The 57,671-nt window shown below is 59.9% G+C and carries 49 protein-coding genes and 1 pseudogene (2 of these 50 only partly in view); 37 read left to right on the top strand and 13 right to left on the bottom strand.

Translation table 11 applies throughout. The annotated features are described in order from the left end of the window. The 9 genes from HF320_RS02250 to HF320_RS02290 all read left to right on the top strand — a co-directional run. Positions 1–255, top strand: the 3' portion of a protein-coding gene (locus tag HF320_RS02250; protein WP_211158914.1) for a phosphate propanoyltransferase. Its footprint begins 654 nt before the window's first position; the window shows 255 of its 909 coding nt (coding positions 655–909); the start codon falls outside the window, past its left edge; it ends in the stop codon at positions 253–255. 27 nt (positions 256–282) lie between these two features. Beyond that, complete coding sequence (locus HF320_RS02255) at positions 283–570, top strand: BMC domain-containing protein (protein WP_075844449.1); 288 nt, start codon at positions 283–285, stop codon at positions 568–570. A 382-nt stretch (positions 571–952) separates the two neighbouring features. Next, positions 953–1,240: a BMC domain-containing protein gene (locus HF320_RS02260; RefSeq protein ID WP_075844702.1), complete on the top strand. Its 288-nt coding sequence runs from the start codon at positions 953–955 to the stop codon at positions 1,238–1,240. 220 nt (positions 1,241–1,460) lie between these two features. Further along, positions 1,461–1,748, top strand: coding sequence for a BMC domain-containing protein (locus HF320_RS02265; RefSeq protein WP_075844702.1), 288 nt, complete (start codon positions 1,461–1,463; stop codon positions 1,746–1,748). 49 nt (positions 1,749–1,797) lie between these two features. Continuing rightward, positions 1,798–3,435: an acetaldehyde dehydrogenase (acetylating) gene (locus HF320_RS02270; RefSeq protein WP_169276866.1), complete on the top strand. Its 1,638-nt coding sequence runs from the start codon at positions 1,798–1,800 to the stop codon at positions 3,433–3,435. A gap of 39 nt (positions 3,436–3,474) precedes the next feature. Then, positions 3,475–4,407 carry a DUF4037 domain-containing protein gene (locus HF320_RS02275; protein WP_169276867.1) on the top strand — a complete coding sequence of 311 codons (933 nt, stop codon included), beginning with the start codon at positions 3,475–3,477 and terminating at the stop codon, positions 4,405–4,407. Positions 4,408–4,417: 10 nt separating this feature from the next. Further along, entirely contained in the window at positions 4,418–5,101 is a 684-nt protein-coding gene (locus tag HF320_RS02280) for a DUF4125 family protein (protein ID WP_169276868.1), read from the top strand. A 2-nt stretch (positions 5,102–5,103) separates the two neighbouring features. Continuing rightward, positions 5,104–5,964 carry a MerR family transcriptional regulator gene (locus HF320_RS02285; protein WP_169276869.1) on the top strand — a complete coding sequence of 287 codons (861 nt, stop codon included), beginning with the start codon at positions 5,104–5,106 and terminating at the stop codon, positions 5,962–5,964. A 40-nt stretch (positions 5,965–6,004) separates the two neighbouring features. After that, the gene (locus HF320_RS02290) at positions 6,005–7,102 is read left to right on the top strand and encodes a 1-propanol dehydrogenase PduQ (RefSeq protein ID WP_169276870.1); all 1,098 of its coding nucleotides are present in this window, start codon (positions 6,005–6,007) and stop codon (positions 7,100–7,102) included. A gap of 162 nt (positions 7,103–7,264) precedes the next feature. Here HF320_RS02290 and HF320_RS02295 read toward each other — a convergent pair whose 3' ends face one another. The 3 genes from HF320_RS02295 to HF320_RS02305 all read right to left on the bottom strand — a co-directional run bounded on the left by HF320_RS02295 (position 7,265) and on the right by HF320_RS02305 (position 12,449). Further along, a complete protein-coding gene (locus HF320_RS02295; RefSeq protein WP_169276871.1) occupies positions 7,265–9,949 on the bottom strand; it encodes a DEAD/DEAH box helicase in 2,685 nt (894 codons plus the stop codon). Between the two features lie 292 nt (positions 9,950–10,241). Beyond that, the gene (gene trmB, locus HF320_RS02300) at positions 10,242–11,078 is read right to left on the bottom strand and encodes a tRNA (guanine(46)-N(7))-methyltransferase TrmB (RefSeq protein ID WP_169276872.1); all 837 of its coding nucleotides are present in this window, start codon (positions 11,076–11,078) and stop codon (positions 10,242–10,244) included. Between the two features lie 525 nt (positions 11,079–11,603). Further along, the gene (locus tag HF320_RS02305) at positions 11,604–12,449 is read right to left on the bottom strand and encodes a class I SAM-dependent methyltransferase (protein WP_169276873.1); all 846 of its coding nucleotides are present in this window, start codon (positions 12,447–12,449) and stop codon (positions 11,604–11,606) included. A 267-nt stretch (positions 12,450–12,716) separates the two neighbouring features. On the opposite strand from HF320_RS02305, the gene HF320_RS02310 reads away from it, so the two are divergent. From HF320_RS02310 to HF320_RS02330, 5 genes are all read left to right on the top strand, one after another. Continuing rightward, positions 12,717–13,433: a helix-turn-helix domain-containing protein gene (locus tag HF320_RS02310; RefSeq protein WP_169276874.1), complete on the top strand. Its 717-nt coding sequence runs from the start codon at positions 12,717–12,719 to the stop codon at positions 13,431–13,433. Next, complete coding sequence (locus HF320_RS02315) at positions 13,430–14,329, top strand: DUF4097 family beta strand repeat-containing protein (protein ID WP_169276875.1); 900 nt, start codon at positions 13,430–13,432, stop codon at positions 14,327–14,329. The genes HF320_RS02310 and HF320_RS02315 overlap by 4 nt, the downstream gene beginning before the upstream one ends. A gap of 103 nt (positions 14,330–14,432) precedes the next feature. After that, positions 14,433–16,352 (top strand): elongator complex protein 3, encoded by a 1,920-nt coding sequence (locus tag HF320_RS02320; RefSeq protein WP_169276876.1) that lies wholly within the window; start codon positions 14,433–14,435, stop codon positions 16,350–16,352. A 2-nt stretch (positions 16,353–16,354) separates the two neighbouring features. Then, on the top strand, positions 16,355–17,239 hold the full coding sequence (locus tag HF320_RS02325) for a spermidine synthase (protein WP_169276877.1): 885 nt from the start codon (positions 16,355–16,357) through the stop codon (positions 17,237–17,239). A 199-nt stretch (positions 17,240–17,438) separates the two neighbouring features. Then, a complete protein-coding gene (locus tag HF320_RS02330; RefSeq protein ID WP_169276878.1) occupies positions 17,439–18,722 on the top strand; it encodes a CapA family protein in 1,284 nt (427 codons plus the stop codon). Positions 18,723–18,835: 113 nt separating this feature from the next. On the opposite strand, the gene HF320_RS02335 is transcribed toward HF320_RS02330, so the two are convergent. From HF320_RS02335 to HF320_RS02370, 8 genes are all read right to left on the bottom strand, one after another. Then, entirely contained in the window at positions 18,836–21,286 is a 2,451-nt protein-coding gene (locus HF320_RS02335; RefSeq protein ID WP_169276879.1) for a DEAD/DEAH box helicase, read from the bottom strand. Between the two features lie 36 nt (positions 21,287–21,322). Next, a complete protein-coding gene (locus tag HF320_RS02340) occupies positions 21,323–22,669 on the bottom strand; it encodes an ATP-binding protein (protein ID WP_169276880.1) in 1,347 nt (448 codons plus the stop codon). Next, positions 22,666–24,519 carry a TerB N-terminal domain-containing protein gene (locus HF320_RS02345; RefSeq protein WP_349290686.1) on the bottom strand — a complete coding sequence of 618 codons (1,854 nt, stop codon included), beginning with the start codon at positions 24,517–24,519 and terminating at the stop codon, positions 22,666–22,668. Before HF320_RS02345 ends, HF320_RS02340 begins: the two co-directional genes overlap by 4 nt. Before the next feature lie 504 nt (positions 24,520–25,023). Then, positions 25,024–25,980 carry a helix-turn-helix domain-containing protein gene (locus HF320_RS02350; protein WP_169276881.1) on the bottom strand — a complete coding sequence of 319 codons (957 nt, stop codon included), beginning with the start codon at positions 25,978–25,980 and terminating at the stop codon, positions 25,024–25,026. Positions 25,981–26,338: 358 nt separating this feature from the next. After that, complete coding sequence (locus HF320_RS02355; protein WP_169276882.1) at positions 26,339–28,201, bottom strand: ABC transporter ATP-binding protein; 1,863 nt, start codon at positions 28,199–28,201, stop codon at positions 26,339–26,341. Then, the gene (locus HF320_RS02360) at positions 28,201–30,576 is read right to left on the bottom strand and encodes an ABC transporter ATP-binding protein (protein WP_169276883.1); all 2,376 of its coding nucleotides are present in this window, start codon (positions 30,574–30,576) and stop codon (positions 28,201–28,203) included. Before HF320_RS02360 ends, HF320_RS02355 begins: the two co-directional genes overlap by 1 nt. 15 nt (positions 30,577–30,591) lie before the next feature. After that, positions 30,592–31,101, bottom strand: a complete 510-nt coding sequence (locus tag HF320_RS02365) for a MarR family transcriptional regulator (RefSeq protein WP_169276884.1) — start codon at positions 31,099–31,101, stop codon at positions 30,592–30,594. A gap of 165 nt (positions 31,102–31,266) precedes the next feature. Beyond that, the gene (locus tag HF320_RS02370; RefSeq protein WP_169276885.1) at positions 31,267–31,938 is read right to left on the bottom strand and encodes a hypothetical protein; all 672 of its coding nucleotides are present in this window, start codon (positions 31,936–31,938) and stop codon (positions 31,267–31,269) included. Between the two features lie 141 nt (positions 31,939–32,079). Here HF320_RS02370 and HF320_RS02375 point away from each other — a divergent pair, with 141 nt between their 5' ends. From HF320_RS02375 to rplX, 23 genes and pseudogenes are all read left to right on the top strand, one after another. Continuing rightward, entirely contained in the window at positions 32,080–33,216 is a 1,137-nt protein-coding gene (locus tag HF320_RS02375; RefSeq protein WP_169276886.1) for a pyridoxal phosphate-dependent aminotransferase, read from the top strand. A gap of 460 nt (positions 33,217–33,676) precedes the next feature. Beyond that, positions 33,677–34,198 (top strand): 50S ribosomal protein L10, encoded by a 522-nt coding sequence (gene rplJ, locus HF320_RS02380; protein ID WP_022386578.1) that lies wholly within the window; start codon positions 33,677–33,679, stop codon positions 34,196–34,198. 108 nt (positions 34,199–34,306) lie between these two features. Then, positions 34,307–34,684: a 50S ribosomal protein L7/L12 gene (rplL, locus tag HF320_RS02385; protein WP_022386577.1), complete on the top strand. Its 378-nt coding sequence runs from the start codon at positions 34,307–34,309 to the stop codon at positions 34,682–34,684. Between the two features lie 317 nt (positions 34,685–35,001). After that, positions 35,002–35,907, top strand: coding sequence for a UTP--glucose-1-phosphate uridylyltransferase (locus HF320_RS02390; RefSeq protein ID WP_169276887.1), 906 nt, complete (start codon positions 35,002–35,004; stop codon positions 35,905–35,907). Between the two features lie 269 nt (positions 35,908–36,176). Further along, the gene (gene rpoB / locus HF320_RS02395; protein WP_169276888.1) at positions 36,177–39,698 is read left to right on the top strand and encodes a DNA-directed RNA polymerase subunit beta; all 3,522 of its coding nucleotides are present in this window, start codon (positions 36,177–36,179) and stop codon (positions 39,696–39,698) included. Positions 39,699–39,704: 6 nt separating this feature from the next. After that, positions 39,705–44,177, top strand: a complete 4,473-nt coding sequence (locus HF320_RS02400) for a DNA-directed RNA polymerase subunit beta' (protein WP_349290688.1) — start codon at positions 39,705–39,707, stop codon at positions 44,175–44,177. 281 nt (positions 44,178–44,458) lie between these two features. After that, positions 44,459–44,833, top strand: coding sequence for a 30S ribosomal protein S12 (rpsL, locus tag HF320_RS02405; RefSeq protein WP_022386573.1), 375 nt, complete (start codon positions 44,459–44,461; stop codon positions 44,831–44,833). Positions 44,834–44,907: 74 nt separating this feature from the next. Next, positions 44,908–45,381, top strand: a complete 474-nt coding sequence (gene rpsG / locus HF320_RS02410; RefSeq protein ID WP_169276890.1) for a 30S ribosomal protein S7 — start codon at positions 44,908–44,910, stop codon at positions 45,379–45,381. 19 nt (positions 45,382–45,400) lie between these two features. Continuing rightward, complete coding sequence (gene fusA / locus HF320_RS02415) at positions 45,401–47,509, top strand: elongation factor G (RefSeq protein ID WP_169276891.1); 2,109 nt, start codon at positions 45,401–45,403, stop codon at positions 47,507–47,509. Between the two features lie 59 nt (positions 47,510–47,568). Further along, positions 47,569–47,877, top strand: a complete 309-nt coding sequence (gene rpsJ / locus HF320_RS02420; protein ID WP_022386569.1) for a 30S ribosomal protein S10 — start codon at positions 47,569–47,571, stop codon at positions 47,875–47,877. A gap of 112 nt (positions 47,878–47,989) precedes the next feature. Further along, entirely contained in the window at positions 47,990–48,586 is a 597-nt protein-coding gene (locus HF320_RS02425) for a histidine phosphatase family protein (protein ID WP_169276892.1), read from the top strand. A gap of 332 nt (positions 48,587–48,918) precedes the next feature. Next, positions 48,919–49,539, top strand: coding sequence for a 50S ribosomal protein L3 (rplC, locus tag HF320_RS02430; RefSeq protein WP_022386567.1), 621 nt, complete (start codon positions 48,919–48,921; stop codon positions 49,537–49,539). A 47-nt stretch (positions 49,540–49,586) separates the two neighbouring features. Further along, the gene (gene rplD / locus HF320_RS02435; protein WP_022386566.1) at positions 49,587–50,213 is read left to right on the top strand and encodes a 50S ribosomal protein L4; all 627 of its coding nucleotides are present in this window, start codon (positions 49,587–49,589) and stop codon (positions 50,211–50,213) included. Continuing rightward, positions 50,214–50,501: a 50S ribosomal protein L23 gene (gene rplW / locus HF320_RS02440; RefSeq protein WP_022386565.1), complete on the top strand. Its 288-nt coding sequence runs from the start codon at positions 50,214–50,216 to the stop codon at positions 50,499–50,501. 153 nt (positions 50,502–50,654) lie between these two features. Further along, entirely contained in the window at positions 50,655–51,485 is an 831-nt protein-coding gene (gene rplB / locus HF320_RS02445) for a 50S ribosomal protein L2 (protein WP_022386564.1), read from the top strand. Positions 51,486–51,515: 30 nt separating this feature from the next. Beyond that, positions 51,516–51,776 (top strand): 30S ribosomal protein S19, encoded by a 261-nt coding sequence (gene rpsS, locus HF320_RS02450; RefSeq protein ID WP_006235035.1) that lies wholly within the window; start codon positions 51,516–51,518, stop codon positions 51,774–51,776. Between the two features lie 15 nt (positions 51,777–51,791). Further along, positions 51,792–52,145, top strand: coding sequence for a 50S ribosomal protein L22 (rplV, locus tag HF320_RS02455; protein ID WP_040221070.1), 354 nt, complete (start codon positions 51,792–51,794; stop codon positions 52,143–52,145). Between the two features lie 6 nt (positions 52,146–52,151). Then, on the top strand, positions 52,152–52,862 hold the full coding sequence (gene rpsC / locus HF320_RS02460) for a 30S ribosomal protein S3 (protein ID WP_022386562.1): 711 nt from the start codon (positions 52,152–52,154) through the stop codon (positions 52,860–52,862). Further along, positions 52,862–53,275, top strand: a pseudogene (gene rplP / locus HF320_RS02465) (50S ribosomal protein L16); the annotation flags it as partial. The gene rpsC and the pseudogene rplP, both read left to right, overlap by 1 nt. An 89-nt stretch (positions 53,276–53,364) precedes the next feature. Further along, positions 53,365–53,580 (top strand): 50S ribosomal protein L29, encoded by a 216-nt coding sequence (rpmC, locus tag HF320_RS02470; RefSeq protein ID WP_022386560.1) that lies wholly within the window; start codon positions 53,365–53,367, stop codon positions 53,578–53,580. Positions 53,581–53,594: 14 nt separating this feature from the next. Further along, entirely contained in the window at positions 53,595–53,861 is a 267-nt protein-coding gene (gene rpsQ, locus HF320_RS02475; protein WP_022386559.1) for a 30S ribosomal protein S17, read from the top strand. Between the two features lie 113 nt (positions 53,862–53,974). Beyond that, positions 53,975–54,343, top strand: a complete 369-nt coding sequence (rplN, locus tag HF320_RS02480; protein WP_022386558.1) for a 50S ribosomal protein L14 — start codon at positions 53,975–53,977, stop codon at positions 54,341–54,343. 15 nt (positions 54,344–54,358) lie between these two features. Next, the gene (gene rplX, locus HF320_RS02485; RefSeq protein ID WP_022386557.1) at positions 54,359–54,670 is read left to right on the top strand and encodes a 50S ribosomal protein L24; all 312 of its coding nucleotides are present in this window, start codon (positions 54,359–54,361) and stop codon (positions 54,668–54,670) included. A gap of 123 nt (positions 54,671–54,793) precedes the next feature. Here the strand turns inward: rplX and HF320_RS02490 are convergent, their stop codons facing one another. Next, positions 54,794–55,522 (bottom strand): RluA family pseudouridine synthase, encoded by a 729-nt coding sequence (locus HF320_RS02490; protein WP_349290689.1) that lies wholly within the window; start codon positions 55,520–55,522, stop codon positions 54,794–54,796. Positions 55,523–55,524: 2 nt separating this feature from the next. Beyond that, positions 55,525–57,671, bottom strand: partial view of a U32 family peptidase gene (locus tag HF320_RS02495; RefSeq protein ID WP_248276553.1) — the 3' portion only. 370 nt of this gene lie beyond the right edge of the window; 2,147 of the gene's 2,517 nt are visible here — the last part of the coding sequence; the start codon falls outside the window, past its right edge — the gene reads right to left on this strand; the stop codon is at positions 55,525–55,527.

Here is a 57,671-nt window from a genome sequence, read left to right on the forward strand (position 1 = left end):
CATGGCACCGTTGCCCTGCCCCAAGGCGTCATCGTTGCTGCGCGCCATATTCATATGACGTGCGACGAGGCTGCCAAGCGCGGGCTTCATGACGGCCAGGTCGTGTCGATCGCTTTTGGCGGCGAGCGCGGCGGACGTCTTGACAACGTGGTCGTGCGTGCCAACAACACGAGCGCCCTCGATTGTCATATCGACACCGAAGAGGCAAATGCCTTCGGTATTAAAAACGGTTCTGTTGTAGAGATCATCAAGTAGATCTCTGCGAAATAGGAGGTAACAAAAATGGCAAACACTACCCAGGCCCTCGGCATGATCGAGACCCGTGGACTGATCGGCTCCGTCGAGGCCGCCGACGCCATGGTCAAGGCCGCAAACGTCACCCTCGTGGGTAAAGAGGAGATCGGCGGCGGCCTCGTGACCGTCTTCGTCCGCGGCGACGTGGGCGCCGTCAAGGCGGCAACCGACGCGGGCGCGGCCGCCGCCCAGCGCGTGGGCGAGCTCATCTCCGTGCACGTCATCCCGCGCCCCGACGGCTCCGTCGAGTCCATCCTGCCCGGTGCCAAGGCCTAAGTAAGCCATGGCAACGCGTGGATCCGGTACCGGCGGGAGCAAGAGGCTTCAGGAGAACGCCAAGAAGGCAGCTCCTGAGGTGACCGAAGCTCCCGCAAAGGCTCCCGCCGCAAAGAAGGAGCCCACATCTGCGCCGGCGGCTGCTCAGAAGGAGACCTCCGCAAAGCCCGCGGCGACAAAGACGCCTGCTGCAAAGAAAGCGGCCGCAAAGCCCAAATCGGAACCTGCGGCACCTGCGCTCAACGAGAACGAGACCAAGGCGCAGCGCGAGGCCGAAGAGCATCCCGCGCCGCTCAAGGTCGAGCTTTCCGCAAAGGAAGCACCCGCTACCAAACCTGCAGGCACGCCTGCACCCAAGGAAACTACTCAGGAGGTAACAAGAATGTCTAACGCTACCCAGGCCCTCGGCATGATCGAGACCCGTGGACTGATCGGCTCCGTCGAGGCCGCCGACGCCATGGTCAAGGCCGCAAACGTCACCCTCGTCGGCAAGGAGCGCGTCGGCGGCGGCCTCGTGACCGTCTTCGTCCGCGGCGACGTGGGCGCCGTCAAGGCGGCAACCGACGCGGGCGCGGCCGCCGCCCAGCGCGTGGGCGAGCTCATCTCCGTGCACGTCATCCCGCGCCCCGACGGCTCCGTCGAGTCCATCCTGCCCGGCGGCGCCGCATAATCGCACGTCCGCAAAAGGCTAGCTATCCGAACGGGGCCGCCCAAGCGTGTCTGCGGCCCCGATCGGGATGCCTGGCACTCTTTGTGCCACTTGTTGTCACGTTCCCTTGCTGTGAATGCCTGCGCGCCTGCCACCATAAGCGTCTGGGCGGGCATGCCGGCTATTTACGGCTTTTGCAACACTACATGCGGGCACACGCCCGCACCTTTAAGGAGGAACCATGTCTAACGCTACCCAGGCCCTCGGCATGATCGAGACCCGTGGACTGATCGGCTCCGTCGAGGCCGCCGACGCCATGGTCAAGGCCGCAAACGTCACCCTCGTCGGCAAGGAGCGCGTCGGCGGCGGCCTCGTGACCGTCTTCGTCCGCGGCGACGTGGGCGCCGTCAAGGCGGCAACCGACGCGGGCGCGGCCGCCGCCCAGCGCGTGGGCGAGCTCATCTCCGTGCACGTCATCCCGCGCCCCGACGGCTCCGTCGAGTCCATCCTGCCCGGCGGCGCCGCGTAATCGCGCACCCGCACGAGCTGTTCTATCCGATTGATTCGAAAGGAGTCTCATGCAGGACTACGATTTCGATCTTCAGAGCATCCAGGCGGTTCGCGACCTCGCCCGCAAGGGTAAGATCGCTGCGAACCAGCTTGCTCATTACGACGAGGAGCAGATCGACCGCATCCTCCGTAACATGGTGAAGGTTGCCGAGGAAAACGCCCAGGTGCTCGCTAGCATGGCTGTCGAGGAGACGGGCTTTGGCAAGGTTTGCGACAAGGTGTACAAGAACCATATCGCCAGCGCCTTGCTCTATGAGGAGATCCGCGACAAGAAGACCATCGGCGTTATCGACGCCGACGAGAAGAACCAGGTCATCTCCATCGCCGAGCCGGTTGGCCTGCTGATGGGCATCGTTCCCTCCACCAACCCCACCTCTACGGTCATCTACAAGGCGATGATCGCCCTCAAGGCGCGTAACGCTATCGTCTTTTCGCCGCATCCCGCTGCCGCCAAGTGCACGGGCATGGCCATCCAGCTCATGAACCAGGCGGCTGTCGAGGCGGGTGCCCCCGAGAACGTGATCCAGGGCATCACGCTTTCTTCCATGGCTGCCACCAACGAGCTCATGCATGCTCCCGAGGTTGCCATGATCATCGCTACCGGCGGCCCCGGCATGGTCAAGGCTGCCTACAGCTCCGGCAAGCCCGCACTGGGTGTGGGCGCTGGCAACTCGCCTGCCTATATCGAGCGCAGCGCCAACGTGCACGACGCCGTCCGTCGCATCCTTGCCTCCAAGACGTTTGACTACGGCACGATCTGCGCTTCCGAGCAGAGCATCATCTGCGAGACCTGCAACCGCGATGCCGTGATGGCCGAGTTCCGCGCTCAGGGTGGCTACTTCATGACCGAGGAGGAGTGCAAGAAGGTTTGCGCTCTGCTTTTCCGCAACGGTCACTCCATGAGCCCCAAGTTCGTGGGCCACAGCCCGCAGTCGATCGCGCAGGCGGCTGGTATCACGATCCCCGAGGGCACTCGCGTGCTTATTGGCGAGCAGCACGGCGTGGGCGATGCCTGGCCGTTGTCCTACGAGAAGCTCACCACTGTTTTGGGCTTCTATACCGTCTCCAACTGGGAAGAGGCCTGCGAGCTCTCCATCGAGCTGCTGCAAAATGGCATCGGCCACACCATGAGCATCCACACCACCGATAAGGACATGGTGCGCAAGTTCTCCGTCAAGCCGGCTTCTCGCATTCTAGTGAACACTGGCGGATCCCAGGGCGGTACGGGCGTCATCACCGGTCTTGACGTCGCGCTCACGCTGGGCTGCGGCACCTGGGGCGGCAGCTCCGTTTCCGAGAACGTGGGCCCGCAGCATCTCATCAACGTGAAGCGCGTGGTCAATGGCCTGATCGAGCCCGACGAGGTTGTGGCTCACGACGAGCTGTTTGCCAAGTGGCATCCCGACCTGGCGGCGCATCATACCGAGGCTGCAGCTTCCAGTGCCGGTTGCTGTGATGCCGCGTCCAGCACGGGCTGCTGCGACTCGAAGCCCCATCCGGTCTCGGGCATCAGCTACTCGGTGGGCTGCAACTGCACCGACGTATCTCCCGACGCCCTTGCAGGCGCCAAGCCCAACGACGTCATCGACGCCGACGAGCTCCAGAAGATGATTCACGAGCTCACGAATGCCTTCAAGGGCATCTAGTTTTTCTTGTAGCCAAACGCGCGGAAGCGGGGTGAAGTTGTGACAGGTCTTGAGCTTTCTCGTTCGTATTGCGAGCTCTATGCGCCAACCCTATTCGAAGGGCTACCGAGCGACGTTCGTTACCGCGCCGCGCTGGGTCTCGTTGGAGAGGGGTCGGAATGCTTGGGCTTCGACGACAAGATTTCGCGCGACCACGACTTTGGTCCCGGCTTCTGCGTGTGGCTTTCTACCGATGTGTATGAGGAGTGGGGGTCGGAGCTTCAGCGCCGCTACGACCTTTTGCCTGTAAGTTTTAAAGGTTTCACGCGCCAGCAGACGCAGATGGCGGGCAAGCGCGTGGGCGTCTTTGAGATGCAGGCGTTCTATCGTCTCTACACCGGTCTTTCTCGTGCACCACAGTGCGCAAAGGAGTGGCTCGCCATTCCCGAGCAGCTTCTCGCTCAGGTTACCTCCGGCGAGGTTTTCGCTGATCCGAGTGGCGAGTTCTCCGCTTTGCGCGTGGTGTACCAGGGATTTTATCCAGACGAGGTTATGCGCAAGAAGTTCGCCGCCCACTGCGCATCCATGGCGCAAGCGGGCCAGTACAACCTTCCGCGCTGCCTTAAGCGCAAAGATGCCGTCGCTGCCCAGGCGGCGCGCAGTGAGTTTTTGACGAGCACCATGGCGGCGTTTCATCTGCTCGCCCATACGTACATGCCGTACTACAAGTGGGCGTATCGTTCGCTTGCCGAGCGTGCGTGCGCGCCTGCGCCGGTGCTCGATGCCGTGCGCTCTATCGCCGCGGCGCCGGTGGAGCAGGTGGATCAAGATGACGTCGAGGCGCTTTGCCAGACGGTTGGTGCATCTGCTCGTTTGGCGGGCTGGACATCGTGCGCCAGTGACTTTTTGCTCGATGTTGCCTTGGACATTCAGGGTTCGTTGAGAGATCCGTATCTTGCTGCCTGTCCGCTTGCGGCAGGCGGATACCGATAGGGGGTTGGCATTGGGAGATTGCAGGACGTCATGCTCCGCGCTTCGACAAGGCATGTCGGCGTTTTTCAATATGCCGGCGGTCGAGAAGTTGCTCGAAGACAAGGGCCTTGCTCATGCGGAAATCTCTGCGTTGCGGGAGCTCGTGCAGCTTGAATGGGTACATTTCGACACCGTTCAGGGTATGAGTGGACGCGCCGCCTGCCAAGACGACGCGGTGGGGTTCTTTGTCCATCGCGTTGCCCAGTACCTGAGTTTTCCTCGCGAGTCCATCATGGCTGTACGCGATGACGTGGTGGCTGCCGATGCGGCGGGCCGCAACGTGATTCGCGAGAAGTACGCACGCATGATGGAGGCGACCGATCCCGTGGCGTTTGCGCGCGATTGGTCGGGGCGTCTGGAGGCTCCTTCGCCGGTTAAGCGCTGCGTGCTCGACGAGATCGAGGGCACACTGCGAAGCATGCTCGATATCGCACGGTGCGAGCTTCCCGCGACGGCGCAGCATGTGAGGGGATCGATAACGCAGCCAAAACTCATCTCTTCGATTGGTTATTATGTCTGTGAGATTCAAAGCTATTCGCTGTCTACACTCAGGTGTTTGCGTGACGGGTTGCGGCGCCAGCTGAGCGACCACGTGAATCCCGTTTTGGATACCTATGTGAATGCCGTACTCATTCAACGTGTTCTGGAGGCGTAAAGATGACTCATGTGAGCGATGACGAGCTGCACAACGGTCAGCTTTTGGGTATTGGCGAGGCAAGCCAGCTGTGCGGCATCACGTCTCGTACGCTGCGCCATTACGACAAGCTCAATCTTCTCCAGCCCGATTGCATAGGGGATAATAAATACCGCTATTACTCGCTCGAGACGATTTTGCGCATTCCCATCATCAATTATCTCAAGATGATGGGTTTCTCGCTCGACGAGGTCTCCGAATTGTTTGAGACGCAGAGCTTTGACAAGATCAAGGAAATGCTTGGTGCTCATGCCGACGCATGCACGCGCGAGATGACCCGTCTTGAGGAGTGCCGCCATACCATTCGGGATTGGATGGGGCTTATCGACGAGGCCAATTTTGTCCTTTCGGTCAAGCCAAAGGACGTGAGCCTCAAGTACTTCTCCGGCCAGGAGTTTTTGGCCATGCCGTATCACTTCTGGGGCAACTACGCCGATGCGATCATCAACCTCGATTTCACCTCGTTTGTCGAGGAGCACGATAACGTGATCACTGGTCCTGTGATCTTGTATCACAGTAACTTCGATGCGTGCTGCGAACCCGACCATGCCCAGAAGCATTCCGAGGTCACGGTCGTGCAGCATGCGCTGCGTCCCATTGCCGAGGAGAATCGCATGACGGTGAAAAGCGGCATGTATCTCTCCACGTATCATACGGGTCCGTTCGAGAATATCGGCGAGGCCCATCGACGCGTGCGCGATTATGCGCTCGCAAATGGTTTCAAGCCGGCCGATGGCGTGTTCGAGCGCTTTGTGACCGACTACTGGACCACTTACAATCAAGATCTTTTTGTCGCCGAGGTTCTTTTGCCCATTGAGCGGTAACGACGCGACGACTCCCATGTAAAAATCGAAAGGGGCTCTCATGCAGGGCTTTAAGCTCACGACCGAATTGTTTTTTGGGTCGCAGGCCATCAATCATCTTGAGGGCCTGACCTATCGCAACGTGTTGATTGTCACCGATGGCTTTTTGGAGTCCTCGGGCATGGTCGCCAAGATGGCTCAGCACCTGCCCGCGGGCGCGCGCTACCAGACGTATTCCGACGTCAAGCCCGATCCGAGCCAGGAGCTCGTTGATGCAGGCGTCGCTGTGGTGGAGCGCGTTCAGCCGGATATGGTCATCGCCTTTGGCGGCGGTTCGTGCATCGATGCTACGAAGGCTATTTTGTACTTCGCCCACGAGCATGGAATGGACAAGCCGTATTTCCTGGCCATTCCTACCACGGCAGGTACGGGCTCGGAAGTTACCAACTTTGCCGTCATCACGCGCGGCGAGAACAAGGTTGTGCTGATCGACGATTTCCTGGCTCCCGACGGCGCCCTGCTCGAGGCCGATTTCACCAAGACCGTGCCGGCAAAGATCACGGCCGATACCGGTCTTGACGTACTGACGCACGCCATCGAGGCCTATGTCTCTAACGCCGCCACGCCGTTTACCGATGCGCTCGCCGTAAAGGCTGCCTCCATCGTGTTTGAGGACCTGCCGGTGGTCTATCGCGACGGTCTTGCCATGCGTAGCCGTGCACGCATGATCGAGGCCTCTTGCTCCGCGGGTATCGCCTTCACCAACGCCGGCTTGGGCATTAACCATTCGCTGGCACATGCTCTGGGCGGACGCTTCCATGTGGCCCATGGCCGCTTGAACGCCATCTTGCTGCCCTATGTGATGCGGTTTCATATGAGCGAGCCCAAGTATCGCGAGCCGTATGACCGTTTGGCTCATGATTTGGGCATGGCGGATGCCGATGAGCTGCTGGCTCGCGTGATCGAGCTGCGCGAGTGCCTGGGCGTTGAGAACGCCCTGTCCGACCTGCCGCAGTTTGAGCCCGCGGCATTTGAAGCCGAGCTTTCCGGCATTGCCGAGGCGGCCCAGCACGACCGCTGCACGCCGTCCAATCCGCGTGCCGTATCCAAGCAGGACTTGGTCAACATCGCCCGCGACGCCTACTGCGGCCGCCGCTAAACAAAAGGGGTGCCATCCCTTCCCGGATGGCACCCCCCTATGTGACAAAAAGTCGACAGGTTTATTCTGTCACATATTCACCCCTCCTGCACATGTATGGATGCCATGTGAAAATGTGACAGAATAAACCTGTCGTTTTGCTGTCACATTGGGGCAGTCGGGCTAGTCCAGCAGGTCTTCGATAAAGCCCACGCGGTAGTTTTTGAAGACGGCCTCGCCTTCCTCTTGAGTGGCGTCGAGGTCAAGGTCGGCCATGATGCCAAAGTCATGGTCGTCGTCTTCGTCGGCAAAGATCTGGTGGACATGCCAGACATGTGCGGCCTGCTCGTCTGCCTCGTCGATGGAAAGCATCGCAGAGGAGCGGGCGTCGGCGTCGGTGAGGATTTCCTCGTGCTGCTCGTGATATGCGTCGAGCACGCGCTCCCAACGCGTCGCGGTCATGCCAAAGTCGGAGTCGAGCTCGCCTAGCTGGTCGTAGCGCTCTCGGGCGGCGAGCGTCACACGGCGAATGAGGGCGTTGCGCACCAACAGGGTGACGCCTCGGCGGTCGGCAACCACCTGGTCGGCTGCCGAGGGCGGCGCCATGTCGAGTGCCGCGGGGTCGCCAGCGGCCTCCCACTCGTCTACCAGACTGGAGTCGACGGAGCGCACCATAAAGCCCAGCCAAGAGATGATGTCTTCGAGCTGCTCGTTGCGCTTTGCCACGGGTACCGTGCGGTCAAGCGAGCGGAATGCCTCGGCAAGATAGCGTAGCAAGATGCCTTCCGAGCGCGCGATATTGAGCTTTTGGATATAGCCCTTAAAGTCATTGGCGCCTTCTAGCATGTCGCGCAGGACGCTTTTGGGGCTGAGCTCGTAGTCGTTTGCCCAGGGTACCTCGGCGCAATAGGTGGCAAAGGCGGTGTCGAGCAGGTCTTCGAGCGGCTTGGGGTAGGTGACGTCTTGCAGACGCTCCTTGCGCTCTTCGAAATCGATGCCATCGGCTTTCATCTCTGCCATGGCGCGCGAGCGAGCCGCGCGCTCTTGGGCGCGTAGCACCTGCTTGGGATCCTCGAGCGTGGCTTCGACCATCGAGATGAGGTCGAAGGTGTAGGTATCGCTTTCCGGGTCGAGCAGCTCGAGTGCAGCGAGCAGGAATGGTGAGAGTGGCTGGTCGAGGGCGAAGTCTTCGGGCAGATCGACCGTGAGGGCGTAATCCACTTCGGGCAGCGCATCTGCCGGTGCGTCTGGCGCGGGCGGCACCTCGGTGCGCACGACGACGCCGGAGTCGATCAGCGTGGCGAAAATCTCGTCGGCGCGGACGTTGAGCTTGAGTTTTTCCTCGTCGGTCTGCAGACTCTTGGCGATAAGTTCGCTGACGCGTGCGCGCGCGTCGCCGCCTTGCTCGACCATGGAGAGCACCATGGAGTGCGTGATGCGCAGGCGCGGCTTGAGTGTCTCGGGCTGCGTTTCGATGAGTCGCTGGAAGGTTTGCTCATTCCAGGTCACAAAACCCTCGGGCGGTTTTTTCTTTTTGATTTTGCGCAGCTTCTTGGGATCGTCGCCTGCCTTGAGGAGGAGTTTTGCGTTCTCGATCTCGTATTCGGGCGCCTCGGCAATAACCATGCCCTCGGTGTCAAAGCCCGAGCGACCGGCGCGGCCGGCAATCTGATGAAACTCGCGTGCGCGCAGACGGCGCATCTTGTAGCCGTCAAACTTGGTGAGCGCGGTGAGCACCACGGTGTGGATGGGAACGTTGATGCCCACGCCCAGTGTGTCGGTGCCGCAGATAACGGGCAGCAGACCCTGCTGTGCGAGTTTCTCGACAAGCAGGCGGTAACGCGGCAGCATGCCAGCATGGTGCACGCCCACGCCGCAGCTCAGCAGGCGCTTGAGGATCTTGCCAAAGGCGGTGGTGAAGCGCGTGCCGCGCGCCATCTCTTTGATCTGTTCGCGCTGTTCTTTGGTAGCGATGCCAAAGTTGGCAAGCGATTGCGCGGTGGAGAGCGCCGCATCCTGACTAAAGTGCACGATGTAGAGCGGGGCCTCGTTGTTGCGCATGGCGAGCTCGACGGTTCCCTCGAGCGGCGTTTTCACGTAATCGTAGGACAGCGGCACGGGGCGTGGCGCGTCAACCACGAGGTCGACGTCGCTGTCGGTGTGTTCGCGCAGGGAAGCGGCAATGGCCGAGACATCACCGAGGGTGGCGCTCATCAACATGAACTGGGTGTGGGGCAGCGTAAGCAGCGGCACCTGCCAGGCCCATCCGCGGTCGGGGTCGGCAAAGAAGTGGAACTCGTCCATGGCTACGCAGCCGACATCGGTGTCCTCGCCCTCGCGCAGGGCATCGTTGGCAAGAATCTCAGCGGTGCAGCAAATGACCGGAGCCGAAGTATTGATGTGCGTGTCGCCGGTGATCATGCCCACGTTTTCGCGGCCGAGCACCTGTACCAGGTCAAAGAACTTCTCGGACACCAGCGCCTTGATGGGTGCGGTGTAATACGAGCGTTTGCCCTGCGCCATGCCCATAAAGAGCATACCAAGCGCCACGAGCGATTTTCCCGATCCCGTGGGCGTGCCCAGGATGACATGATTGCCCGCGGCAAGGTCCATAAGGGCCTCTTCCTGGTGCTCCCATAGCTCGATTCCCCGGCTGCTCGTCCACTCCAAAAAACGCTCGAAGGCTTGGTCTGCCTTGAGCCAGGGTTCGGGCTCGGAGCCATCTTCTGGCTCCCACCAGCAGGGGGAGAGTGCACCGAGCGAGCCGAACTCGGCTTCGGTTCCCGTGCCGCCCGAGAATGAGCTGGCCGCGCCCGCGCCCGTGACGGTCACGGCGTCTTGGTTGTTGTTTGCTGCATTTTGAGCCATGCGAGCTGCTTTCTCTCGAATCTGTCCGTCAACTATTATGGCCGAGAGACGCGGTGCTCGGCCCCAATGTGGAAAAAGTTCTTATCGGCTGGCGCGGGAGGGTGTTGGAAAGGTGCACATCTGGCAGGATTGCGCAAAAAATACGGTTATAGATAGGTTGCTATGAACTTGCCGAGTAGCTGGGCTAAGTCATGAATAAAACCCCAGGAAAGAAAGGCTGCAAGCCGGTGCTACTTAGCCGCCTTAGTTCAACCTACCTATAACCGTATTTTTTGATTCGAGCCGAGCTTCGTTAGACTTGCGGGAAGCGGTTTTTGCCTTTGCGCAAGCGGTTCTTGAAGTTTTCGACGGCCTCTTCCATGCCGAGGGGCACGTAATTGAGGCTTTCGAGGTCTTGCGGCAGATAGCAAGCGAGGCTTTGCTCCTGTGCGCGGCCTGCTTCGAGCTGGGTTTTGCTTGGGACAGCATCAGGGGTGGCGCAGATGCCATAAACGTACGCGCCCATATCTCGGGTGCGCTGCTCGTATTCGGTCATGGGGTGCTCGGGATGCTCTGCGCGCACGTCGTCGCTGATCCAAAGCGTCCGGTAGCCCGCGGCTTCAAATTGGCCCAAGGCATAGTCGCGCAGCGGCTTGCTGTCGGTGCGCAACGTGACGGTTCCGTCTGCAGCGAGGAGTGGCCGGAAGCTTGCGAGTGCATCGACGTAGACGAGCCTTTGCTTGGCATGGCGTGCCTTGGGGCACGGGGTGGGGAAGTTGAGCGTGATGGCATCGAGCTCGCCGGTGGCAAAAATGCGTGCGAGCGAGCCCGCCTTGCGCGGCACCAGGGCCGCGTTTGCGATTCCCGCCTCAACAACGCGCTGCGCGGCATAGGCAATGCAGATGGGTTCGTGATCGGCACCGACAAAGAGCGTATCGGGCTCGATTTTGGCACGTTCTGCCAGGTACGTTCCCTTTCCGCAGCCAAGATCAAGATGAAGGCGGGCAAAGGGCTTGCTTCCGGCGGGGGCGCAGGCCTCGCGCCAATGACCGATATAGCTTTCGGGGCTCGTCTCGATTGCCGAGCCGTAGCGCTCCAGGCGCTCCTCGAGCACAAAGTTCTTGGGGGTTCTGACGTGCAAGCTTCCCATGGGTCTCCAATAAGCGCGTCCAAATCGTGTCCGCACGAGGGATATTGTTCTACCAGACAAGGGTACCGTCACGTTCTGGCGTTTGGCGAGGCCATGGGGAAGAAAACGAAGAAACAAAATCACCGCGCGCGGCCCTTGCCGCAAAATGTCGCTGCAATCGGATTGCGACAAAGCATTTCAGGACGCGTTTTTCGCTCTTGAAGCGTTGGCATCTTCGAGATAGTCGTGTACGTCGATCCATTCTCGATGGCAAATGAGCGGCCGTGGATGGTCGATAACGCCTGCGTGGTTGCTCTTGGCTGCAAAGGGGAATCTTTTACCGAGACAATTGAGGATACGGAGCGGCGCCCGCAGGGGCCTGCGGGGATTTTGCCCCTCTTCTCAAAAGACAAGCTCGACCGTTTTTCGGACTGCCTTGTTAGGGAATCCGGGGACCCCAACGGGTAAAAGGAATTGCTCCATCTTGAGCGTCTGCAGAAGATGGCGACCATGCGCGAATGCTGTTAGACCGATGCCGCCAAGGCATCAGGCTCTTTGCAAGATTACATAGCGATTGAGCTCGCCGCTATGTCCGTCGGCATGAAAGCGTGCTAGCTCGCGTACGGGGGCGTTACCGTTCGTGCTCAATGCGCGCACTCCTGTTACCAAGTCGGTAATTTGTTGATCGTCAAAGTGGTGGCAGTAACGATAGGCACGATGGTCGTTTTGCCAGCCGATAAGGTGATCGCCCGGCTCGAACTGCGAGGGGTCATATCCTTCGAACGGAGGCGCGAGCTCGGCGCGCGCCTCGGCGCGGGCGGCCTTGCGCACCATGCGCTCGTCGTTCATGAACTCCCAAAAGCTGATGGCGATGATGCCGCCCGGACGCGTCTGACGCACCAGGGCGTCGAGCACGCGTACACGGTACTCGCACGACGGCACATGGTGCATAAAACCAAAGCAGACAGAAATGTCGGCGAGCGGGGCGTCGAAGACCACGTCGGGCATATCGGCGGGGTTGAGCTTCATTAACGTTCCGAGCACATCGACTTCTTGGAAGTGCAGGTTGGGAATGCGTCGAGCGTATCCACCTTCGTCGGTGGCGAGGTCTTGGCATGAATCGACACCATAGAACTCGAGAGGACGGCCGGCGAAAGGCGAAGAGCTCAGGCGGCCGAGAGCGAAGTGCTCGAACCGCATATTGCCGCAGGCAAGATCGAAAGCGCGGACCGGTTGCTTGCCACCGACCGCGTCAATCTGCTCGAGTGCGATGTCCATGGTACGAACCCAACCGGGCCAGGGAGCCCGGCGCGTGTCGGAGAAGGAAGCGGCGTGCTCGCGATAGAACGTGTTGTTGAGCTGGATGAGCGATGAGGCAAAATCGCGGTTCACGGTGCGAGGCTCCTTCCGTTGGCGACACGCGGAATAAACTGCACGACCATACTACCGTTAACGTTGCGGCAGGAACAACCGAGTGGGCGTCAATGCTTTGTATGGACACATTTTCCCAGCTCACATGCACCCGCAACCGCCGGTTGTCAAAAATCTCACTAGAATAGGTGGCATGCTTTTGGCGGTGGCGGATAGATTTTAACTGTGCAAGGCGCCTTAAGAACAAAAACGATCCGGCGGCACGGCTGGCATCACATAGGAGGAACCATGAATGTAGAAACTGCACAGCGGCTCGCCGATCTTCGTCGCAGTAAGGGCTTTAGCCAGGAGGGTTTGGCGCGAAGGCTGGGCCTCTCGCGCCAGGCGGTCAGTAAATGGGAGCGCGCGGAGAGCTCCCCTGATACCGAGAATCTGATTTCGCTCGCCAAGCTCTATGGTGTGAGCCTGGACGAGCTGCTCAATCCGAGCGACGAGATCGAGGACGATATCGAGTTTGAGAACGAGGACCGTGCCCGTCAGCGCGAGGCCGAGGCGGCAGAGCGTGCCCGTACCCATGAGGCAGCGGCACGCGCTACCGAGGCGGCAACGCAGGCGAGTGATGCCGCTGCCAAGGCGGCGCAGGCTGCAAGTTGGAGCGCGCAGGCGGCTAACGCCGCGACGGCGCAGGCGACAGGCGCTGGCGTGGCAGGCTCGACTCCGGTGAAAGGTCCGTTTCAGTCGTTTCCGTATTGGGCCGTGTGCTGGCTGTTGTTCTTTTTGCTGATGTTCCCGTTTGGCGCCGGCCCCTTTGCCGCACTGATCTTCTTTACGATTCCCATTTATCACTGGGTGGCGCGTGCGCTCGATGGCGATTGGACGCGCGGTGATATTCAGGTTGGTCTGGCACCGGTGACAACTAGGGCTCAGAATGTTTCCGCTTCAATTGATGCTGACGTGGCTACCGCGACCACCGCTGAGCCGGTCGTCAAAGAGGGTGATGAATGATGAAGCTTTCGCATGAATCCAAGGTACGCTTGGGCGTTGGCATCGGAGCGTTTGTGCTCATCATCGGGCTTGTCTTTGGCATTTCGCGGACTTTGATTCATTTTGATGGCCCGTGGGATCTTGATGATGCTGTATCCGGCTTGTCTGGCCTGGACGATGCGGTTGACGAGGACGATCTTTTGGATAGCGGTAACTATTCCGCTCGGCCTCAGCAGCTTTCGAGCACGACTTTTGACGAAGACGCGTTCCAATCGCTCGACTTGGATGTGACGTCGGGGACAGTCGAGGTTAAACGTGTCTCTGGCGGACCGGTGCGTGTCATCGAAAGCGGGCACGTTGCAAAGGGGGCGTCTGCTTCCGATGCCGCCACTCAGAATCTGGCCGAAATCAAGGGCTCTACGCTCAAGATTCGCCAGTTCGATTGCGATGACGAGCGCGCCATTGACCGTAAGGTCACCATTGAGCTGCCGCGAGATGTTGCGGATAACCTGGTGGGCATTACGGCGAATGTGGGGTCGGGCGATCTGACGGTCGCGGACATTGCGTGCCATGATCTGGATGTAACGCTGGATTCGGGAGACGTTGAGTTTACGGGCACCGTGACCGATACCCTGAATGCCGAGGTCGGTTCGGGCGATGTGACGTTCGAGCTCTACCAGGCGCCCGCGAAGTCGATGGACGTAAGCGTGGACTCGGGCGATGTGGAGATAACGGTTCCGAACTCTACGGGCTTTAAGGCGAGCCTCACCGTGGGCGGCGGTGACTTCGAGAGCGATTTCCTTCCGCTTGGCTACGATGGCGAGACCATTTTGAATCATGAGTTTGACAACGGCGATAAGTCTGCTACGTATCGTTTTGAGGTCGGCTCGGGCGATATGTCGTTCGATCCGGAGTGACGACGGTGGGCTGAGTCCGCAAACATAGATGTATAGGCATGCTCTTTGATGAAGGCGCCGGAGCCGTGGTCGGCTCCGGCGCCTTTGCCCTTACAATGGGGGTATGGAACAGATTATTTTGAACATACTTGAGCGCCTGCGCCGCGGCGAGACCGTCGACGATCAAGTGCTCGTCAAGCTGATACATGCCGAGGCACGCCGCGAGGGTGCCGATAAACGAATGCTTGCGAAGCGCCGCCTGCTGCCGTTTTACCAACGCGTCAAACGCGAGGACAGCGAGCGCTGGTCCGCGTGGAACGTCACGCCCGGGCTCGAGCAGCGCCTGATGCAGGTCTTGCGCATGAAGCCGCGTCGCACGGCTTCGGGCGTGGCGACCATCACCGTTATCACCAAGCCGTGGCCGTGCTCGGGCGATTGCCTCTTTTGTCCCAACGATCTGCGCATGCCCAAGAGCTACCTGCATGCCGAGCCTGCATGCGCCCGTGCGGAGCAAAACTGTTTTGATCCGTATCTGCAGGTGAGTGCCCGCCTAACGGCGCTTACGCAGATGGGACATGCGACCGATAAGATTGAGCTCATCGTGCTCGGCGGCACCTGGAGCGACTATCCGCGCGAGTACCAAATCTGGTTTGTGACCGAGCTTTTTCGTGCCCTCAACGACAACGCCGTGGCGGGCGTGGCGGCAAATCCCATGCTCGCAGACCCGGGCGCGACCACGCGCGAACGCGCGGCTGAATTGCTGGAGCAGACCGATCCGCACGAGGTCCCGCAGGCGGTTCTCGACCGGCGCACACGCTATCGCGAGCTTGGCATCTCGACGAATGCGGAGGCACTCGAACAAAAGGTCGCGCCATACCAGCAGCGCATCGACGACATGTCCGATACAGATGCCACGTACAATCGCTGCGTGGCGAAGCTCTACGGTAAAAACTCCCCATGGGGAAGGGCGGCGGAGTTCCAGGTGGGCACGCTCGAGGAGCTCGAGTGCCAGCAGCGTATCAACGAGACCGCCACGCATCGCGTGGTGGGGCTTGTGATCGAGACACGTCCCGACGCGGTGACGCCGCAAGCATTGACGCTCATTCGCCGCCTGGGCGCCACGAAGATCCAGATGGGCGTACAGAGCTTGAACCAGCACATTCTCGACCTTAACGAACGCGGCATCAGGCCCGAGCGCATCGCCCAGTCGTTTGACCTGTTGCGTATCTTTGGCTTTAAGATCCATGCACATGCAATGGCAAATCTTTTGGGCGCCACGCCCGAGCAGGATAAACTCGATTACGTACGCCTTGTGAGTGAAGCTGCGTTCCAGCCCGACGAGATCAAGCTCTATCCCTGCGCGCTCATCGAGGGCGCGCGCCTTTGCGCAAAGTACGAGGACGGCTCGTGGCGCCCCTACACGGAAGACGAACTGCTCGATGTCCTCGCCGACGACGTTTTGGCCACACCGGCATTCACGCGTATCTCCCGTATGATCAGAGACTTCTCTTCGGGGGATATTAAAGTGGGCAACAAGAAGCCCAACCTTCGTCAGCTTGTCGAGCAGCGCCTGGGTCAAGACCAGGTGGCGGCCCGTCGTGTCGAAGAGATTCGCTATCGCGAGATTGCCGGGCGCGAGGTGACCCTCGACGAGCTCCATCTCGACGTCGTGTCCTACGAGACTGCCAATACAAGCGAGCGCTTCTTGCAATGGGTCGACGATGAAAACCGCATCGCTGGATTCCTGCGACTCTCCTTGCCCAGCCAGGAGTATGTGCGTAAGCATTCTGCAGAACTTCCCGTGCATTTGGGTGAAGCGATGATTCGCGAGGTGCATGTGTATGGTAAGGTGGCGCACCTGCACGCTGCGGGTAACGGGGCTCAGCATATGGGGTTGGGCCGTCGTCTGATCGAGCGGGCGTGCGAGATGGCGCGCGAGGCGGGATATGCGCGCGTCAACGTGATTTCGGCTATCGGAACCCGGGAGTATTATCGGACTCAGGGATTTGTCGATAACGGCCTCTATCAAACGCGGGAGCTGTAGCTATGGGGAGCTTGCAAAACAAGAGCGTGTCGACGGCGGTTGGCGTGGCGTTGGGTGCGGCGGCACTTGGAGGCGCGCTGGCTGCAGGTGCGCGTTGCATCCAACTGGTGCGCACGCGCGCGGGTCGTGCCCGTGTCAAGGTGCTCAAGCTCGAAGACGGCTCCGAGGTGCGCGTGCTTGCCCAGGGAGGCGTCTTTCAGTCGGCTACGTATCTGGGAGAGCGCTGGTCGGAGCCGGTATTTGAGTACATTCGCGCCTTCGATACGATGTTTGAGGCCCTGGCGCAGATGAGGGCATGGTACGCCCATGGTATCGGTCGCGTGCTCATGCTTGGCGGCGGCGGGTTCTCATATCCCAAGGCGTTGCTTGTCGCTCGCGACGACGTCTGGATGGATGTGGTCGAGGCCGATCCCGCTATCGTTCAGATGGCACGTCGGTGGTTCTACCTCGATCGCCTGGAGCAAGAGGTAGGTCCGCGCTTGGGCATTTGTACCGAGGACGCGCGCGTGTATCTCGAGCGCATCTCTATGGAGGGCGCTCAGCCTGTGCTTTACGACGTTGTGATCAGCGACGTTTTTGCCGGCGCAGATCCCGTGCGCAGCGTGGCGACGGTGCAGGCGCTTCAGCGGGTGCGGGAACATCTCACCCCGGGCGGCCTGTATATGGCCAATATCGTCTCGCGCGACCACGGTACCGATATCTCGTTTTTGCGCGATGCACTAGCGAGCGCACTGCGCGTTTTTGCGCATGCCAGCGTGATACAAACCACCGACGAGGAGTTGGGCGAAGAGGATAACTACCTGCTTATCGCCTCAGACGAGGACTACTCCTTTGCGGACGCTATCGCGTATGGCGAGGACTTTCCTGGCGAGCCGCTGTTCGATTAGGCAATCTTTGCGTGCCGAAGCGCGGGGGCGCCGGCGTGTTTGCCGTGCTTCCGGCTCTGGTTGCTCGAAGGCTCGGGGTGCCCGCGACTTGGGCGAAGCCAACGTTCCCTTAGGTGCCGCTTGCTTTTTGGGGTAGTTAAATCCAGGCGATACGGTATGCTACTGCTGTTAAGTGCTCGCGTTTTTTGTGGGGGTTATCGTGGCGCAGGAGCAGGATCGCTTCCGTCGGCATGACGTCGAACTTCATTCTTCGTGCGACATTTCCCGTCGCGCGTTCATAGCAGGTCTTTTGGGCACTCTTGGTTGTGCGGGCGCCGCATCCCTTTCGGGCTGTGCGCTTCCATTTGGCGCCGGTTCCGCATCCAGCCCCTCTGCCGCGGGAGCCATTGAGCCTCAGCTTGCAACGGTTTTTGATGGTATGCAGTCGACCACGAGCATTACCCTCATGATGGTGGGCGACATGCTCATCCATACGAGTGTGTGGAACAGCGGGCGCCGATCCGATGGAACGTACAATTACGATCACTTTTTTGCGAACTTGACCGATGAGTTTGCGAATAATGACATCGCAATCGTCAACCAGGAGACGATTCTGGGCGGCACCGAGCATGGCCTCGAAGATTTCCCTAACTTTAATAGCCCCCAGGAACTGGGCGACGCCGAGGCGAAGGCGGGCGTGGACGTAGCGCTTACGGCCACAAACCATGCTCTTGACCAGGGATTTGAAGGCATCAAATGGGATCTTTCCTATTGGCGCGATAAGCATCCCGAGATGGTGGTCCCCGGCGTGGCGGATAGCAAGGAGCTGGCAGACACCATCCATATTATCGAGCGCGGCGGCATCAAAGTCGCGCTGCTCAACTACACCCAGCATACAAACGGCATTCCGCTGCCGGATAGCGCTCCTTGGTGCGTCAAGAAGCTGCACCTGAGCGACCTGCCCGGCGATGTCAAGCGAGCACGCGAGGCGGGCGCCGACTTTGTGATCGCTTTCCCTCACTGGGGTACCGAGTATGTCTATACTCCCGACGAGACCCAGCTTAAGTACGGCCAGATTTTCCTGGATGCCGGTGTCGATGCGATTATCGGCACGCATCCCCACGTGCTCGAGAACGTCGATGTGAGAGACGGTGCCGACGGCAAGAAGGTCCCCGTGTTCTGGTCTTTGGGCAATTTTGTTTCCGGCCAGATCGAAAAGCCGCGCATGCTGGGCGGTATGGCCAAGCTCACGCTGGAAAAGACCGGCGATGCTTGCAAGGTTACCGAGTATTCGCTTACGCCTCTGGTCACGCATCGTGCGCCTAATCCGTCCATGAGTGTCTACAGGCTCTCGGATTACACCGAGGAGCTTGCTTCGCAAAATGCGATTCGTAATGCTCCCGGTTGCGGTGACTTTACCCTGCAGTATTGCTATGACCTTGTGGGCCAGATTTTGGGCGAGGGCTTTGACGCGAACGAGGGAATCCTCAAGGGGACGCTCTAACGCTCGGGTGAGACGCTTGGTTCGTTCGGGTCTCTTCGGGTGCATATCGATGCTGGCGTCTTGCCAGTCGAGAGGGCACGGTCGACGCCGCGCCCTCATCACTTGACAGGACGTTATGCTCCCCAGGAGGCTACGCGACGACGCATACCCTCGATATCCAGCACGCCCTCGGCGAAGCCCTTGCGCACGAGCGATTCGGGCAGGAACTGGTCGTACTTGTTAAAGTACGGAACCTCGCCGGGATAGACAAGTTCTATAGGGTCAAAGTCGCTCTGCGCGGCCTCGGCACATACCTCGTAGAATGTCTCCTCGTCGGCGTCCATGCGGAACTGCAAAAAATAGGGGCGCGAGGGATCGAGGCCCTTGAGGCCTAGCTCTTTTGCGCATTTGATTTTAAGCAGGCGCTCGAGTGCCAGGAATGCATAGCTTCCAAGCCAGGGGAACAGTGCCCAAGTGTCGCCGCCCAGGTTGATGAGCGGACGCTCGGTGACGCCTCCGGCCTGTGCCACATGACGTGCCTGCAAGAGGCGTGCGCGGGCATTGCCCATAAGGTATGGATAGGAGCTGGTTTCGCGCAGAACGCGGCGCATGCGTTCGATCACGTGGGTGTTGATGTCTCCGGGGCAATCGCCAAAATAGGCGGGAACACGGCCTTTGACCTGCGTGCAGTACACCAGGCGGCGCTTGTGGTCCACCTCTTCGACAATCCAACAATGACCGGCAATGGCTATACGCTCGCCTGGCGGCGGCGGGTTGACGATGGTACCGAGCTCGGAGGATTCGCAGCGTACCGTGTACTCCTCGTTTTCTTGGAACACAGCGTAGAACTTGAATGAATTAGTAGTGCGCTCGCCTGTGATGCCCACGATGAGGCCACCGCGTTCCGTTTGTTCGATCTGATCGGTTTCCAGCAGGTAATGGAGCAGACAGCGCAGATCGTCAGCGGTCACGCGATGGAAGTACGAGAGCGTGAGCACACGACCCGCGAGCTCTGCGGGCGTGAGTTCACCGCAGGAGACAAGCGTGGCCATAATCTGGTGATAGAGCAAGCTATAGGGAAGGCGATCGAGTTGCGGGGGCTCGACCCAGCGCTCTTCCAGGTAGAGTTGTACGAGCGCTATGCCCTGTAGGAGCTTCCAGGGGATAGTTTCGGGCAACATCGAGCGCGGTTCGGGCTGCTCCTCGCGTATCACGAAGTGCATCTCGGGCGGGAGGTCGCGTCGGCCGGTACGACCCATGCGCTGAAGGAACGAACTTACGGTAAAAGGCGCATCAATCTGGAAAGCGCGCTCCAGGCGGCCGATGTCGATGCCCAGCTCAAGCGTGGCGGTGGTGACGGTGGTGAGCGCCAGCTCCTCGTCGCGCATGGCTTCTTCGGCGGATTGACGATATGAAGCCGAGAGGTTGCCGTGATGGATAAGGAATCGATCGGGTTCGTGCATGGCCTCGCAGTACTGGCGAAGAAGCGTGCACACGCTTTCGGCTTCCTCGCGTGAGTTCACAAAGACCAGGCACTTGCGCCCGCGCGTATGCTCAAAGATGTATCCGATACCGGGGTCGGCATCTTGCGGGGCGGTATCGCTCGGTGCCATGAGTTCTTGTTGAGCGGCGAGCGGAATGGAGACGACTGCGGCGTTGTTTTCCGGCGTATCCCGAGCGGTGCCCTGTACATGTGGAGGTTCCTGTCCCGTGGTTTCCTGGCGGGCAGTCGAAGCGGCAAGTTCGTGCGGTTCGGCATCCGGTTCGTATGCACGCGCAAGAACATCTTCTACCGAGGGGGCGCTTGCGGGCAGCGTTTCGACCGATATGACCTCGGCGGGTTGAGGGTCTGTCGAGACGGTAAGACGCTCTGTGGCCTGTGGGCCTGTGATGTAAAAGTGGTCCATGGAGAGGCGCCAGGTGCGGCGCGGCTCGTCAAAGCGGGGGATGATGGTGCCTCGTCCGGTGCCCGCAGCCAAGAAATCGCCCGTGCGCTCGGGGTCGCCCATCGTGGCGGAAAGGCCGATACGCCGCGGATTGACGCCCGCCATGGCGGAGAGGCGTTCGATGAGGCAGAGTGTCTGACCACCACGATCGCCACGCAGCAGGGAGTGAACCTCATCAATCACGATGAATCGCAGGTCGCCAAAGAGGCGCGAGATGGCAGAGTGCTTATGCAGCAGCAATGCTTCGAGGGATTCGGGCGTGATCTGCAGGATGCCGGAGGGGTTTTGCAGCAGCTTGCGCTTGTGCGAAGCGGCGACGTCTCCGTGCCAGTGCCATACCGGGATATCGGCCTGGTCGCACAGGTCGTTTAGGCGATAGAACTGGTCGTTGATAAGAGCCTTGAGCGGACCGATGTACAAGGCGCCCACGCTTGCCGGCGGGTCTTCGGAAAACAGCGTCAAGATGGGGAAGAATGCCGCTTCGGTTTTACCCGAAGCGGTGCTTGCGGTGAGCAGTACGTTTTCGTTGGTGTTGAAGATAGCGTCCGCCGCCGCCACCTGGATGGAGCGGAGGCTCTCCCATCCGTTTGCGTAGATAAAATCCTGCACAAAGGGCGCAAAGCGATCGAATGCATTCATGGTCAAGCCCTCCTTTCCGGTGGTGGGGTTTGCTTGCTACAGCGTGAACTCGGCAAAGGGCGTGGCACCTGCGTCCCCATTGCCGCTGTCGCCCGTGCTGCTCGACGTGGCGGGAGTGCCGGCACCCGCGATTGCCCCTTCGTCGCGCAGGAGGGCCGCGATGTCGACATCTGGGTTTTGATAGGCAATATCCAGCAGCTCAATAAAGTCGCGGATCACCTCGCGCGGCGTAAGGTGCGTGTCTGCCCCCACACGACCAAACTCGATCTGCAGGAAGGCAGCGAGATCCTTGTCGGTGATAGTGTCTTCGTAGCCAAAGTAGCCCGCATGAATCTGGCCGAGCTTCTCAATCAATACCAGCAGCTCCTCATAGGTGAGGGGGTGCAAGCGAATGATAGGGGCTAGCATGTCGCGCATGTCCTCGCGTGCAAAGCGCCCCTGCGTAAGACGGCTGCGAAGAGCCTCGTAGCTAAAGACGCCGCGACGGCGATCTTCGATGGAGGTGGGCGTGCCGCCCATGATGATGCCCAGGTGGTGCGCCTTGCCCTGTAGGGTATCGTTGTACATGGTGAGGATCTTCTCGTAGTTGTACTGGCGCGTGATGGCGTTGGGGATCTTGTAGAGGTTCACGAGCTCGTCAATCATGACGATGAGGCCCTTGTATCCGGCACCAACGAGGAAACGCGCGAGCAGCTTGACGTAGTCGTACCAGTCGTCGTCGGTGATGATGGTCGAGGTGCCCAGATCGGCTTTTGCCTCGGTTTTGGTGCGATATTCGCCGCGCAGCCAGCGGGCGACGCAGCTTTTTACCTCGTCGTCGCCTTCGAGGGTCGCGGCGCGATAGCGCACAAGCATGCGCGCAAAGTCGAATCCGTGGACCATCTCTTCAAGCTCGTCAAGTTGTGCGCGCATGTGCGATTCTTCATCGTCACCTGCGTCTTCGCCCGCGCGAATATCGAGCGTCGAGGCGACCCAACGATCCAAGATGAGGTTGAGGGCGCCGCCTTCGGGGCGCGTCTTGGTGGAGAGGTTGCGAATGAGCTCGCGGTAGGTGGCAAGCCCCTGCCCCTGGCCTCCCTGCAGACGCCGCTCGGGGGAGAGGTCGGCGTCGGCAACTACAAAGCCTTCACCCATGGCATGCGTGCGGATGGTTTGCAGCAAGAAGCTCTTGCCGGCGCCGTAGCGTCCAACCAGGAACCGGAAGCTTGCGCCGCCATCGGCAATGAGGGAAAGATCGGTTAAAAGCGCGCGAATCTCGGTCTCGCGACCTACGGTGATGTAGGGCAGGCCGATGCGCGGCACGACGCCGCCTTTGAGCGAGTTGAGAATCACGGCCGCCACGCGTTTGGGTACGCGCGGCACGGTATTGGACAAATCGGTCATGCGAGTATCTCCTCCACGTCCTCGCGGTAGTCTTCGATGATCTGCGGACCGTCTGGTCCGTACTCGATTGCGGTATCTCCAAGTAGGTCGAACAGGGCCTCGTTGATGGTGTCGACCATCATATCTTCGCTTGTGGACACGGCGGATAGCGCATGCGTGCGGGCGGTTGTGTCCGATGCGAGAAGGGCAGTCAGGTATTGGGTCTGGTTGGCATCGAGGGGGCGCGAGACGTCGTTGCCTGATGCGGGGCCGGTGACGGTGGGGGCGAGGCCTTTCGCAACGGCGCCGAAAGGTGTTGTTGCGGCAGCGCCGGCGAGTGGAGGCGCAGCCTTTGTCGAGCGCGCGGCGATATCCTGCGCCGTTTCGGGCAGATGGGGCTGCTGCGAAATGTCCGTCGCGGGGCTATCGTTGCACACGGGCTCGCCCGCTTTATCTGCAGCCGCCGTTGATTTGTCGAGCATTGCTTCGACAGACAATGATTCGACAGGCGACGTGCTGTTTGTCGCGGTCTCATTTGCGTCGATACCCTCGTCACGCTCCTCGTCGATGAGCAGCGCCTCGCGCACTTCGGCTGCGGCGTTTCGAATCTTATGCAGGCGAGAAAGGTCGATAGTGACCTCGACGGGGCGATGCGCGAGTGCCCAGGCATGGCGTTCGGATACCTCGCGTTCGATCATCTTCGCTATGTACTTGGGGATGTCGCTCTCCTTGAGGGGGTGGGCATAATCCCAGGCTTTGCGCATAGCGTAATCGACCGCTCGCATGACCGAGCCGAGCTTGGTGTTGCGCGCTCGCCCGCCGCGATACTTCTGGCAGCTCCAATAGCCTTTCTGACAGCGATAGCGATGGAGTTCGTCCAGCTCATATTCGCAATCGGGATGCATATTGGGGTCAAAGAAAACTGCCGAGGCAAACATCGTGTAGGGGAGCGAGATGTTCTCGCCAAACAGACTTTCGATAAGGGGGAGCTTGCGATGCTTGGCGTAGTGTTCCGCCAGGCGCAGGTAGACGGCGCATGCCACGTGGCGAAGATCGCCGTAGTGGTCCTTGGCGAATTTCGAGCCGGCGATGCGATAGGTTGAGAGCGTGTCGATAGCTCGAAAGAGCGGCTCTTCGACCTCGGGATTTGGCGGTATAAGAATCGGCGCACCGCCGCGGGAAGGGGTGCTTTGTCGAGAGACGTGCTGTTCGGCTATGGCGTGCGCGTGTTTGAGCGCGATAAGCGCGCGGTCGAACTCGAGGGTGCGACTGTCTTCCAAAAGCGATGCCGGCAGGTTGTGATAGACAACATAGTCTGCCAACCAGACGCGGACGTAGCGGTCGAGCTCGGGGGCAAAGGTGCGGTAAGTTTCCCAAAAAGATTTGATGGCCCGAAAGCCGTCTTGCGCGTCGGCGCAACCGATACCGCAGAGCAGCTCGTAGAGGTAGACAAAGGCAAAAGAGAGCGAGGTTTCCTCCACGTTGCCGGCACGTACCTGTGTACGCCAGGTAAAGTAGCCACGAAGCTGTCGGTCGCTCATGGCGTTGTATGTGGGCGAGTAAGCCTTGAAGGTTCCCTGGTAGGGACAATCGTCTTCGAAATCGGCCATGAGGGTTGCTTGAAGGTAGAAAAACTCATCCTCGCTAAGCCATCGTCCGCGCCTGCTGTCGGTGCCTTCTTGCCAGCGCGAAATGGCGCGCATCTCGCGGTAGCGGTCTGGCATATACGAGGACATCTGGCGCCCTGTGAAGATGATGGGTTCGTCGTTGTAGCGCGTCGAAGAGAAATGTGAGCTTTTATGGATGCGCTCGTCGGCATGCAGTTTTGCAATGAGCGCATTGATATCTCTATCCATGTTTTCGAGTGTCACGGACGCCTCCCCTCTTCGTTTAGGCTAGCTAATCATCATAGCACAGAAGCAAACAGATGTTCGTTTCTGTGAGGAGATGAGTATGATAGCGGAGAGGGCGGAGGTAACGATCAACATGCGGCGGAGGAATCAGCGGCCTTCTCGCCGTCATGATGCGCGTCTCAATGTGTGGCGGTAAATCGAACATTTCCGATCGAGTGGCGGTAAAACGTGCATCCCGGGTTCGTTTTCGATCGAAAGACGTTTCAAAAACCGCCGCTCGTCTAGAAATGCACGAAAAACCGCCACACATTTTGAGCCATCGCCCCGGGAATGCACGAAAACCGCCATCCAATGGAGGACGGCGGCGTTAAAGGCGGTACCGGAAGGCCGGAGATGTACGAAAACCCGCCACTTGTTAGCGGTCGTGTGACGGATGCGCCGCGAGGCGAGCGTACTTCGAGACAGATGTGCTGCGAGATGGGCGCGCCGCAAGGCCGTTCCCGCCAGGTCCCGCATCGGGTCTTAGTGCACCTTGTGCCCTTGTGAGGACTTGCGAATCCAGTGGAGAATCGCTTCGACCATAGGGATCGTAAGGAAAATTGCCCAAGCGGGATGCGCTTGGTTGCAGAAAAAGGCCATGTAGCAAAACCATGCAGCACAGGCGATGGGGTAGATGCTGCTGAGAAACGTAAGGGGTTTGTGCTGATCGATAAGGCTGCCAACCATGTAATACGCCGGAATCAAAAATACGAGCATGAGGCCGGGCAGCCAGGCGCTGTAGACAATCCCTCCGATTAAATAGGCCACGAGAACTACTGCCGGAAAAGGAAACTTGCTCCAGGCGCGGCCGAAGGGGCTGTGATGCCTGTTGCCTTGGAAATCGCAATGATCGTGAGCATCTTTCCAACTAGCATAGGTCTCGCCGTCGATGGTTACCGTGCCGTCTTCGTTGGTGTGTACGCTATGCCCGCCATCGGAAGAATCGATGTGCATACCACTGGGGCCGATGTGCACGTGCTCGCCACGGCGCTCATTTTCCACATGGATACCGCTCCATCCCACGTGGACCTCTTCTCTTTTTTCGGGGTCGACAACGTGGATGCCCTCTTTTAGGGAGATATGAACGCGCTCACCGCGCTCGCTTGCATGAAAGTCTGGTCTATCGTCGTCTGAAAGCTCCGGCTCGTCTGCCTGTTCGCAGACGTCATCGTTGTGTGCGCCCTCAGCGGCGGGAGTGGGCTTTTCCCGTTCCGTCTTTGTCGCGTTCGACTGTGCGGGCGAGACGTAAAGCAGCTCGTCAAGTGAGACTTCGTAGAGGGCTGCGAGCGCGATAAGGTTGTCGGTGTCGGGGGAGGATTCGCTACGCTCCCATTTGCTGACAGCCTGACGGCTCACGCCGAGCTTGTCGGCGAGTGCCTCTTGCGAAAGACCGGCGGCCTTTCTTCTATCAACGAGGCGCTGTGCCATCGTGGGGTCCATATCGTTTCCTTTCGTGGGAAGGTGCTTGCGGACGCGTCTGTCCTCAGTGTGCGCAAAGCACTCCGGCGCCTCCACCGCCTTTGGTTGGAATTTTAGACCTACCTTCGCAACTATTTGTTGCAACCATCCTTTTACCTGCGAAGACGTAACATGCATTCCCACAGCGGCTTGCGGAGGGTGCGAGCCGGCATGCGGCACGGTAAGATGTGGCTGCTGAGATGAAGCTTACACATGAAAAAGGGGTGCGAGCCAAAATGACCCGCACCCCTATTAAGACGAGATGCTCGACGGCGTTCCACTGTGGTCTACGTTTCAAGCAAGATGAAACGCTCGGCGAGAGGCACTCGCGCACCCGCCTTTACGCAGCCTCTTCGAACTGCGAGTTGTACAGCTCGGCATAGAAGCCGCCGCGAGCGAGGAGCTCCTCGTGGGTGCCTTCCTCCACGATATCGCCGTCGCGCAGGACGAGGATGACATCGGCATTGCGAATCGTGCTCAGACGATGCGCAATCACGAAGCTCGTACGTCCTTCCATAAGGGTATCCATGGCGCGCTGGATGAGTTCCTCAGTACGCGTGTCGACGTTTGAGGTTGCCTCATCCAAAATCAGCGCGGGACGGTCGGCGAGCACCGCACGGGCGATGGTCACCAGTTGACGTTGACCCTGGGAGAGGTTGGTGCCCTCCTCGTTGATCATGAAGTCGTAGCCGCCGGCGAGCGTATGGATAAAGTGGTCGCAGCGCGCTGCCTTGGCTGCCGCTTCGACCTCTTCGTCGGTGGCGTCGGGGCGTCCATAGCGAATGTTCTCGCGGATCGTGCCGTTGAACAGCCATGTATCCTGCAGCACCATGGCGAACTGCTCGCGCAGGGCCGTGCGGTCCCAGTCGCGCACGTCGACACCGTCGACACGCAGACTGCCGCCGTCAACGTCGTAGAAGCGCTGGAGCAGCTTGATGAGCGTGGTCTTGCCGGCACCGGTGGGGCCGACGATCGCCACGGTCTGGCCGGGCAGGGCATCGCAGGTGAAGTCGTGAATGATGGTCTTGTCGGGCGAGTAGCCAAACTTGACGTGCTCGAATTCCACATGGCCTTGGCGCTTCTCGGGAATCTGAGGGACTGCGGCCTGCTCCTCCTCGGGCGCTGCCAAAAACTCGAAGACGCGTTCGGTGGCGGCTGCCATGGACTGCATCGTGTTGCTCACGTTGGCGAGCTGCTGCACGGGCTGGGTGAAGTTGCGCACGTACTGGATGAAGCTCTGGATATCACCCGGGGTGGCGTTGCCCGTGAGCGCGAGCTGCGCGCCCACCACAACTACGGCCACGTAACCCATATTGCCCACCAGGCTCATGAGCGGCATCATCAAGCCGGAGAGGAACTGCGAGCGCCAGCCCGAGATGAACAGACGGTCGTTTTTCTCGTCGAACTCTGCTACGGAAGCATCGGCGCGGTCGAACACCTGGATGACGTTTTGACCGGCAAAATCTTCCTCGATAATGCCGTTGACAGCGCCAAGGACCTGCTGTTGCTCACGAAAGTATGGCTGCGAGAAGTGCATCATCACGCCCATGATCACGGCGGCGACCGGCAACGTGACCACGACGACGCCGGTGAGCGGCAGACTGATGGATAGCATCATCACGAGCACGCCGATAATCTGCGTGATGGAGGTGATGAGCTGCGTCACGGACTGATTGAGGCTTTGTCCCAGCGTGTCGACATCGTTTGTGATGCGCGAGAGCACGTCGCCCTTGCTGTGGCCGTTGAAGTAGCTCATGGGGATGACGGTGATCTTCTGGGCGATCTCCTTGCGCATGCGATAGCAGATCTTTTGCGTGACGCCTGTCATGAGCCAGCCCTGGACGAGGTTGCATGTGGAGCTGGTGAGGTAGAGACCCAGCAAGAGCAGCAGCGTCTTGCCGATCCAGCCGAAATCGACTGCACCGGTGCCTTGGACCTTGGCGACAAGGCCCTCAAAGAGCTTGGTGGTCACCTGGCCCAAGACCTTGGGGCCCACGATGTTGAAGATAACCGAGGCCATGGCGAAAGCGGCTGCAAAGAAAACGGCCACTTTGTGGCGACCCACATAGCTCAAGAGCTTGAGCATGGTGCCCTTGAAATCCTTGGGCTTTTCGACTACGCGGCCGGGTCCGCGCCTGCCCATAGGGCCTGCCGGCCGTGCCTGGCGCTTGGGCGCCACGGTTTTGCTCATCTCATCGGCCATTAGCGGACACCTCCTTCCTGAGCGCTGCCATCCATGACGGCGGCGATTTCATCTTCACTGAGCCCGAGTTCCCGTGCGGAGAGCTGCGACTGGGCGATTTCAAGATAGGCGGGGCAGCGGCGCAAGAGCTCCTCGTGCGTACCTTGACCCACGACCGCGCCCTCGTCGAGCACGATGATCTGGTCTGCATGCATGATCGTGGCGATGCGCTGGGCCACCACGACGAGCGCTGCGTCTTTCTGGGTGCGTGCGAGCTCTTCGCGCAGCAAGGCGTCGGTCTTGTAATCGAGCGCGCTGAACGAGTCGTCAAAGACCACGACCTCGGGGCGCTTTGCCAAAGCGCGTGCGATGGAGAGGCGCTGGCGCTGGCCACCGGAGACGTTGGATCCGCCCTGGCTGATTTCTGAGGCAAAACCGCCTTCGCGTTCCTCGATGAAGTCGCTTGCCTGTGCGATGCGGGCCGCTTCGCGCATGTCCTCATCCGTCACGGACTTGCCGGCGAACTTGAGGTTCGATTCGACGGTGCCGGAGAAGAGCATGCCTTGCTGGGGGATATACCCCACGCGGCGACGAAGCTCGGAGAGCGGAAGATCGCGCACGTCGATGCCATCGAGCAGAATCTGGCCGCCGGTGACGTCGTACAGGCGCGGAATAAGCTGTACAAGCGTCGACTTGCCCGAGCCCGTGGAGCCTATGATGCCGAGCATCTGACCCGCGTGCACGGTGAAGCTGACGCCGCCGATAACGTCTTGTCGGGCATCGGGGTACTGGAAGCTCACGCCGCGGAATTCAAGCTGCCCGTGAACGCCGTCTGCTGCAGGGAGCTTAGGCGCCCGGGGCTCTTTGATGGAGCTCTCGGTGGCGAGCACCTCGTCTACGCGTTCGGCGGCGACCTCGGCGCGCGGCAGCATGACCGAGACCATGGTCAAGATCATGAACGCCATGACGATCTGCATGGTGTAGGAGATGAACGCCATCATGTCGCCCACCTGCATGACGCCTTCGCTCACGCCGTGACTGCCTGTCCAAACGATAAGGACGGTGACGCAGTTCATAACAAACATCATGAGCGGCATCATGAAGCTCATGGCGCGGTTGGTGAACAGCTGCGTTGTCATGAGGTCGCACGACGCCTCGTCAAAGCGCTCGAGTTCATGCTCTTGCCGGCCAAAGGCGCGGATGGGCATGATGCCGTCAAGGATCTCGCGTGCCACGAGGTTCACGCGGTCTACGTACTTTTGCATCTTCTTGAACTTGGGCATAGTGAGTCCCATGAGCACGCCAACGACGGCGGAGACCGCGATGACGGCCACGCCGATGGTCCACTCGAGGCCGGTGTGAGTGGCGAGCACGCGCATAACGGCCACGATGCCCATGATCGGTGCCATCATGACCATGCGGATAAAGAGCGTGGTTGCCATCTGGATCTGCTGAATATCGTTGGTGCAGCGCGTGATGAGCGATGCCTGGCTAAACTTGCCCACTTCGGCAGGCGAGAAATGCATGACCTTATTGAATGTCTTGCGGCGCAGGTCGCGCGCGATGGTGCAGGCGGTGTGCGAGGCGACGGCGCCCGTGAGGATAGTCGCCACAAGGCTTACGGCGCACAGGGAGAACATCTTGACGGACGTGCTTGCAAGATAGGAGTTCTGAACATCGCTCGGGGAGATGCCCTGCGCCTTGTATTCCTGCTGCACGTAGGTGATGGCGCGCTGGGTGACAATGGATCCGCTCATGGAGCCCATCTCGTCGGCCATCTTGTTGGCGCCCTCGACGAGCTTTGAGCGCTCAACAAGGCCTCCCTCGACAGCGATACGCATGCTCTTCATGGTGATCTTGCCGCCGTCGGCATCGATCTGCTCTTGCATCTTTGCCGCCGCCTGTGCCTTTTGCTGCATGGCGGCAAGCTCCTCGGGGGTCATGGCTGCCATCTGTTCGGGCGTAGGCGCGGAGGCGCCGGCACTCTCACTCGATTCCTCACCGGTCATGTCGCTCATCGAGCTGGCGTCGATGCCCTGTTCGAGCGAAAGCGCGGCGGTCTCGGGCAGGCTCATGATATTTGTGAGCGCACCCTCGTCCCCGCGGTCCTCTTCAGAGCCGATGTAGGTGCGAATCCCGCTGCGATCGGCTTTGCTATAGGCCGCCTCGACTCTCTTGGCGTCGCCTTTGGTCATGAAGAGTTCAAGGTCTGAAAGAGAATCGTCGCGAATGGTATCGGGCACCGGAGAGGTGATGCCGCCCTGCTGGATGCCCACGTCGACGATCTCGCTCATGAAGCTGGGCAGCGCTAGGTCGGCGTTGCAGCTGATGACGATCAGCCCGATAGCGACGAAGAGCGCCAAGATGTGGTTCTTGAAGAGCTTGATGATGCGCATGCGCGGCCTCCTTTCTTATTTGTTGGTCGTTGGTGTATCGCAAAAGCCGTTTTCCGGCTTGGGGTTTTCGCTATAGAGGATTTCGCGCAGTCGCGCTCCCTGGTTCTTTTCGATGATTTCGTTCATGCGGTGAACGAGGCGCACGAGCTCGTGGGCATCGTCGGGCCCGAGCTCAGCAAGAAATTCTCCGGTCTTGCGTCTGGAGAGCCTGCGCTTCTCTTCCAGGGCGGCAACGCTGCGATCGGTAACGTTGACGATTACGCGTCGGCGGTCGGTTTTGTCGGGTTCACGGGTTATCCAGCCTTTTGCCTCGAGGCTCCGCAGGATATTCGCAACGCGAGGAGTGGAGATCCAGGCACGGTCGGCAATCTGGGAAGGGCTGAGCTTTCCGTCTGCAAGCATGAGCGCGCGCATGACTGCCATTTCGCCCGAGACGGTGTTGCTTACGCGCGTCGACATGAATCGGCGCATCGAGCTGAATTCGCGAATAAGTTGCTGCGCGAGGTCTTCACATTCGTCTGCCACGCAAACTCCTTAACACTAGAAACAATTACGGGGGATAACAGTACCCCCGCCGCCGTTGGATAGACAGCTTGATGCAAAATCTTCAAATTACTGGGGAAGGCCGGTGGGGCCTTGTTGACTGTTTTGCCAGGCGTGTGTGGCTGGCGAGGATGCGCTTATCTTTCGCTATCGATGCCAAATTGCTTGTTGAAGGCGAAGAATCGGAAAAAGTCCCGGCTGCGCGCAAACGAGGCTGCGGGGGTCTGCATGCCCAATGGAGCGCATTGCCTTTTCGAGAGGTTCGCCCAGACGCGCGGCACACACGAGCAAGTCGATCGCCTGCGAGATAGGGCGACGATAAGCGCCAAGGCGTGGGAGACGGTACAGGTGCTCGAAGGTCTCGGCACCGCCAAGGAGTAACGCGCCTCCCCAGTTGGCGCCCATCTGCTCGATGTCATGTTGCAATGCGGCGAGTGCCTGATGTTCAGTTTCCTGCGGGCTCGAATCGCTATGGGCGACAGCGTATATAAGGGGGTCGTTGGGGCGGGGGAGGCCCTTGACGATGCGTTCAATCGCTTTGCTGGGCACGCATGCGTGGGTGCTTTTGGCAGCAAGAGGGAAGACGAGCACGAGCGATGCCGGCTCCGCCTGCTGCGTCGTTTCCTGCCATGTTTTGAGCTCCGTCAACTCGACCTTTGGCGCCTGTGTCTTGGAGAGGCGCGAGTAGGCGGCAACGGCGTCGGCAAAGTCGCGGGCGACGCGAACGGATATGCGCAGTTGCTTCGCTGCAATGGCAGGGTCAGCGCTGCTGTCACAGGCGGATAGCACGATGATGCGGCGCTGGGCTTTATCTCTCATCTTGCCTTCCTTCCTGGGCTCTGGCGGTTCCGACTCCCCTTGGGTCGCGAATCGGTCGTTTTGCAGGAAAATGCCTACTGCACAAACTCGTCCGGGTGGACTATCCTGTAACGGCTCAAATGATACTCGGATTGGATCGCCATGCCGCGCTCTCTGAACACATCGCTCGTGAGGCTCAAATCCTCGGGCATTCGCCGCATCAACGCTCTTGCAGCCCAGCACCCAGGTTGCATCGCGCTTGCCCTTGGCGAGCCCGAGTTCGATACGCCGCAGGAAATTCGCGACGAGGTGACTCGCGCCCTCCAGCGCGGTGAGACCCATTATCCGCCCAATAACGGAACCCCGTTCTTGCGCAGGAGCATCAGCGAGTATATGTCTGCCCAGGGTTTTGATTACGCCCCGGACAATGTCATCGTGACCGATGGCGCCACCGAGGCGCTGCATGCGACCTTGCTCGCGATGCTCGAGCCCAACGACGAGGTCATCATCCCTACGCCTGCCTTTGGCCTGTACGAATCCATCGTGCGCGTGAACCATGCCTTCCCGGTCTTTCTGGACACGGCGCGTGCGGATTTCCAGATTGATGAGGATGCCCTACGCGACCGCGTGACGCCGGCGACCAAGGCCATTGTCATTTGCTCGCCCAACAATCCCACCGGTTGCATCTTCAATGCGGCTTCGCTCGATGCCGTGGCGCGTGTCGCTGCCGAGACGGGTATCTACGTGATTTGCGACGATGTGTACAACCGCTTGGTATACACAGACGGTTACGAGCGTTTTGCGCTGCGCCATCCGGAGCTGCGCGAGCAGACCGTGGTGGTCGATAGCTTCTCCAAGCCCTGGGCCATGACCGGTTGGCGTATCGGTTGGCTTGCCGCCGACCCTTCGCTTGCCGTGCAAATCGCGAAAGCGCATCAGTACATGGTGTCGTCTGCTGTCTCGTTCGAGATGCCGGCGGCAGCGGTTGCGCTCTCGGTGGACCCCGCTCCCATGCTCGAGACGTATCGTGCTCGTCGCGCACGCGTCCTCGCAGCGCTCGAGAAGATGGGCCTTTCGGTGGTGGAGCCCGCCGGCGCCTTTTACGTCTTCCCTTCCATCAAGGGCACGGGCCTGACATCTGAACAGTTTTGCGCTCGGGCCATCGAGGAAGCTGGCGTGGGCCTGGTCCCCGGTTCATGCTTTGGCAGCGAGGGGTACGTGCGTCTTTCTTACTGCGTTTCCGACGAAGACCTTGACGAGGGCCTGCGCCGCCTGGATCGCTTCGTGGCAGGACTGTAGCTAGTCGAGTGGGTCTAGCCCTGCCTGTCCGCGCCCGGGCACTGCGGTTTGGCTAGATTCCGCACGCAAAGAAACGTCCAGTGGACGTTTCGTCTTGCGCAGGACTTAACCGAAGCCAAATCGCAGCGGCCGGGCGCGGGCAGGCAGGGCGTCCCGGTGGAGATGCGCTCCGCTCTTGTCCTCTTTGTGCGCAACTCGTGTGCATGGTTGACTCTTTTGGAGTACCTCGCCATACTAACGAAAGTTCACGCACGAATCCGCTGCCAGAGACAGCCGGTGCTGCGGCGCGCAAGCGTCAAGGCTTAATGGGAGATCCCGCCAGCCGAGGTGGTCGAGCAGATATGTCTTCTCGCCCCCGTCGCTCTTATGCAGCGCGGGGGCTTTTCTTTTTCTGACATGCCCCCGTCACGTCTTATTTGGCGGGTCCGTGCCCGGAAAAAGAAACAAGGAGGTGTATTTCATGCCACAGCAGTACAAGATCGACAAGGTTGCCGAGATCGAGTCTTGCATCGAGCAGAACGCTGGTCTGTTTGTCGTTTCCTACAACGGCCTGACCGTTATGCAGGCTCAGGAGCTCCGTCACGCGCTTCGCGAGTGCGGCGCCCAGATGAAGGTCTACAAGAACAACCTTGCCAAGATCGCTCTCAAGAACCAGGAGCAGCCCGAGATCGACGAGCTTCTCGCCGGCCCCAACGCTTATGTGTTCTACGAGACCGAGCCCGTGGAGGCCGCTAAGGCCCTCAAGACGTTCGCCGAGAAGTCCAAGGGCGTCCTTGAGATCAAGGGCGGTATCTCCGACGGTAAGGCCGTCACTGCCGATGAGGTCAAGGCTATCGCCGAGCTTCCCACCAAAGATCAGCTCCTCGGTCAGCTCGCCGGTCTTATCAGCGGTTTCGCTCGCGACATCGCTGTCTGCGTCAACGGCGTTTCCTCTGGTCTCGCTCGTTCGATCCAGCAGGTTTCCGAGCAGAAGGCAGCCTAGTTTGGCCTGCCCTCGTCTGCGGCGGCAACGCCGCACCCCTGATGCGCCTGCGCATCGCTTCATAACAGATCTCCGTGCATAACGCACGGAAACCGAAAGGACTTAGAAATGGCTAAGCTTACCACCGATGAGATCATCGATGCTCTTAAGGAAATGACCCTTCTCGAGGCTTCCGAGCTCGTCAAGGCTATCGAGGACACCTTTGGCGTTTCCGCCGCTGCTCCTGCTGCCGTTGTCGCCGCTCCTGCTGCTGGCGCTGCTGAGGCCGAGGAGAAGACCGAGTTTGACGTCGTGCTCGAGGGCTTCGGCGACAACAAGATCGCTGTCATCAAGGTCGTCCGCGAGCTCACCAGCCTTGGCCTGAAGGAGGCCAAGGAGGTCGTCGAGTCCGCTCCCAAGGCCGTCCTCGAGGGCGCCAAGAAGGAGGACGCCGAGGCTGCCAAGGAGAAGCTCGAGGCTGCTGGCGCTGCTGTCACCCTCAAGTAACTTCTGCTCCCACCGAGCATGTAGTTTCGTCGCCACTGTGTGACATGGGCGGGGCTCGCATTACGCGGGCCCCGCTTTTTTATTGGGCAAAACACCTTTAAAGGTCGAAACTTTCGCGTACTTTGTTTGTCCTGCAGACGATAGGGGAGCATGCAAAGGTTCGCGGTGGGCTGTACCTGCGGTTTGATTTCTCGCACTTAGAGTGGATTCCCTGCGGTTTTCACTTGCTTTCGCTGCGCGTGCACGCGCGATGCGCTAACCTTTTGCGGATATTCGCGCGCCTGTATGGCGCTGCTGCGAAAGGATTCCGTCTATTCATGAAGGCCATCATCCCCGCTGCGGGCCTCGGCACCCGCTTCTTGCCCGGCACGAAGTGCACTCCCAAGGAGATGCTGCCGGTCCTCGATAAGCCCGTCATCCAGTACGTCGTCGAGGAGGCACTCGACCCCGAGGAAGTCGACGGTGTCATCATCGTCACCTCTCCGGGAAAGCCCGAGCTGCTGAGCTACTTCCAGCCCGATCGCTCCCTCGAGAACCTGCTGCGCGAGCGCGGAAAAGCCGAGTATGCCGATGCCGTTGCCAACGCTGGCAACATGCCGGTCGACTTCCGCTATCAGTATGAGCCCAAGGGCCTGGGCCATGCCATCCGCTCTGCTGCCGACGCTGTTGCGGGCGAGAACTTCCTTGTTTTGCTGGGCGACTACGTGGTGCCCAATCGCGACATCTGCAACAAGATGCTTTCGGTCTCTGCCGAGCACGGTGGCGCTTCCGTTATTGCTGTCGCTGCCTGCGCCCCTGATGAGGTTTCGCGCTATGGCGTGATCGCGGGCGACCGCGTGGGCTCGCTTGAGGGCTGCGAAGACGTGGCCGACGCCGAGCCGGGTGCTGTTTGGCGCATCGGCGGATTGGTGGAGAAGCCTGCTCCCGAGGCGGCTCCTTCCAACCTCTACATCGTGGGCCGCTATCTGCTGAGCCCGCTCGTTATGGATCTTTTGGCCGATCAGCAGGCCGGCAAGGGCGGCGAGATTCAGCTCACCGACGCCATGGCGCGCAGCCTTGACCGTGAGGCCATGTACGCCGTCGTGATCGATCCGCTTTCGGGCTACGACACCGGCACGCCTTCTGGCTGGATGGCGACAAATGCCCTTATGGCGGCAACCGACCCTCGCTTTGCCGATGCTTTCTGGGACGCTATCGACGAGCGCGGAGGCCTGACGCGCTAGATACGTGACCTGGCGCGCTCCAATAGATAGATTCGATATGCGAACGGGATCGCCTTGGCGGTCCCGTTTTTCGTTCGCCGAATAAGCCTTGCCATGCGAAGCCAAAAAAGCGTTCATCAGAAACCCATGAACATATGTTCGATATAATAGGTTCTACCTGCACATTTAATAGATAACTTTTTTGCTACTCTAAAGAGCCCCATGAGTCAAGACTTTTCTTGCTCAACGGGAGTCTCCTGGTAAACTAATAGGTTGCGATAACTGGCACGATGCTGTGCCGATCAACCGCGTTCCCGCGAAGGAGGAAACACCTGGTGCAGAACACTACCCAAGCCGTTACGGCAACAGAACGCACCCGCGTCAACTTCGGGAAGATTCCCGAGGCCATGGAACTGCCCAACCTCATTTCCGTTCAGAAGCAGTCCTTCCAGCGTTTTATGGATGAGGGCCTGCGCGAGGCCTTCAAGGAGTCGAGCCCTATCCAGAGCTCCAATCACGTCCTTGAGGTCACGTTTGGCGAGCATCAGTTTGGCGACCCCGCCCACACCGTGGAGGAGTGCCGCGAGAAGGATATGACCTACCAGGCGCCGCTTTTGACCGACGTCCGTCTTACCAACAAGGAGACCGGCGAGATCAAAGAGCAGCTCGTCTTCATGGGTGACTTCCCCATGATGACCGATCAGGGCACCTTCATCATCAACGGCACCGAGCGCATCGTCGTCTCCCAGCTGGTCCGCTCCCCGGGCGTGTACTACAGCTCCGAGATGGATGGCGGCAAGCAGGTCTACAAGGCGCAGATCATCCCTGCCCGCGGCGCCTGGCTCGAGTTCGAGGTCGACAAGCGCGACCAGCTCGTGGTTTCCATCGACCGTAAGCGCAAGCAGTCTGCCACCATGTTCCTGCGCGCCTTGGGTATCGCTGTGACCAACGACGATATCTACGAGCTGCTGGGTGACTCCGACGTCATCAAGCGCACCATCGAGCGCGATACCGCCCTTACTCGCGAGGACGCCCTCATCGAGATCTACCGTCGCCTGCGTCCGGGCGAGCCTCCTACCGTGGATGCTTCCCGCAGCCTGCTCGAGGGCCTGCTGTTCAACCCGCAGCGCTACGACCTTGCTCGCGTTGGCCGCTATAAAGTCGACAAGAAGCTCGGTCTGGACACCACCGAGGATGTCACCGTCCTTACCGACGAGGACATCGTTGCCACCCTTCGCTACCTGCTGTCCCTTGCCGCAGGCGAGCACGGCTTCAAGACCGACGACATCGACCACTTTGGCAACCGCCGCATCCGTACCGTGGGCGAGCTCGTCGCCAACCAGTTCCGTATCGGCATGAGCCGTATGGAGCGCGTCGTGCGCGAGCGCATGAGCTCTCAAGATATCGACGAGATCACCCCGCAGTCGCTCATCAACATCCGCCCGATCGTGGCCGCTATCAAGGAGTTCTTCGGCTCCTCGCAGCTGTCCCAGTTCATGGACCAGGCAAACCCGCTGACGGGTCTGACCCACAAGCGTCGTCTGTCCGCACTCGGCCCTGGTGGTCTTGCCGGTCACAAGTCTGGTTCCAGCCGCCGTACCAACGTGCCTACCGCCGTCCGCGACGTTCACAATTCGCACTACTCCCGTATGTGCCCCATCGAGACCCCCGAAGGCCCCAACATCGGCCTGATCGGCTCGCTGGCGCTCTATGCTCGCGTGAACGAGTACGGCTTCATCGAGGCTCCGTACCGCCAGGTGCACAACGGCCAGGTTACCGACATCATCGACTGGATGACCGCCGATGAGGAAGAGAACCACATCATCGCGCCCGCCAACACCCCGATCGACCCCGTCACCAACGAGTTCGTGACCACCGACGCCGAGGGCAACCTTGTGCGCCCTCACACGATCATCGCCCGTACGCGCGACTTCGACGGCTCCTTCGGCGCCCCGGCAGACGTTCCCACCGACGACGTGGACTACATGGATGTTTCGCCGCGCCAGATGATCTCGGTCGCAGCTACCCTCATTCCGTTCCTTGAGCACGACGACGCCAAGCGTACCCTCATGGGTGCAAACATGCAGCGTCAGGCTGTGCCCCTGCTGCACCCCGTCGCTCCGTACGTGGGCACGGGCATGGAGCACCGTGCCGCCGTGGACTCCGGCGAGGTCACGCTGGCCAAGCACGCCGGTGAGGTCATGTTTGCCGACGCCTCCAAGATCATCATCAAGTCCGACGCCGGCATGGATGAGTACCACCTGCCCAAGTATCAGCGCTCCAACCAGTCCACCTGCATCAACCACCGCCCGCTCGTGCGCGTGGGTGATACGGTTGTGGAGAAGCAGCCCATCGCCGACGGTCCTTCCACCGATCACGCCGAGCTCGCCCTCGGCCAGAACCTCACCGTGGCTTATATGCCGTGGGAAGGCTTCAACTACGAGGACGGTATCGTCGTTTCTGAGCGCCTGGTCTCCGAGGACCTGCTGACCTCCATCAACATCTCCCGCCACGAGATCGACGCTCGCGACACCAAGCTCGGTCCCGAGGAGATCACCCGTGAGATCCCGAACCTCTCCGAGGACATGCTTGCGAACCTTGACGAGGACGGCATCATCCGCATTGGCGCCGAGGTGGGCCCTGGCGACATCCTGGTTGGCAAGGTCACGCCCAAGGGCGAAAGTGCCCTTACCGCCGAGGAGCGCCTGCTGCGCGCCATCTTCGGTGCTAAGGCCCATGACGTTCGCGACACTTCCCTCAAGATGCCTCACGGCTCTTACGGTCGCGTCATCGACGTCGTTCGCTTCTCGCGCGAGAACGGCGACGACCTGGCCCCCGGCGTGAACGAGCAGGTGCGCGTCTACGTCGCTCAGCGCCGTAAGATTCAGCAGGGCGACAAGATCGCCGGTCGCCACGGCAACAAGGGCGTTATCTGCGAGGTCCTGCCCGTGGAGGACATGCCCTACATGGCCGACGGCACCCCCATCGACGTTATCCTCAACCCGCTGGGCGTCCCCTCCCGTATGAACGTGGGCCAGCTGCTCGAGTGCCACCTTGGCTGGGCTGCAGCCTGCGGTTGGGATCCCGATTCCGACGATTCCGACAAGTACGTCCCCGGTCCGTTCTTCACTGCAACGCCCGTCTTTGATGGCGCCAAGGAGGACGAGATCGCCGAGGTCATCCGTCGTGCCAACAAGAACATGGTCAACCTTGCCCGTGAGCGCTACGGCGAGCACATGCGCACCGAGTTCGTGACGCAGCTCGACGAGCGCGGCAAGACCAAGCTCTACGACGGCCGTTCGGGCGAGGAGTTCCGCGAGCCCATCACCGTGGGTACGTCTTACATGCTCAAGCTCGGCCACATGGTCGACGACAAGATCCATGCTCGTTCCACGGGCCCGTACAGTCTCGTCACCCAGCAGCCGCTCGGCGGTAAGGCCCAGTTCGGCGGCCAGCGCTTCGGCGAGATGGAGGTCTGGGCGCTCTACGCGTACGGTGCCTCCAACGTCCTGCAGGAGATCCTCACCGTCAAGTCCGACGATACCGTAGGCCGCGTCAAGACCTACGAGTCCATCGTCAAGGGTGAGAATGTCCCCGTGGCGGGCATCCCCGAGTCCTTCAAGGTTCTCGTCAAGGAGATTCGCTCCCTGGCCCTCGACATCGAGCCCCTGCGCGACGAGGAGCCCAAGCCTGCGGCCGCTCCCGTTGCCGAGGACGATATCGACCTTGCAAACGATGACGCCGACACCTCTCTGGATGCGCTCGACGCTCAGATCGATGAGCTCGCCGCACCTGCGACTGATAAGGAGTAGTTGACTGTGGCAGATTTCGAAGCTACTGATTTTGATGCGGTAAAGATCTCGCTTGCCTCCGCCGACCAGATTCGTTCCTGGTCTCACGGTGAGGTCAAGAAGCCCGAGACCATCAACTACCGTACCCTCAAGCCCGAGAAGGACGGCCTGTTCTGCGAGAAGATCTTCGGTCCCGCCAAGGACTGGGAGTGCTCCTGCGGCAAGTACAAGGGCATTCGCTTCAAGGGCATCGTCTGCGAGCGCTGCGGCGTCGAGGTCACCTCGGCCAAGGTGCGCCGCGATCGCATGGGCCACATCGAGCTCGCTGCTCCCGTGTCCCACATCTGGTACTTCAAGAGCCCCACGAGCTTCCCGATGAGCCGTCTTCTGGACATCAAGTCCAAGGACCTGGAGAAGGTTTTGTACTTCGCCAGCTACATCGTGACCTCTGTGGACTATGAGGCCCGTGACGCCGACGCCGACGACCTACGCGAGGAGCTCGCCGCCGATCTGGAAGAGATCGATGCCGAGTGCGCTCGCCAGATCGAGTCTCTCAAGGAGCAGGGCAATCCCGAGAACTTCGACGAGTTCTCCGACGAGGAGCCCCTTTCCGCCGACGAGATCGCCGCTGGCATCGTTGACATCGAGGAGGAGTGCAAGGACGAGAAGCAGCTGCGCTCCGACGCCTTCCAGGCCTTCATGCAGCTCTCTGAGCGCGACCTCATCTCCGATGAGCCGCTGTTCCGTGAGATGAAGCGCTACTACTCCATGTACTTCAAGGGCGATATGGGCGCCGAGGCCATCCGTGACCTCCTCGCCGCTATCGACCTGCCCAGCGAGGCCGAGAAGCTGAAGGCCATCATCGCCGATACCGATGGCCAGAAGCAGAAGCGCGAGAAGGCCGTCAAGCGCCTCGAGGTTGTGGACGCCTTTCTTAAGGGCCACAACGACCCCGCCAACATGATCCTTGACGTCATCCCCGTCATTCCGCCCGATCTGCGCCCGATGGTCCAGCTCGACGGTGGCCGCTTTGCCGCTTCCGACCTCAACGACCTGTATCGTCGCGTGATCAACCGCAACAACCGTCTGAAGCGCCTGCTCGACCTCGATGCTCCTGCAATCATCGTGAACAACGAGAAGCGCATGCTCCAGGAGGCCGTCGACGCACTGTTCGATAACGGCCGTCGTGGTCGCCCGGTCTCCGGCCGTGGCGGACGCCCGCTCAAGTCGCTCGCCGAGGCCCTCAAGGGCAAGCAGGGCCGCTTCCGTCAGAACCTGCTGGGCAAGCGTGTTGACTACTCCGGCCGTTCGGTTATCGTTACCGACCCCAAGCTGCTGCTGCATCAGTGCGGCCTGCCCAAGACCATGGCGCTCGAGCTCTTCAAGCCGTTTGTCATGAAGCGTCTGGTGGAGCTTGGCAAGGTCGAGAACATCAAGGGCGCCAAGCGTGCCATCGAGCGCGGTGCCACTTTTGTGTGGGACATCCTCGAAGAGGTCATCGACGGCCGTCTGGTCCTGCTCAACCGTGCACCGACCCTGCACCGCCTGTCGATCCAGGCGTTCGAGCCCGTCCTCGTTGAGGGCAAGGCAATCCACCTGCATCCGCTGGTCTGCTCGCCGTTCAACGCCGACTTCGACGGCGACCAGATGTCTGTGCACGTGCCGCTGTCGCTTCAGGCTCAGGCTGAGGCCCGCGTGCTCATGCTCTCTGCCAACAACCTGCGCTCGCCGGCATCTGGCAAGCCGGTCAACATCCCGTCGCAGGACATGATCATCGGTGTGTACTACCTCACGCTCGCTCGCGACGGCATGCCCGGCGAGGGCCACGTCTTCGCTAACTTCGAGGACGCTCTTGCGGCCTATGACGCTCGTACCGAGGTTGACCTTCAGGCCAAGATCCAGGTGCGCGTGTCCTCCAAGGACGCCAACGTTGTCACCGAGGACGGCCAGCGCATCTTCCGCGTCAAGAACGGCAAGAACGAGGTTGTCGATTACGACGTGACCGGTTCCAAGACGGCTCGTTTCGAGACGTCCATCGGCCGTATCATCTTCAACCGTCAGTGCCTGCCCAGCGACTACGAGTACATGAACTACAAGATGGTCAAGGGCGATGTCGCCAAGCTCGTTGCCAACTGCTGCGACCGTTATCCGCAGGCTCAGGTGGCACCGATCCTCGACGCCATCAAGTTCGCTGGCTTCCACTTCGCTACTCGTGCAGGCCTTACCATCTCTTTGTGGGACGCCCTCATCCCTGAGGAGAAGCCCCAGATCCTGGCCGAGGCCCAGTCGCGTGTCGACCAAATCAACGAGTACTTTGAGGAAGGCTTCATCAACGAGCAGGAGCGCCACACCGAGGTCGTCAACGAGTGGACCGCCGCTACCGACGATGTCGCTGCCAAGATGCTCGGCCTCTTTGACGAAGAGAACCCAATCTACATGATGGCCGACTCCGGCGCCCGTGGTTCTAAGACCCAGCTGCGTCAGCTCGGCGGTATGCGCGGCCTTATGGCCGACATGTCCGGCGAGACCATCGACCTTCCCATTAAGGCCAACTTCCGCGAGGGCCTGCTTCCGCTCGAGTACTTCATTTCCACCTACGGCGCCCGTAAGGGCCTGGTCGACACCGCGTCGCATACTTCCGACTCGGGTTACCTCACCCGTCGTCTGGTCGACGTGGCGCAGGACGTTATCGTTCGCGAGGAGGACTGCGGTACTACCGAGGGCGTGAGCTACAACCTCATCATCCCCGGCACCGACGACATCAACGCCGACCTCGTTGGCCGTTGCTACTCCGATGACGTCGTGGCTCCCGATGGCACCGTTCTCTTTGAGAAGGATGCCTACATCGAGAGCGTCGCCGATCTTCAGAAGATGATCGACGCCGGCCTCAAGAAGGTTAAGCTGCGCGCGCTGCTTACCTGCCGTTCCAAGTACGGCGTGTGCCAGAAGTGCTACGGCTGGGATCTTTCCACCCGTCGTCCGGTTGCCATCGGCACCGCGGTGGGCATCATCGCTGCACAGTCCATCGGCGAGCCTGGTACGCAGCTGACGATGCGTACCATTCACTCCGGCGGCGTCGCCGGCGTCGACGACATTACGCAGGGTCTGCCGACCGTTGGCCGTATGTTCGACGTCGTTGGTAACGTCAATGAGAAGATTCTGGGCCGCGAGGCCGACCTCGCCCCGGTCTCTGGCTTTATGGCTATTAAGCCCGAGAAGTCCGAGTACGTGATCACCATCGCCGATAGCGACGATCACAGCCGTATCCTCGATGAGCGCCGCGTGCCCGCATCCGTTCGCTTCATGCCCGGTATCGAGGACGGTTGCACCGTCCGTGCCGGTGACCAGATCACCAAGGGCTTCGTGAACTTCCGCAACCTGCGTAAGCTCACCGATATCGAGACGACGATGCACACCTTCGTCGAGAACGTCAAGGATGTCTACACCTCCCAGGGCGTCGACCTGAACGACAAGCACATCGAGGTCATCGCACGTCAGATGCTGCGCCGCGTTCAGATCACCAACCCGGGTGACTCCAAGTACCTGCTTGGTCAGTACGTGGACCGCTACGAGTTTGCCGACGAGGTCGAGCGCGTTGCCCGCATCGGTGGCGCAGCACCGGCTGCCGAGCCCGCGATCCTCGGTACGCTGAAGGTCGCCTCGAGCATCGACTCCTGGCTCTCCAGCGCATCGTTCATCCGTACCGCCGGCGTCCTTACCGAGGCCGCTATCGAGGGCAAGGTCGATCACCTGCTCGATCTGAAGTCCAACGTCATCGTTGGTAAGAAGATCCCCGCAGGCACCGGCCTCAAGCCCTACGACAAGGCTGCGCTTACGTATCGCACTGCCGACGGCTATGTGAATATCGACGGTCCGGCGTCGCCGATGGCAAAGGTCCTGCCCGAGTGGGCTCCCAGTGAGCTCAAGAACCTGGACGAGCAGCTCCCGCAGCAGCTCGACTGGACCGGCTACGACGACTTCAACGGTGGCGACGGCTCGCTGACCCGCAACGGTCGCACTATCTCTGCCGAGGATGCTCGCCTGTACCTCTTTGACGACCTGGGTGTGTCCCAGCGCTGGACCAACAAGTTCAGCGAGGTTGGCATCGAGACCGTGGGCGACCTCATGGGTAAGTCTGAGGAGGACTTGCTTCGCATCGACGGTATTGGCGCCAAGGCGATCGAGGAGCTGCGTGACGGCCTTGAGGCCCACAACCTGCTCTACATCCTCGACAGCACCAACGACGACGTGGCCGACGAAGAGGACCTTTCGCAGCTGCTGCAGATGGTCTTTAGCCCCGATGGCCCCGATGACATCCTGCTGGGCACCAGCGCTCCGCGCCATCACTTCGACTCCGATGAGGAGATGCTTGGCGCACCTGCTGCCGAGAAGAAGGAGTCCGGTTCTGGCGTCATCAACGAGGACATGGCCTCGCTTGATGAGCTGCTCAACCAGCTGGTCGATGGTGGCGACGAGGACGAGTCCGAGGACGACGAGTAATCGCTAGCCAAGGCAACCTTGCATGACAAAGGGCCGCTCCCCAAAAGGGGAGCGGCCCTTTTGCTGTTTGAAGGAGGAGTTGAATGTGGCTGCGTCACAAACTTGTGTAGGCTTTGCGGAAAAGTAGGAATTTTAGGATACGCCCGGCGGCGTGGTGTGTTGACAGCGCAGGTTCAGGCTCGTATTCTCATGAACTGCGTGTTTCGTAGGGGGATGCTGACCCCTCGATTCAAGCCGTTGCACAAGTATAAAGCTGGAATCATTACGAGAAGGAGTACGCTTTGCCTACTATTAACCAGCTGGTTCGCCAGGGCCGTCGTTCCGTGCCCAAGAAGTCCAAGAACGCCGCTCTGCAGCACAACCCCCAGAAGCGTGGCGTTTGCACCCGCGTGTTCACCACGTCTCCCAAGAAGCCGAACTCGGCTCTTCGTAAGGTCGCCCGTGTGCGCCTTGTCAACGGCATCGAAGTCACCGCTTACATCCCCGGTGAGGGCCACAACCTTCAGGAGCACTCCATCGTCGCTATCCGCGGCGGCCGTGTTCGTGACCTCCCTGGTGTTCGCTATCACGTCATCCGTGGCGCATATGACGCTGCTTCCGTGCAGAACCGTATGCAGTCCCGCTCCAAGTACGGCGCCAAGCGTCCTAAGAAATAAGTACTTATTTGATCTGATAGTTTGATCGGCGCTGGTACGCCAGTCGCCGGTTGACAATAGCAAGGAGATTTCACATGCCGCGTCGTGCAGCAGCAAACCGCCGCGAGGTCCAGCCGGATTCCGTCTACAACAATCGCCTCGTGACGCAGCTCATCAACAAGGTTCTGCTTGATGGCAAGAAGGCCACCGCAGAGCGCATCGTTTACACCGCTTTCGAAATGGTCGCAGAGAAGAGCGAGGACGGCGACGCCCTGGCTACCTTCAAGAAGGCCATGGACAACATCCGCCCGACCCTCGAGGTCAAGCCCAAGCGTGTTGGTGGCGCTACCTATCAGGTGCCTATGGAGGTTAACTCCCGTCGTTCCACGGCTCTTGCTATCCGCTGGATGGTCAACTTCAGCCGTGCTCGCAAGGAGAAGACCATGGCCGAGCGTCTCGCTAATGAGATCATCGACGCTTCCAATGGCGTTGGCGCTTCTGTCAAGAAGCGTGAGGACGTCTTCAAGATGGCCGAGGCCAACCGCGCATTCTCTCACTATCGTTGGTAAGTTAAGGTAAGGAACTAACATGGCCAAGGCTAAGTACAAGCTTTCCGATACCCGTAACATCGGCATCATGGCTCACATCGATGCTGGTAAGACCACCACGACCGAGCGTATTCTTTACTACACCGGCAAGACCCACAAGATCGGTGAGGTTCATGAGGGCGCTGCCACCATGGACTGGATGGTTCAGGAGCAGGAGCGTGGCGTAACCATTACCTCCGCTGCTACCACGTGCTTCTGGAAGAAGGACGGTACCGACTACCGCATCCAGATCATCGACACCCCGGGCCACGTCGACTTCACCGCTGAGGTCGAGCGCTGCCTGCGCGTTCTCGACGGCGCTGTCGCTGTCTTCGACGCCGTTGCTGGCGTTCAGCCCCAGTCCGAGACCGTGTGGCGTCAGGCTTCCACCTTCAACGTCCCCCGCATCGCTTTCATCAACAAGTATGACCGCGTGGGCGCTGACTTCTTCAACGCTATCGAGACCATGAAGGAGCGCCTCGACGCTAACGCTGTCGCCGCTCAGATCCCGATGGGCGCCGAGGACAACTTCTGGGGCGTTATCGACCTCGTTACCATGACCGCATGGGACTTCAAGGCCGACGACAAGGGCATGACCTACCCCGAGCCGATGGACGAGATCCCGGCTGAGTTCGCCGACATCGCTGCCACCAAGCGCGAGGAGCTCCTTGACGCTGCCGCCAGCTTTGATGACGAGCTCATGGAGAAGATCCTCATGGAGGAGGACTTCACCGTCGAGGAGCTCAAGGCCGCTTTGCGTAAGGGCGTTCTGGCCAACGAGCTCAACCTCGTCTTTGTGGGTTCCGCTTACAAGAACAAGGGCGTGCAGGAGCTGCTCGACGCTGTCGTCGACTACCTCCCCAGCCCGCTGGACATTCCCGCTATCGAGGGTACCGACCCCGACACCGGCGACACCATCGAGCGTCACCCCGACTTCGATCAGCCTTTCGCTGGCCTTGCCTTCAAGATTATGACCGATCCGTTTGTCGGTAAGCTCACCTACGTCCGCGTCTACTCTGGCGTGGCCGAGTCCGGTTCCTACGTTGTCAACGCTTCCAATGGCAAGCGTGAGCGCCTGGGCCGCATCCTCGAGATGAACGCTGCCGAGCGTATCGACCGCGACGACGCATGCGCCGGTGACATCATCGCCTGCGTGGGCCTCAAGAACACCACCACAGGTGACACCCTGTGCGCCGAGGGCAAGGAGATCGTCCTCGAGAAGATCGAGTTCGCTAAGCCCGTTATCGACGTTGCCATCGAGCCCAAGACCAAGGCCGAGCAGGACAAGATGTCCATCGCTCTGACCAAGCTCGCCGAGGAGGACCCGACCTTCACGGTGTCCACCAACCACGAGACCGGCCAGACCATCATCGCCGGCATGGGCGAGCTGCACCTCGAGATCATCGTCGACCGACTCCTGCGTGAGTTCAAGGTTGACGCTAATGTTGGTAAGCCCCAGGTTGCTTACCGCGAGACCGCTGGTCACGACGTCGAGAAGGCTGAGGGCAAGTTCGTCCGTCAGTCCGGTGGTCGCGGTCAGTACGGTCACGCCGTCATCAAGCTCGAGAAGATGGAAGAGGGCTTTGGCTACGAGTTCGTCAACGCCATCGTCGGCGGTGTCGTTCCCAAGGAGTACATCCCCTCGATCGACAAGGGCATCCAGGAGGCACTGCAGACCGGTGTTATCGCTGGCTTCCCTGTCCTCGACGTGAAGGTCACCCTGTTCGACGGTTCCTACCACGAGGTCGACTCCTCCGAGGCTGCGTTCAAGATCGCCGGTTCCATGGCAATCAAGGACGCTCTCAAGAAGTCCGATCCGCAGCTGCTCGAGCCGGTCATGGCCGTTGAGGTTGAGACCCCCGAGCAGTACATGGGCGACGTTATGGGCAACATCTCCAGCCGTCGTGGCAACATTGAGGGCATGGAGGATCGCAAGAACACCAAGCTCATCCGCGCTAAGGTGCCCCTGGGCGAGATGTTCGGCTATGCTACCGACCTTCGCTCCCAGACCCAGGGTCGTGCATCCTACACGATGCAGTTCGACTCTTACGAGCCCGCTCCCAAGTCCATTGTGGAAGAGGTCGTCAGCAAGAACGGTGGCCAGGCCTAAGCCTTCGCCGTACGTAGGTTATTACGCGAGAAACCCTCGCATCCATTTGGAGGTATACGTTGTCTAGCCAGAAGATCAGGATTCGCCTCAAGGGCTATGATCACGAGGTCGTGGATCAGTCTGCGAAGCTCATCGTCGACACCGCTCAGAAGACCGGTGCCCGTGTTTCCGGCCCCATCCCCCTGCCCACCGAGCGCAACCTCTATACGGTTATCCGCTCCCCGCACGTGGACAAGGATTCCCGTGAGCAGTTCGAGATGCGCACCCACAAGCGCCTCATCGACATCCTCGACCCCACCAGCGGCACCGTCGATTCGCTTATGCGTCTTGACCTTCCCGCAGGCGTCGATATCGAGATCAAGCTCTAAGCTCAATCTCGTTTAAGCGATGTTGCAAAGCCCCGTTGCCTTTTGGCGGCGGGGCTTTTTGCGTTATCGTTGCGGTATATGTGATCGATGCCAAGGAAGGGGACATGACAGCATGAAGACGCTGTATTTAATGAGGCACGGGCAAACCGAGTTCAATGTGCAAAAGATCGTCCAGGGACAGTGTGACTCGCCTCTGACGACAGCAGGGAAGGACCAGGCCCGCGAGGCGGCGCTTAAGCTTGTGCAATGCGGTGTTTGTCCCGATCGCATCGCGGCTTCTCCGCTAGGGCGTGCCTATCGAACCTGCGTGCTTGTGCGCGACGTTTTGTGCGAGTCGTTAGACGTCGCCATGCCCGAAGTCGAGACGTGCCATGACCTTGAAGAGCGTAACTACGGCTCTTTTGAACGCGGGCCTATGTCCGAGGTCCCGGCAGATGTCTGGAATCCAGGCGAGGAGCTTGTCCCGTATGGCGGAGAGGGGAGTGCGGCGCTGCGTGCGCGAATCGTCGATGCTATTCGCAACCTTATGGCGCCCGATGAAGTGGGAACGCTCTTGGCTGTTTCCCATGGTTCTGCTGTCTTGCAGTTCTATCTCGCTGCCGAGCGCCCCTGTGAGCCTAAACCCCGCTGCAAGTTACCCAATTGCTGCGTCCTAAAGTTTTCTTACAATGAGTCTGCGAGCACGTTCACATTGCTCGAAGTCCTTTGATGCTCGCGTGAAAACGCCTGGATTAGGCTATGGATACGCCCGGGGGCGGGGTCTTTGAGCTGCAGTTGTGCCCAAATAGCGCGATTCTTTGCTTGAGCAGGGAAAACATTGTGATGAAAGCTTGAAGACGCGCATACCTGTGTATACTAAACAACTGTGCGCGTCGAGGGAGGATTCTGCCCATCGCATGTTTGGGCACCAAGGGTTGCTGTCTGAGCTTGGGTTTTGGAGAATTCGAAGTCGACAACCGCGTGTATTAGTTGTGGTCCTCTAGGGGTGAACGCAAGGGGCGTTCACATTGTCCCAAGACCACCGAGAGTTGGAGATCGTACATGATCAGCATGATTCTCGGCCGCAAGATTGGCATGACCCAGGTTTGGGACGAGAACGACAACGTCGTTCCCGTCACGGTCATCCAGGCTGGCCCCTGCACCGTCTCGCAGGTTAAATCTGAGGCGACCGACGGCTACAATGCCGTCCAGATCGGTTTCGGCGATATCAAGGCCAAGCACGTGAACAAGCCCATGGCTGGTCACTTTGCCAAGGCCGGCGTCGAGCCTGTTCGTTTCCTTCGTGAGGTTCGCGTTGCTTCTGCCGAGGAGCACAAGGTTGGCGACGTCGTCACCGTCGCAGACTTCGCCGATGTTGCTAAGGTCGACGTCATCGGTACCTCCAAGGGTAAGGGCTTCCAGGGTCGCATTAAGCGCTGGGGTCAGCGCCGCGGTCCTATGACCCACGGTTCGCACTTCCAGCGTCATCCGGGTTCCATTGGCCAGTGCGCCTATCCTGCCCGCGTCCTCAAGGGCGTCAAGATGGCTGGTCACATGGGTAACGAGCGCGTTACCGTGAAGAACCTCACCGTTGTCCGCATCGATGCCGAGCAGAACCTCATCCTTGTCAAGGGCGCTGTGCCCGGTGGCAAGAATGGCCTGGTCGCCATCCGTATGGCCTAAGGGCCCCGTGCCAGTTGGTCCAGCGTCATACCAAGGAGAACACTTACATGTCTAAGTTTGAAGTTATGAACAGCGAGGGCAAGAAGGCCACTGAGGCCGAGCTCGCGCCCGAGGTGTACGGCATCGAGCCGAACATCCACGTCATGCACCACATCGTCAAGTGCCAGCAGGCTTGCTGGCGCCAGGGCACCCAGTCTGCCAAGGGCCGTTCCGAGGTCTCTGGCGGCGGCAAGAAGCCTTGGCGTCAGAAGGGCACCGGCCGTGCCCGTCAGGGTTCCACCCGTGCTCCCCAGTGGCGTCACGGTGGCGTCGTCTTCGCACCCAAGCCCCGTTCCTACGCTAAGCGTATGAACGCCAAAGAGGTCAAGCTCGCTATGCGTTCTGCCCTCTCCGCTAAGGTTCGCGACAACGAGCTCGTTCTCGTTGACGACTACGCTTTCGAGAAGCCGTCCACCAAGGCTGCTGTCGCCATGCTCAAGGCTCTCGGCCTTGAGGGCAAGCGCCTGACCATCATCGTTCGCGATGAGGACATCAACGCTTACCTTTCCTTCCGCAATGTCCCCAAGACGTTCATCATCACGCCCGACGAGGCCAACACCTATGACCTCCTCAACAACGGTGCCCTGCTGATGACCGCCGACATTGCCGCTCACTTCGGGGAGGTGCTTGCATAAATGACCGCACACGAGATCATCATCCGCCCCATCGTTTCCGAGCAGTCCTATGACATGATGGAGCAGAACAAGTACACGTTCGAGGTTGCCAAGTCTGCTACCAAGCTGCAGGTTCGTGACGCTATCGAGGAGATCTTCGGTGTCCACGTCACCCGCGTGAACACGCTCAACGTCAAGCCTAAGACGAAGCGCGTTCGTTACATCGCCGGTAAGACCCGCACCTGGAAGAAGGCCATCGTGACCGTCGCCGAGGGCGAGACCATCGAGATCTTCGGCACCCAGGCGTAAGTACGCTTTCTTCGCGCCTCCTGTCTCCTCGTGGAGACAGAGGTGCTCCGGGGCTTCAATATGGAGTCGCCCGGTACCGTGGTAAATCCGGTGTCATCGCATCCGCGATCCCCGCTTGCGATGGCTAGCGGATTGATTCGAAAGGGATAGGTAATGGCTGTAAAGCACCTTAAACCGACCAGCGCCGGTAGGCGTTGGCAGACGATTTCGGACTTCTCCGAGATCACCACTTCTAAGCCCGAGAAGTCTCTTCTCGAGCCGCTGAGCAAGAAGGCTGGCCGCAACAACAGCGGTCACATCTCCGTTCGCCATCAGGGCGGCGGCGTGAAGCGTCAGTATCGTCGCATCGACTTCAAGCGCAACAAGGACGGCGTGCCCGCCAAGGTTGCCACGATCGAGTACGATCCTAACCGCTCCGCTCGCATCGCTCTGCTTCACTACGTCGACGGCGAGAAGCGCTACATCATCGCGCCGAAGGGCCTCGAGGTCGGTCAGACCGTCATGTCCGGCGCTGGCGCCGACATCAAGCCCGGCAACGCTCTGCCGCTGTCCGATATCCCCGTGGGTACCCTTATCCACGCCGTGGAGTTCATGCCTGGCAAGGGCGCTGCTATCGCTCGTTCCGCCGGCAACTCCTGCCAGCTGATGGGCAAGGAGGGCAAGTACGCCATCGTGCGTATGCCGTCTTCCGAGATGCGCCGCATCCTCATCACCTGCCGCGCAACCGTTGGTGAGGTCGGCAACGCCGAGCACTCCAACATCGTTATCGGCAAGGCTGGCCGTAAGCGCAAGATGAACGTCCGTCCGACTGTCCGTGGTACGGTCATGAACCCGGTCGACCACCCGCACGGCGGCGGCGAGGGCAAGAACCACACCTCTGGTCGTCCTTCTGTTTCTCCGTGGGGCAAGCCGTCCAAGGGCTTCCGTACGCGCAAGAAGAAGAAGGTTTCGAACGCCCTCATCATCCGTCGTCGCAAGAAGTAGTCGATACCGAGTTTTTAGGAGTTAGCACTTATGAGCAGAAGTCTCAAAAAGGGCCCGTTTGTGGAGACTCGCCTCCTCTCGCGTATCACCGCGATGAACGAGGCTGGCAAGAAGGACGTCGTGAAGACCTGGTCTCGCGCGTCCACCATCTTCCCCGAGATGGTCGGTCACACCATCGCCGTCCACGACGGTCGCAAGCACGTGCCCGTGTATGTTACCGAGTCCATGGTTGGTCACAAGCTCGGCGAGTTCGCACCGACCCGTACGTTCCGTGGCCACAAGGCCAAATAGGGGGGTTCATCGTAAATGGCATCTAATAACGAGGTCCGCGCTACCGCTAAGTGGGTGCGCGTGTCCCCCAGCAAGGCTCGCCTTGTGGTCGATTTGATTCGTAACAAGTCCGTTGCCCAGGCTTTCGAGATCCTGCAGTTCTGCGATCGTCACGTTGCCGTTGACGTCGAGAAGGTTCTCCGTTCCGCTGTGGCAAACGCCGAGAACAACAACGGTATGCGCGCTGACGACCTGGTTGTCGCCGCTACCTATGTTGACGAGGGCCCGACGCTCAAGCGTATCCGTCCTCGCGCTAAGGGCTCCGCTTCCCGCATTCTGAAGCGCACGAGCCACATCACCGTCATCGTCGCTCCTCGAAAGGAGGCATAAAGCGCTATGGGTCAGAAAGTTTATCCCACTGGTTTCCGTCTCGGCATCACCGAGGACTGGCGTTCCCGCTGGTTCGCCGGTAAGGATTACGCTGCCACTCTCGGCAACGACCTCGCTATCCGCAAGTTCCTCGAGAAGCGTCTTTCCCGCGCCGCCGTCTCCCGCGTGGAGATCGAGCGCGCTGGCGACAAGGTGAAGGTCATCATCCTCACCGCTCGCCCGGGCGTTGTCATCGGCAAGAAGGGTGCAGAGATCGACGGTCTCCGCGCCGATCTCGAGAAGGTCGCCGGTGTCGAGAAGGGTCAGCTCTCCGTTGACGTCATCGAGGTCAAGCGCCCCGAGCTCGACGCCAGCCTCGTTGCTCAGTCCATTGCCGAGCAGCTCGAGGGCCGTGTCGCCTTCCGTCGCGCTATGCGCAAGGCTGTTCAGTCCGCTCGCAAGGCTGGCGCTAAGGGTATTCGTATCCAGTGCTCCGGTCGTCTGGGTGGCGCTGAGATGAGCCGTCGCGAGTGGTACCGTGAAGGTCGCGTGCCTCTGCACACCCTGCGTGCCAAGATCGATTACGGCACCGCCGTCGCTCACACCACCATGGGTGCCTGCGGCGTGAAGGTTTGGATCTACCAGGGCGAGAAGCTCCCCGGTCAGCCTGTTCCTAACATGGCTCTCGAGGGTACCTCGCGTCCTCGTCGTCGTAACAACGAGAGGAGGGGTCAGTAGTGCTTGCCCCTAAGCGTGTTCTTCACCGTAAGGTGCAGCGTGGCTCCATGAAGGGCCAGGCTAAGGGTAATACCCAGCTGCATTTTGGCGAGTATGGTCTGAAGGCTCTTGAGGCCCATTGGATCACCAACCGTCAGATCGAGGCCGCTCGTATCGCCATGACCCGTTATATGAAGCGTGGCGGTCGCGTCTACATCACCATCTTCCCGGATAAGCCCATCACGAAGAAGCCTGCGGAGACCCGCATGGGTTCTGGTAAGGGTAACCCCGAGGAGTGGGTGGCCGTTGTCAAGCCCGGTCGCATCATGTTTGAGATCGCCGGCGTGCCTGAGGATGTTGCGCGTGAGGCTCTTCGCCTTGCCCAGCACAAGCTGCCCATCAAGACCAAGATCATCATCGCCGAGGATGCCGAGGAGCGTGCTGAGGCCGAGATGGAGGCTGAGGAGGCCCTCGAGGCCAAGTGGGCTGCTGAGGACGCTGCTGCTGCCAAGGAGGAGAACTAATGAAGCCCGCAGAGATTCGTGAGCTTTCGGACGATCAGCTTGTCGAGAAGCTGAAAGAGGGTCGTGCCGAGCTTTTCAACCTTCGTTTTCAGATGGCTACCAGCCAGCTGGACAACACCGCTCGCGTTAACACCGTGAAGAAGGATATTGCACGTATCCTCACGGAGCAGCGCGCCCGTCAGATTGCAGCGGAGAAGTCCGCTGCCGCAGAGTAAGGCAGGAGTAGAGCATGACTGAGACTGTCGCGCGTAACTCGCGTAAGGTCCGTACGGGTGTCGTCGTCTCCATCTCGGGCAACAAGACCATTGTTGTCCAGACCACGGAGCGAAAGCGTCACCCCAAGTATGGCAAGATGATGACCAGCACCAAGAAGCTTCACGCTCATGACGAGGAGTGCACGGCTGGCGTGGGCGATACCGTCCGCGTTATGGAGTGCCGCCCCTTGTCCAAGATGAAGCGTTGGCGCCTTGTCGAGATCATCGAGCGCGCTAAGTAAAGTCGTAACGACGTGTAACGCTTTCTCGTTGATGTGCATCCACTCGGGCGGCAAACGCCGCTCGCCTATGGGTGCGTGCACCTCTCAATGAGTTCTCTTTCGGAGGAACTACCATGATTCAAATGCAAACCATGCTCACGGTTGCTGACAACTCCGGTGCGCGTAAGGTTCGCTGCATCAAGGTGCTCGGTGGCTCTAAGCGCCGTTATGCCGGTGTCGGCGATGTCATTATCGCTGCCGTGCAGGAGGCCACCCCGGGCGCTAATGTCAAGAAGAAGGACGTCGTTCGCTGCGTCGTCGTTCGTACCGTGAAGGAGATCCGTCGTAAGGACGGTTCTTACATCCGCTTTGACGACAACGCTGCTGTCGTCATCAACAACGATGGTTCGCCCGTCGGCACCCGTATCTTCGGGCCTGTCGCTCGCGAGCTTCGTGACAAGAAGTACATGAAGATCGTCTCGCTCGCACCCGAGACCCTGTAGTTAGGGGAGACCAGTATGTCTATGTCCATTAAGAAGGGCGATAACGTCAAGGTGCTCTCCGGTAAGGACCGCGGCAAGACGGGTACCGTCCTGCGTGCGCTCCCCTCTGAGGGCAAGGTTGTCGTCGAGGGCGTGGCCATCGTCAAGAAGGCCGTTAAGCCCAACCCGCAGAACCAGCAGGGCGGCATCGTCAGCCAGGAGGCTGCCATCGATGCTTCCAACGTCCAGCTCATCTGCCCCAAGTGCGGCCAGTCCACTCGCGTTGGCCACAAGAAGGACGGCAAGAACAAGCTTCGCGTTTGCAAGAAGTGCGGCGCTGAGTTCTAATTTGCCCTTCGCACCTAAGCGATAAGCACTTAAAAAGGACCTCGGGTTTCCCGGGGTCCTTTTCTTATATCTAGGGACTATACGTTTGTGCTCGCTTTGATGTCGATGAATGTTATCCATCGACTAATTGCGATCTTCGTCTGTGACGTGCGGAAAGAGCGCATGGAAGCGGCGGGGGATGGGTGCTTGGATGGCCAGGCGTTCGTGCGTTACGGGATGGGTAAGAGACATACAACATGCGTGGAGCATAAGAGGATACCGCTTGTTGCCCGTGCGTCGAACGGGGCGTCCATATAGCTCGTCTCCAAGCAGGGGGAATCCAAGAGATGCGAGATGCACTCTGATCTGATGTTTACGTCCCGTCAGAAGCTCGACGTTAAGCAAAGAAAGATCTGGGGCGTGACTATTGCGTGCCCTTGTTGCAATGACGCTGACGCGCGTCTGAGCGGGTTTGCCGCCCTTTGAGATGCGCATGCGTCGCGCGTCATGGCGATCGCGGCCAAGAGGGGCATCAATCAGCTTGCTTTTCCAGGCAGGGATGCCGCAGCAGATGGCAAGATAGCGTTTTGAGGTATCGTGCGCGGCGATGAGCGCATCAAAGGCAGGCTGCGTATCTTTGTTGAGTGAGAACAGCACGATACCCGAGGTGTCGCGATCCAGGCGATTGAGGGCCTGGAGGTCATGGGCGGCATTCTGCGCTGCTTCATGGAGGAGAAACGAGCGCACCTGGTCGGTAAGCGTTTTTGTATCGCATCCGTCGCTATGGACAATAATCCCGGCTGGCTTGTCGACTGCAAGAAGATATTCGTCCTGATAGAGTATCGCGATATGTGCGTTATCTATTGACTCCACAGCTACGAGACCCCTACAAATAGGCAGCCAGATGTAGTGCCCGGCAGGCGGCGGGCGGGTTTGCGTCCCTCGAGCGAGACAGTGAGTGCTCGTTTGACATGCGCGACATAGCGGGAGAGCTCTTCGATATCAAGAAGCGTGCCGTCGATTGCAAATCGAGTGATGCCGCAGGCGATGAACGCGGGAATTTGCGGGGTTAAGTCGAGCGGATAGGCATCGTACAGACGCGAGCGACCATGGATATCGGTGCGTATGGGAAAGACTTTGCCGTCGATGTTTTTGAGCGAGAAGCTCTGGTTTCGTAGCTGGCAGCGTGAGCAATCATGCACGCAGCGGTTCATGACCTGCAAGATGCAATGCTCGCTTGTCATAACGCGCGGCTTTCCCATGACAGTGATGCCGCAAGCGGCTTTTGCATGCGGGGCGATGCGCTCGATCTCGGCAAGCGTGAGTTCGGGCGAGAACCAAATGGTGCTCGCTCCATGTTCTTCCATGGCGCGAATGCAGGCGAGGTTATGCACCGGCAGGCAGCTGCGAATCTCTGCCGTGGCCCCGACAAGATGGGCGAGTGAAAGCTCGGAGATGTTGCCAACGGCCACGGTGCCGCCGGCTTGTGCCCATGCGTCGAGGCGGTCATGATCGGCTTTGCGGCATATCTCATCGAGAATAGGGATGATACCAAGATTCTGGACGTCTTGCGGCGAGATTCCCTCGGCAACAAGGCTGTCGACTGTCATGTAGATGAGGTCTGCTCCAGCCTCTCGTGCGGCCTTGGCGGCAGCCAGGTTGGTGACGGTAGCGCAGATCTTGGCAGCAGGCGCGGGCGAGGGGGCCGCGTCCATGGATGCGGCGGTGAGAGCGGCCGTCTTAAACGGGGGAAGAGTATTGAGCTCATGAGCGCGCTGGGCATATCCCGCGAGCATCTTCTCCTCAAGAAGACGGCAGGCCTCTGCGCGAACCTTATGTACCGCCGAGAAGCTCATGCCGCAGCCGTTATCGAGTTCGACTTCAAACGAGGCCGCCTCGAAGGGGGAGGAGCCCATACGGCCAACGTGCTCAATCAGGTCGGTCTTGGCAACGGCTCGGGTTCGAGCGGCCTCGACGGTAAAACCAGACGCTGTAGCGCTAAACGTTGGGTCGTCTAAGCAGGTAAGCGTGACGGAAAACGGCTTACCCAGAAGCGCGGAAACATGAATGTCGACCATGCGTTTGCGGGGTATGTCTCGCTTGATGGCGGCACTTGCGGCGTCAAGGGCCGCTTGGCTGCGAATAAGGCGAACGATGCAGGCTGCGGGCATGACGCGGGCGGTGCGCACTTCGATTTGCTCGCCGGCGGGGGTGTCAGCCCCGGCGATTGCGGTGAGGAACTTCTCGGGTTCGTTGTCATGGCGCAATTCAAGAAGATCTCCCTTGCCCACGGGCTCGGTGAGGGCGATGCGCGTAATGCCTGCACGGGCGCGGCGGTCGTCGGGGGCCAAGCCATGCGTGACGACGCGTTTGCTTGCAACGACGCTGCCGACAATTTGTCCGCGGTTGTTGGAGCGCTCGTAGCTCATCATGCTGTCATCCGAGATGCCATGCTGGTAGGCGCTTGTGAAGTCGCGGTTAAAACAGCGTTTGAGCTGACGCGAACGGAGGGTGCGATCATGCTCGCTAGGCGTTTTGCCGGCAAGCACATCGTCGAGTTGCGCGCGATAGGCGCTGCAAATGGAATGGACGTAATCCGCAGCTTTCATACGGCCTTCGAGCTTGAGGGCGCAGGCCCCTGCGCGGAGAAGCTGGGGAAGCAGATCGATGGTGCAATTGTCGCGCGGGCAGAGGGCACGTTCGCGTCCGGGGGTGGGAATAACTTGTCCCGAGGCGTCGAGGACCTCATAGGGGAGACGGCACGGCTGGGCACACATCCCGCGGTTGGCGGATCGTCCGGCGCAGGCAAAGCTCGAAAGCTCACAGAGCCCGGAGTAACAAAAGCAGATGGCGCCGTGGCTAAAAATCTCAAGATCGATGTCGACGCTCGAAATATCATCGATCTCTTCGAGCGAAAGCTCGCGCGAGAGCGTCACGCGATCGGCATCAGCCTCGCGGCACCAGGCGGCACCGCGCTTGTCGTGAATATTCGCCTGCGTGGAAATATGGGTCTCGAGCTGGG

This window comes from Collinsella acetigenes, assembly GCF_012844445.1.
Taxonomy (GTDB): domain Bacteria; phylum Actinomycetota; class Coriobacteriia; order Coriobacteriales; family Coriobacteriaceae; genus Collinsella; species Collinsella acetigenes.

What these genes read in the sequence shown, in the direction of transcription:
- HF320_RS02390 (WP_169276887.1), top strand. Translation starts at nt 35,002, where the DNA reads ATGAAGGCCATCATCCCCGCTGCGGGCCTCGGCACCCGCTTCTTGCCC.
- rplN (WP_022386558.1), top strand. Translation starts at nt 53,975, where the DNA reads ATGATTCAAATGCAAACCATGCTCACGGTTGCTGACAACTCCGGTGCG.
- rpmC (WP_022386560.1), top strand. Translation starts at nt 53,365, where the DNA reads ATGAAGCCCGCAGAGATTCGTGAGCTTTCGGACGATCAGCTTGTCGAG.
- rplC (WP_022386567.1), top strand. Translation starts at nt 48,919, where the DNA reads ATGATCAGCATGATTCTCGGCCGCAAGATTGGCATGACCCAGGTTTGG.
- HF320_RS02340 (WP_169276880.1), bottom strand. Translation starts at nt 22,669, where the DNA reads ATGACCGATTTGTCCAATACCGTGCCGCGCGTACCCAAACGCGTGGCG.
- HF320_RS02375 (WP_169276886.1), top strand. Translation starts at nt 32,080, where the DNA reads ATGCCGCGCTCTCTGAACACATCGCTCGTGAGGCTCAAATCCTCGGGC.
- HF320_RS02350 (WP_169276881.1), bottom strand. Translation starts at nt 25,980, where the DNA reads ATGGACCCCACGATGGCACAGCGCCTCGTTGATAGAAGAAAGGCCGCC.
- HF320_RS02310 (WP_169276874.1), top strand. Translation starts at nt 12,717, where the DNA reads ATGAATGTAGAAACTGCACAGCGGCTCGCCGATCTTCGTCGCAGTAAG.
- rpoB (WP_169276888.1), top strand. Translation starts at nt 36,177, where the DNA reads ATGCTGTGCCGATCAACCGCGTTCCCGCGAAGGAGGAAACACCTGGTG.
- HF320_RS02295 (WP_169276871.1), bottom strand. Translation starts at nt 9,949, where the DNA reads ATGGCTCAAAATGCAGCAAACAACAACCAAGACGCCGTGACCGTCACG.
- HF320_RS02425 (WP_169276892.1), top strand. Translation starts at nt 47,990, where the DNA reads ATGAAGACGCTGTATTTAATGAGGCACGGGCAAACCGAGTTCAATGTG.
- HF320_RS02265 (WP_075844702.1), top strand. Translation starts at nt 1,461, where the DNA reads ATGTCTAACGCTACCCAGGCCCTCGGCATGATCGAGACCCGTGGACTG.
- rpsC (WP_022386562.1), top strand. Translation starts at nt 52,152, where the DNA reads ATGGGTCAGAAAGTTTATCCCACTGGTTTCCGTCTCGGCATCACCGAG.
- HF320_RS02315 (WP_169276875.1), top strand. Translation starts at nt 13,430, where the DNA reads ATGATGAAGCTTTCGCATGAATCCAAGGTACGCTTGGGCGTTGGCATC.
- rplD (WP_022386566.1), top strand. Translation starts at nt 49,587, where the DNA reads ATGTCTAAGTTTGAAGTTATGAACAGCGAGGGCAAGAAGGCCACTGAG.
- HF320_RS02270 (WP_169276866.1), top strand. Translation starts at nt 1,798, where the DNA reads ATGCAGGACTACGATTTCGATCTTCAGAGCATCCAGGCGGTTCGCGAC.
- HF320_RS02355 (WP_169276882.1), bottom strand. Translation starts at nt 28,201, where the DNA reads ATGGCCGATGAGATGAGCAAAACCGTGGCGCCCAAGCGCCAGGCACGG.
- rpsQ (WP_022386559.1), top strand. Translation starts at nt 53,595, where the DNA reads ATGACTGAGACTGTCGCGCGTAACTCGCGTAAGGTCCGTACGGGTGTC.
- HF320_RS02255 (WP_075844449.1), top strand. Translation starts at nt 283, where the DNA reads ATGGCAAACACTACCCAGGCCCTCGGCATGATCGAGACCCGTGGACTG.
- HF320_RS02370 (WP_169276885.1), bottom strand. Translation starts at nt 31,938, where the DNA reads ATGAGAGATAAAGCCCAGCGCCGCATCATCGTGCTATCCGCCTGTGAC.
- trmB (WP_169276872.1), bottom strand. Translation starts at nt 11,078, where the DNA reads ATGGGAAGCTTGCACGTCAGAACCCCCAAGAACTTTGTGCTCGAGGAG.
- fusA (WP_169276891.1), top strand. Translation starts at nt 45,401, where the DNA reads ATGGCCAAGGCTAAGTACAAGCTTTCCGATACCCGTAACATCGGCATC.
- HF320_RS02360 (WP_169276883.1), bottom strand. Translation starts at nt 30,576, where the DNA reads ATGCGCATCATCAAGCTCTTCAAGAACCACATCTTGGCGCTCTTCGTC.
- HF320_RS02325 (WP_169276877.1), top strand. Translation starts at nt 16,355, where the DNA reads ATGGGGAGCTTGCAAAACAAGAGCGTGTCGACGGCGGTTGGCGTGGCG.
- rpsG (WP_169276890.1), top strand. Translation starts at nt 44,908, where the DNA reads ATGCCGCGTCGTGCAGCAGCAAACCGCCGCGAGGTCCAGCCGGATTCC.
- HF320_RS02260 (WP_075844702.1), top strand. Translation starts at nt 953, where the DNA reads ATGTCTAACGCTACCCAGGCCCTCGGCATGATCGAGACCCGTGGACTG.
- rplX (WP_022386557.1), top strand. Translation starts at nt 54,359, where the DNA reads ATGTCTATGTCCATTAAGAAGGGCGATAACGTCAAGGTGCTCTCCGGT.
- HF320_RS02335 (WP_169276879.1), bottom strand. Translation starts at nt 21,286, where the DNA reads ATGAATGCATTCGATCGCTTTGCGCCCTTTGTGCAGGATTTTATCTAC.
- HF320_RS02285 (WP_169276869.1), top strand. Translation starts at nt 5,104, where the DNA reads ATGACTCATGTGAGCGATGACGAGCTGCACAACGGTCAGCTTTTGGGT.
- HF320_RS02290 (WP_169276870.1), top strand. Translation starts at nt 6,005, where the DNA reads ATGCAGGGCTTTAAGCTCACGACCGAATTGTTTTTTGGGTCGCAGGCC.
- rplV (WP_040221070.1), top strand. Translation starts at nt 51,792, where the DNA reads ATGGCATCTAATAACGAGGTCCGCGCTACCGCTAAGTGGGTGCGCGTG.
- rplW (WP_022386565.1), top strand. Translation starts at nt 50,214, where the DNA reads ATGACCGCACACGAGATCATCATCCGCCCCATCGTTTCCGAGCAGTCC.
- HF320_RS02320 (WP_169276876.1), top strand. Translation starts at nt 14,433, where the DNA reads ATGGAACAGATTATTTTGAACATACTTGAGCGCCTGCGCCGCGGCGAG.
- rplB (WP_022386564.1), top strand. Translation starts at nt 50,655, where the DNA reads ATGGCTGTAAAGCACCTTAAACCGACCAGCGCCGGTAGGCGTTGGCAG.
- rplL (WP_022386577.1), top strand. Translation starts at nt 34,307, where the DNA reads ATGGCTAAGCTTACCACCGATGAGATCATCGATGCTCTTAAGGAAATG.
- rpsS (WP_006235035.1), top strand. Translation starts at nt 51,516, where the DNA reads ATGAGCAGAAGTCTCAAAAAGGGCCCGTTTGTGGAGACTCGCCTCCTC.
- rplJ (WP_022386578.1), top strand. Translation starts at nt 33,677, where the DNA reads ATGCCACAGCAGTACAAGATCGACAAGGTTGCCGAGATCGAGTCTTGC.